At 63.3% G+C, this 41,485-nt stretch carries 39 protein-coding genes; 26 read left to right on the forward strand and 13 right to left on the reverse strand.

Annotated features, from left to right (window positions below; genetic code table 11):
* The 14 genes from EOC93_RS15695 to EOC93_RS15760 form a co-directional block, all read left to right on the forward strand.
* Positions 1 to 1,038, forward strand: a 1,038-nt coding sequence (locus tag EOC93_RS15695) for a UDP-N-acetylglucosamine--N-acetylmuramyl-(pentapeptide) pyrophosphoryl-undecaprenol N-acetylglucosamine transferase (protein WP_164759155.1), incomplete at its 5' end; no start/stop codon positions are given.
* Positions 1,035 to 2,441, forward strand: a complete 1,407-nt coding sequence (murC, locus tag EOC93_RS15700) for a UDP-N-acetylmuramate--L-alanine ligase (RefSeq protein WP_127205060.1) — start codon at positions 1,035 to 1,037, stop codon at positions 2,439 to 2,441. The genes EOC93_RS15695 and murC, both read left to right, overlap by 4 nt.
* Positions 2,438 to 3,403 (forward strand): UDP-N-acetylmuramate dehydrogenase, encoded by a 966-nt coding sequence (murB, locus tag EOC93_RS15705; protein WP_127205061.1) that lies wholly within the window; start codon positions 2,438 to 2,440, stop codon positions 3,401 to 3,403. The genes murC and murB overlap by 4 nt, the downstream gene beginning before the upstream one ends.
* Before the next feature lie 300 nt (positions 3,404 to 3,703).
* Positions 3,704 to 4,630: a D-alanine--D-alanine ligase gene (locus EOC93_RS15710; protein ID WP_127205062.1), complete on the forward strand. Its 927-nt coding sequence runs from the start codon at positions 3,704 to 3,706 to the stop codon at positions 4,628 to 4,630.
* Positions 4,618 to 5,559 (forward strand): cell division protein FtsQ/DivIB, encoded by a 942-nt coding sequence (locus tag EOC93_RS15715; RefSeq protein WP_127205063.1) that lies wholly within the window; start codon positions 4,618 to 4,620, stop codon positions 5,557 to 5,559. The genes EOC93_RS15710 and EOC93_RS15715 overlap by 13 nt, the downstream gene beginning before the upstream one ends.
* On the forward strand, positions 5,556 to 6,863 hold the full coding sequence (gene ftsA / locus EOC93_RS15720) for a cell division protein FtsA (protein ID WP_095483339.1): 1,308 nt from the start codon (positions 5,556 to 5,558) through the stop codon (positions 6,861 to 6,863). Before EOC93_RS15715 ends, ftsA begins: the two co-directional genes overlap by 4 nt.
* A gap of 67 nt (positions 6,864 to 6,930) precedes the next feature.
* Positions 6,931 to 8,595, forward strand: coding sequence for a cell division protein FtsZ (gene ftsZ, locus EOC93_RS15725; RefSeq protein WP_127205064.1), 1,665 nt, complete (start codon positions 6,931 to 6,933; stop codon positions 8,593 to 8,595).
* Positions 8,596 to 8,880: 285 nt separating this feature from the next.
* Positions 8,881 to 9,816 carry a UDP-3-O-acyl-N-acetylglucosamine deacetylase gene (lpxC, locus tag EOC93_RS15730; protein ID WP_127205065.1) on the forward strand — a complete coding sequence of 312 codons (936 nt, stop codon included), beginning with the start codon at positions 8,881 to 8,883 and terminating at the stop codon, positions 9,814 to 9,816.
* Positions 9,817 to 10,031: 215 nt separating this feature from the next.
* Positions 10,032 to 10,901, forward strand: a complete 870-nt coding sequence (locus tag EOC93_RS15735; protein ID WP_127205066.1) for an outer membrane protein assembly factor BamD — start codon at positions 10,032 to 10,034, stop codon at positions 10,899 to 10,901.
* A gap of 13 nt (positions 10,902 to 10,914) precedes the next feature.
* On the forward strand, positions 10,915 to 12,585 hold the full coding sequence (recN, locus tag EOC93_RS15740) for a DNA repair protein RecN (protein ID WP_127205067.1): 1,671 nt from the start codon (positions 10,915 to 10,917) through the stop codon (positions 12,583 to 12,585).
* Positions 12,586 to 12,820: 235 nt separating this feature from the next.
* A complete protein-coding gene (ligA, locus tag EOC93_RS15745) occupies positions 12,821 to 14,974 on the forward strand; it encodes an NAD-dependent DNA ligase LigA (protein WP_127205068.1) in 2,154 nt (717 codons plus the stop codon).
* Positions 14,971 to 15,666 (forward strand): TIGR02453 family protein, encoded by a 696-nt coding sequence (locus EOC93_RS15750; protein ID WP_127205069.1) that lies wholly within the window; start codon positions 14,971 to 14,973, stop codon positions 15,664 to 15,666. The genes ligA and EOC93_RS15750 overlap by 4 nt, the downstream gene beginning before the upstream one ends.
* A 150-nt stretch (positions 15,667 to 15,816) precedes the next feature.
* Positions 15,817 to 16,545: an AzlC family ABC transporter permease gene (locus EOC93_RS15755; protein WP_126105896.1), complete on the forward strand. Its 729-nt coding sequence runs from the start codon at positions 15,817 to 15,819 to the stop codon at positions 16,543 to 16,545.
* Positions 16,542 to 16,838 (forward strand): AzlD family protein, encoded by a 297-nt coding sequence (locus EOC93_RS15760; RefSeq protein WP_095483346.1) that lies wholly within the window; start codon positions 16,542 to 16,544, stop codon positions 16,836 to 16,838. The genes EOC93_RS15755 and EOC93_RS15760 overlap by 4 nt, the downstream gene beginning before the upstream one ends.
* 29 nt (positions 16,839 to 16,867) lie before the next feature.
* Here the strand turns inward: EOC93_RS15760 and EOC93_RS15765 are convergent, their stop codons facing one another.
* Positions 16,868 to 18,712, reverse strand: coding sequence for an aminopeptidase P family protein (locus EOC93_RS15765; protein ID WP_127205070.1), 1,845 nt, complete (start codon positions 18,710 to 18,712; stop codon positions 16,868 to 16,870).
* Positions 18,713 to 18,983: 271 nt separating this feature from the next.
* Between EOC93_RS15765 and EOC93_RS15770 the strand changes: the two genes are divergently transcribed.
* Positions 18,984 to 19,169 (forward strand): hypothetical protein, encoded by a 186-nt coding sequence (locus EOC93_RS15770; RefSeq protein WP_095483353.1) that lies wholly within the window; start codon positions 18,984 to 18,986, stop codon positions 19,167 to 19,169.
* Positions 19,170 to 19,203: 34 nt separating this feature from the next.
* Here the strand turns inward: EOC93_RS15770 and EOC93_RS15775 are convergent, their stop codons facing one another.
* Both EOC93_RS15775 and EOC93_RS15780 read right to left on the reverse strand, forming a co-directional pair.
* Entirely contained in the window at positions 19,204 to 20,076 is an 873-nt protein-coding gene (locus EOC93_RS15775; RefSeq protein ID WP_127205071.1) for a 50S ribosomal protein L11 methyltransferase, read from the reverse strand.
* A 65-nt stretch (positions 20,077 to 20,141) separates the two neighbouring features.
* Positions 20,142 to 20,720: an SCO family protein gene (locus EOC93_RS15780; RefSeq protein ID WP_127205086.1), complete on the reverse strand. Its 579-nt coding sequence runs from the start codon at positions 20,718 to 20,720 to the stop codon at positions 20,142 to 20,144.
* A 200-nt stretch (positions 20,721 to 20,920) separates the two neighbouring features.
* Between EOC93_RS15780 and EOC93_RS15785 the strand changes: the two genes are divergently transcribed.
* From EOC93_RS15785 to EOC93_RS15795, 3 genes are all read left to right on the forward strand, one after another.
* Positions 20,921 to 21,424: a CreA family protein gene (locus EOC93_RS15785; protein WP_127205072.1), complete on the forward strand. Its 504-nt coding sequence runs from the start codon at positions 20,921 to 20,923 to the stop codon at positions 21,422 to 21,424.
* 96 nt (positions 21,425 to 21,520) lie between these two features.
* Positions 21,521 to 22,162, forward strand: coding sequence for a DapH/DapD/GlmU-related protein (locus tag EOC93_RS15790; protein WP_127205073.1), 642 nt, complete (start codon positions 21,521 to 21,523; stop codon positions 22,160 to 22,162).
* Between the two features lie 93 nt (positions 22,163 to 22,255).
* Positions 22,256 to 22,684, forward strand: coding sequence for a low affinity iron permease family protein (locus EOC93_RS15795; RefSeq protein WP_164547170.1), 429 nt, complete (start codon positions 22,256 to 22,258; stop codon positions 22,682 to 22,684).
* Positions 22,685 to 22,687: 3 nt separating this feature from the next.
* Here EOC93_RS15795 and EOC93_RS15800 read toward each other — a convergent pair whose 3' ends face one another.
* The gene (locus EOC93_RS15800) at positions 22,688 to 23,554 is read right to left on the reverse strand and encodes an SDR family NAD(P)-dependent oxidoreductase (protein ID WP_127205074.1); all 867 of its coding nucleotides are present in this window, start codon (positions 23,552 to 23,554) and stop codon (positions 22,688 to 22,690) included.
* 134 nt (positions 23,555 to 23,688) lie between these two features.
* Here EOC93_RS15800 and EOC93_RS15805 point away from each other — a divergent pair, with 134 nt between their 5' ends.
* A complete protein-coding gene (locus tag EOC93_RS15805) occupies positions 23,689 to 23,970 on the forward strand; it encodes a hypothetical protein (protein ID WP_029351415.1) in 282 nt (93 codons plus the stop codon).
* A 6-nt stretch (positions 23,971 to 23,976) separates the two neighbouring features.
* Here the strand turns inward: EOC93_RS15805 and EOC93_RS15810 are convergent, their stop codons facing one another.
* A complete protein-coding gene (locus EOC93_RS15810) occupies positions 23,977 to 24,552 on the reverse strand; it encodes a TMEM175 family protein (RefSeq protein WP_127205075.1) in 576 nt (191 codons plus the stop codon).
* 153 nt (positions 24,553 to 24,705) lie between these two features.
* Here EOC93_RS15810 and EOC93_RS15815 point away from each other — a divergent pair, with 153 nt between their 5' ends.
* On the forward strand, positions 24,706 to 25,848 hold the full coding sequence (locus EOC93_RS15815) for an MFS transporter (protein WP_127205076.1): 1,143 nt from the start codon (positions 24,706 to 24,708) through the stop codon (positions 25,846 to 25,848).
* 62 nt (positions 25,849 to 25,910) lie between these two features.
* Here the strand turns inward: EOC93_RS15815 and EOC93_RS15820 are convergent, their stop codons facing one another.
* Both EOC93_RS15820 and EOC93_RS15825 read right to left on the reverse strand, forming a co-directional pair.
* A complete protein-coding gene (locus EOC93_RS15820) occupies positions 25,911 to 26,348 on the reverse strand; it encodes a hypothetical protein (RefSeq protein ID WP_245461471.1) in 438 nt (145 codons plus the stop codon).
* Positions 26,345 to 29,035 (reverse strand): UvrD-helicase domain-containing protein, encoded by a 2,691-nt coding sequence (locus EOC93_RS15825; protein ID WP_127205077.1) that lies wholly within the window; start codon positions 29,033 to 29,035, stop codon positions 26,345 to 26,347. Before EOC93_RS15825 ends, EOC93_RS15820 begins: the two co-directional genes overlap by 4 nt.
* 253 nt (positions 29,036 to 29,288) lie before the next feature.
* Here EOC93_RS15825 and EOC93_RS15830 point away from each other — a divergent pair, with 253 nt between their 5' ends.
* Positions 29,289 to 31,601 carry a glucose/quinate/shikimate family membrane-bound PQQ-dependent dehydrogenase gene (locus EOC93_RS15830; protein ID WP_127205078.1) on the forward strand — a complete coding sequence of 771 codons (2,313 nt, stop codon included), beginning with the start codon at positions 29,289 to 29,291 and terminating at the stop codon, positions 31,599 to 31,601.
* Positions 31,602 to 31,610: 9 nt separating this feature from the next.
* On the opposite strand, the gene EOC93_RS15835 is transcribed toward EOC93_RS15830, so the two are convergent.
* From EOC93_RS15835 to EOC93_RS15845, 3 genes are read right to left on the reverse strand one after another with little or no spacing between them, the layout of a single operon-like run.
* Positions 31,611 to 31,862, reverse strand: a complete 252-nt coding sequence (locus EOC93_RS15835; RefSeq protein ID WP_127205079.1) for a hypothetical protein — start codon at positions 31,860 to 31,862, stop codon at positions 31,611 to 31,613.
* 48 nt (positions 31,863 to 31,910) lie between these two features.
* A complete protein-coding gene (locus EOC93_RS15840; RefSeq protein ID WP_127205080.1) occupies positions 31,911 to 32,705 on the reverse strand; it encodes a class I SAM-dependent methyltransferase in 795 nt (264 codons plus the stop codon).
* 10 nt (positions 32,706 to 32,715) lie between these two features.
* The gene (locus EOC93_RS15845; RefSeq protein WP_126105913.1) at positions 32,716 to 34,089 is read right to left on the reverse strand and encodes a cytochrome P450; all 1,374 of its coding nucleotides are present in this window, start codon (positions 34,087 to 34,089) and stop codon (positions 32,716 to 32,718) included.
* 211 nt (positions 34,090 to 34,300) lie between these two features.
* On the opposite strand from EOC93_RS15845, the gene EOC93_RS15850 reads away from it, so the two are divergent.
* The gene (locus EOC93_RS15850) at positions 34,301 to 35,206 is read left to right on the forward strand and encodes a dienelactone hydrolase family protein (RefSeq protein ID WP_127205081.1); all 906 of its coding nucleotides are present in this window, start codon (positions 34,301 to 34,303) and stop codon (positions 35,204 to 35,206) included.
* Here the strand turns inward: EOC93_RS15850 and EOC93_RS15855 are convergent, their stop codons facing one another.
* Positions 35,207 to 36,112: a DMT family transporter gene (locus EOC93_RS15855; protein WP_095483363.1), complete on the reverse strand. Its 906-nt coding sequence runs from the start codon at positions 36,110 to 36,112 to the stop codon at positions 35,207 to 35,209.
* An 89-nt stretch (positions 36,113 to 36,201) separates the two neighbouring features.
* Between EOC93_RS15855 and EOC93_RS15860 the strand changes: the two genes are divergently transcribed.
* Positions 36,202 to 36,681, forward strand: a complete 480-nt coding sequence (locus EOC93_RS15860; protein WP_127205082.1) for an Lrp/AsnC family transcriptional regulator — start codon at positions 36,202 to 36,204, stop codon at positions 36,679 to 36,681.
* 41 nt (positions 36,682 to 36,722) lie between these two features.
* Here EOC93_RS15860 and EOC93_RS15865 read toward each other — a convergent pair whose 3' ends face one another.
* Together EOC93_RS15865 and EOC93_RS15870 are read right to left on the reverse strand one after the other, a co-directional pair.
* Complete coding sequence (locus EOC93_RS15865) at positions 36,723 to 36,920, reverse strand: hypothetical protein (RefSeq protein WP_006335908.1); 198 nt, start codon at positions 36,918 to 36,920, stop codon at positions 36,723 to 36,725.
* 250 nt (positions 36,921 to 37,170) lie between these two features.
* Positions 37,171 to 37,659 (reverse strand): thioesterase family protein, encoded by a 489-nt coding sequence (locus EOC93_RS15870; RefSeq protein ID WP_127205083.1) that lies wholly within the window; start codon positions 37,657 to 37,659, stop codon positions 37,171 to 37,173.
* Between the two features lie 98 nt (positions 37,660 to 37,757).
* On the opposite strand from EOC93_RS15870, the gene EOC93_RS15875 reads away from it, so the two are divergent.
* The 3 genes from EOC93_RS15875 to EOC93_RS15885 all read left to right on the forward strand — a co-directional run.
* On the forward strand, positions 37,758 to 39,170 hold the full coding sequence (locus EOC93_RS15875) for an FAD-linked oxidase C-terminal domain-containing protein (protein ID WP_126105921.1): 1,413 nt from the start codon (positions 37,758 to 37,760) through the stop codon (positions 39,168 to 39,170).
* A gap of 105 nt (positions 39,171 to 39,275) precedes the next feature.
* Positions 39,276 to 39,797 (forward strand): hypothetical protein, encoded by a 522-nt coding sequence (locus EOC93_RS15880; protein WP_127205084.1) that lies wholly within the window; start codon positions 39,276 to 39,278, stop codon positions 39,795 to 39,797.
* A 116-nt stretch (positions 39,798 to 39,913) separates the two neighbouring features.
* Positions 39,914 to 41,485: AsmA family protein (locus EOC93_RS15885; RefSeq protein ID WP_127205085.1), on the forward strand; the 1,572-nt coding region annotated here is incomplete at its 3' end.

The following is a 41,485-nucleotide window of genomic DNA, read 5'->3' on the forward strand; positions in this document are numbered from 1 at the left end:
GGCTGGACGGTGCATCTGGCCACCGATGACCGCGCCGAGCGTTTTGCCGGCCAGTTTCCGGCCGCAGGCATCCATCCGATCCAGTCGGCAACCATCGGCTCGAAAAATCCTTTTGCGGTGCTCGCCGCCTTCTGGAAAATCTGGGGCGGCGTGCGGCAGGCATCCGCCGTCATCGGCCGGATCAAGCCCGCCGTCGTGGTCGGTTTCGGCGGCTATCCGACGCTGCCGCCGCTCTATGCGGCGACGCGGCGCAAGGTGCCGACGCTGATCCACGAGCAGAATGCGGTGATGGGGCGCGCCAACCGGGCGCTCGCCGGCCGCGTCGATGCCATCGCCGGCGGGTTTTTGCCGGAAGATTCAAGCGCTGCAGGCGCCAAGACGGTGACCACAGGCAATCCGGTTAGGCCGCAAGTGCTGGAGGCGGCAAAGACGCCTTACACGGCCTCGACCGGAAACCAGCGCTTCCGGTTTCTGGTGTTCGGCGGCAGCCAGGGCGCACAGTTCTTTTCCGATGTCGTGCCGGCGGCGGTTGGACTGCTTTCCGACGCACAACGCAAGCGGCTTGATATCACGCAGCAGGCCCGCGCCGACGATGTCGAGCGGGTGAAGGCGGCCTATGCCGCCCTTGGCGTCGAGGCTGAGGTGTCACCCTTCTTCACCGACATGGCGGCGCGCATCGCGGCGGCGCATCTGGTGATGTCGCGGTCCGGTGCATCGACCGTATCGGAAATCGCGGTGATCGGCCGGCCGGCGCTGCTGGTGCCCTATCCGCACGCGCTCGACCACGACCAGGCGGCCAATGCCGCGGCATTGGCCGCGGCAGGCGGCGCCGAAGTGCATCAGCAATCTTCGCTTTCGTCCGAGCGTATCGCTGTGCTCGTCGGGGCGCTGATGGAGGATCCACAGCGGCTGACCACAATGGCCGCGGCGGCGAAATCGGCCGGAAAACCGGACGCGGCACGGTTGCTCGCCGATCTGACAGAGGCTATTGCGTCGAAGAAAAGCGTATCGGACTTCAGGAAGGAGACGCACGCATGAAGATGCCGGAGACGATCGGCCTTGTGCATTTCATCGGCATCGGCGGTATCGGCATGAGCGGCATCGCCGAGGTGCTGCACAATCTCGGCTACAAGGTGCAAGGGTCCGACCAGGCCGACAGCGCCAATGTGCAGCGGCTGCGCGACAAGGGCATCGAGTGCTTTGTCGGCCATCACGCCGATAATATCGGCGATGCCGAAGTGGTTGTTGTCTCGACGGCGATCAAGAAATCCAATCCGGAGCTGAAGGCCGCGCGCGAGAAACTGCTTCCCATCGTCCGTCGCGCCGAGATGCTGGCCGAACTGATGCGCTTCCGCCAGGCGGTGGCCATCGGCGGCACGCATGGCAAGACGACGACGACCTCGATGGTGGCGACGCTGCTCGAAGCTGGCGGGCTTGATCCGACCGTGATCAATGGCGGGATCATCAATGCCTACGGCACCAACGCCCGCATGGGCGACGGCGAATGGATGGTGGTCGAGGCCGACGAGAGCGACGGCACGTTCCTGAAGCTGCCGGCAGAGATTGCCGTCGTCACCAACATTGATCCCGAGCATCTCGACCATTACGGCTCCTTCGACAAGGTGCGCGAAGCCTTTCGCCAGTTCGTCGAGAACGTGCCGTTTTACGGCTTCGGCGTCATGTGCACCGACCATCCGGAGGTGCAGGCGCTGGTCAGCCGCATCGAGGACCGGCGCGTCATCACCTATGGCGAGAATGCGCAGGCCGATGTGCGTTTCACCAATCACCGGATGGACGGCCCGACCTCGGAATTCGACGTGGTGATCCGCGACCGCAAGACCCGCGGCCAGTCGACGATATCGGGCCTGCGCCTGCCGATGCCCGGCCGTCACAATGTCTCTAATGCGACCGCGGCGATCGCCGTCGCGCATGAGCTCGGGCTTTCGGCCGAGGCAATCAGGAAGGGCCTGTCGTCCTTCGCCGGCGTCAAGCGGCGCTTCACCCGTACCGGTTCGTGGAACGGCGTCGAAATATTCGACGATTACGGTCACCATCCGGTCGAGATCACGGCGGTTCTGAAGGCGGCGCGCGATGCCACCAAGGGCCGCGTCATCGCCATTGCCCAGCCGCACCGCTTTACCCGGCTGCATGATCTGTTCGACGAGTTTTCCGTCTGCTTCAACGATGCCGACACAGTGATGGTGGCGCCGGTCTACGCGGCAGGCGAAGAGCCGATCGACGGGGTGACGTCCGACGCATTGGTGTCGCGCATCCGCGCCGGCGGCCATCGCGACGCGCGCTACATCGAAGGTCCCGCGGCGATTGCGCCTGTTGTCCGCGACCTGGCGAAACCGGGCGATTTCATCGTCTTCCTCGGCGCCGGCAACATCACGCAATGGGCTTACGCGTTACCCAAGGAACTCGGCGGGACGGCCTCATGATGCGCGGCCAGGCATTGATCGACAAGCTTGGCGGCCGGCTTGCCGGCCTGCGCGGCCGCATCACGCCCAATGCCGAGATGGACAAGATCACCTGGTTTCGCGCCGGCGGACTTGCCGACGCACTGTTCCAGCCGGCCGACGAGGACGATCTCGCCGCGTTCCTTAGAGCGGTGCCCGAAGAGATACCGCTGACTATCGTCGGCGTCGGCTCGAACCTGCTTGTCCGCGACGGCGGCATTGCGGGCTTCGTCATCCGGCTTTCGGCCAAGGGCTTTGGCGAAGCCGAAGTGATTGCGCCGACCACGATCAAGGCGGGGGCTGCCACGCCCGACAAGCGCGTTGCGGCCGTTGCCTACCAGGCCGGTATCGGCGGCTTTGATTTTTACCACGGCATTCCGGGCGCCATTGGCGGCGCGCTGAGGATGAACGCCGGCGCCAATGGCGCCGAGACGCGCGAGCGCGTCGTCGAGGTGCGGGCGCTCGACCGCAAGGGTAATGTGCATACGCTGAGCAACACCGATATGGGCTACGCCTATCGCCATTCGGCAGCACCCGCCGGGCTGATCTTCACATCGGCCGTGCTCGAAGGCGTTTTGGAAGACAAGGCCGCGATCAAGGCGGCGATGGATGCTGTCCAGCACCATCGCGAGACCGTGCAGCCGATCCGCGAAAAGACCGGCGGCTCGACCTTCAAGAATCCGGAGGGCACCTCGGCTTGGAAGGAGATCGACAGGGCGGGGTGTCGGGGACTGATGATCGGCGGCGCGCAGATGTCGCCGATGCATTGCAACTTCATGATCAACACGGGAACCGCGACCGGCTACGACCTCGAATATCTTGGCGAGACGGTGCGCACGCGTGTGCTCGAAAACTCGGGCATCCGGCTGCATTGGGAAATCAAGCGCATCGGCAATTTCCGGCCGGGGCACGAGGTCCAGGAGTTCCTGGGACAGTTGCTGTAAAGACTCACAACACAGTTTTCGCTGCCGTTTTTGCGGAAAGTGAATCTCTCGGAATCGTAAGGACTTGCCAGCGAATCAACTCTCTGATTCTCTGCCCTGAAGCGTTTCCTGATTTGAGTCGTTTCGACGCGTTACCAGCGTTTTCCGTCCGGGGGCAACCTACGGGAGACTCTGGAAGCGATGTTGCGAAAATCATGGGAGCAGAGACTGCTCCGAGCGTTTGAGTGTGTGGCCCTTTCCGGGTCGTGTGAGATGCAGACCCGCCGTGAGAGGGCCCGCCGTGAGAGGGAATGACGGGAAATGAAAAGCAAGCACGTGGCCGTCCTTCTGGGTGGATTCTCGTCCGAGCGGCCCGTGTCTCTGTCTTCGGGGAATGCCTGTGCCGATGCGCTCGAGAAGGAAGGCTACCAGGTCACTCGCGTCGACGTCTCGCGCGATGTCGGATCGGTGCTGGCCGAGCTCAAGCCTGATGTTGCCTTCAATGCGCTGCACGGCCCTTTCGGCGAGGACGGCACCATCCAGGGCATCCTCGAATATCTTGCCATTCCCTACACCCATTCCGGCGTGCTCGCTTCGGCGCTGGCGATGAACAAGGAGCAGGCCAAGAAGATCGCCAAGTCTGTCGGCATCCCGGTTGCCGAATCGAAGGTGGTCAATCGCTTCGACATCCAGAACAAGCACCCGATGAAGGCGCCCTATGTCGTCAAGCCGGTCAATGAAGGGTCGAGCTTCGGCGTCGTCATCGTGCACGAAGGCCAGTCGCATCCGCCGCAGGTCATCGGTTCGTCCGACTGGAAGTATGGCGATACCGTCATGGTGGAGCGCTATGTGCACGGGCGGGAGTTGACCTGCGCGGTGATGGGCGACGTGGCGCTCGGTGTCTGCGAGATCATTCCGACCGGCCATTCCTTCTACGACTATGATTCAAAATACGTCGCGGGCGGATCAAAACACGAATGCCCTGCAAAAATTTCACCGAATATTTACCAAAAAATACAGACACTGACGCTCAAGGCTCACCAAGCTATTGGCTGCCGGGGCGTTTCCCGGTCGGACTTCCGTTATGATGATCGACACTCCGAGAACGGCGAAATTGTCTGGCTCGAAGTCAACACTCAGCCGGGCATGACGCCGACATCCTTGGTGCCTGAAATCGCTGCGCAGGCGGGACACTCGTTCGGCGATTTGTTGAGTTGGATGGTGGAGGACGCTTCGTGTCTGCGTTGAGGTGGGGACAGGGCAAGGGGAAGGGCGCGGCCGGGCCGACGCTGTTCGGTGTGTCGTTGTCATTCGACCATTTCGTGCTGCCGCGTCTGCTTCGCCGGCCGGCGCGCGTGCTGGCGCGTCTGGGCGAGGACGACTTCGAGGTGCCGCCGTTTTCCGCGGCCATCCTGTCGGCGGCGCTGCTCGTATCGGGCAGTGCCTATGGCGCCTATCTCGGCGGACATGTCGACGGCATCGTCCAGGGCATCACCGCCCGCACCGGGTTTGCCGTCGACCAGATCAAGGTCGTTGGCAACCGCGCAACCTCCGAGATCGATATTCTCGATAGGATGCAGCTCGATGGCTGGACGTCGCTGATCGGCTTCGATGTCGAAGCCGCGCGAGAACGCATAGCCACGCTGCCCTGGGTCGAGGTTGCGGCGGTGCGCAAGGTTTATCCGCACACGCTGGAGGTGCGCATCGAGGAGCGAGAGCCTTTCGCGCTCTGGCAGCAGGGCAGCGAGCTTTCCGTGATCGAGCGGTCCGGCGCCGTGATCGCGCCATTCTCCGGCGGCAAGCAGGCGCTGCTGCCGCTGATCGTCGGCACTGGCGCGCCGGCCAAGGCGCCGGATTTCCTGGCCAGGGTCAAGAAATATCCAGAGCTTGCTGCGCGGGTCAAAGGCTATATTCGCATCGGCGAACGGCGTTGGGACCTGAAGCTGGAGAACGGCATCACGGTCAAGCTTCCCGAGGATGGCGAGGACCAGGCGATCGCCGATCTAGTCAGGATGGACCACGAGAACGGGCTGCTGACGCGCGACATCGCCGCCGTCGACATGCGCCTTTCCGATCGCCTCGTCGTCCAGCTGACGCCGGAGGCGGCGACGCAGCGCCAGGCCGCGCTCAACGAAAAGCCGAAAATGCCGAAGCGCAAGGCGGAGACGAAAATATGAGCTGGCTTGGCGGCAACAGCGATGCCTCGTCGCGCCGATCCGGCATCATGACGGTGCTGGATGTCGGCTCGAGCAAGGTCTGCTGCGTGGTGGCCAAGCTCAAGCCACGCGAGGACGGCAATCTGCTGCGCGGGCGCTCGCATCGCATCCAGGTGATCGGCATCGGCCACCAGAAATCGCAAGGTGTGAAGTCGGGCGTCGTCATCGATCTCGACAGGGCCGAGCACGCCATCCGCCTCGCCGTCGACGCCGCCGAGCGCATGGCCGGCCTGACCGTCGATTCACTGATCGTCAACATGACGGCCGGTCGGCTGAAGAGCGAAAGCTTCTCGGCAACCATCAACCTCGGTGGCCATGAGGCCGACGAGGCCGACATCAAGCGCGTGCTTGCCGCCGGCGCCAAGCAGGCGCTCCGGGCCGAGCGCGAGGTGATCCATTCGCTTCCCGTCGGCTTTTCGCTGGACGCCGAGCGCGGCGTGCGTGATCCGCGCGGCATGGTTGGCGACCAGCTCGGCGTCGATATGCATGTGCTGACGGGTGACGCGGCGCCCTTGCGCAATCTGGAGCTTTGCATCAACCGTTCGCACCTGTCGGTCGAGCGCATGGTGGCGACGCCCTATGCCAGCGGGCTTGCCGCACTGGTCGACGACGAACTCGAAATGGGCGCAGCCTGCATTGACATGGGTGGCGGCACCACGACGATCTCGGTCTTTTCGGAAGGCAAGTTCGTCCATGGCGACGCCATCGCCATCGGCGGCAACCATGTGACGCTGGACATGGCCAAGGGCCTGTCGACCTCGCTCGACGCCGCCGAGAGGCTGAAAGTGATGCATGGCTCGGCGCTGCCCGGCAGTGCCGACGACCGCGATCTGGTCTCGATACAGCCGATCGGCGAGGATGGCGAGATGCCGCTGCAGATACCGCGTTCGGTGATGACACGCATCATCCGGGCGCGCATCGACGAGACGCTCGAACTGTTGCGTGATCGGCTGAACAGATCCGGCTACGGCAATGCCGTCGGCAAGCGCGTCGTGCTGACCGGCGGTGCCAGCCAGCTTTCCGGCCTGCCCGAGGCGGCGCGCCGCATTCTCGGACGTAATGTGCGCATTGGCCGTCCGCTCGGCGTGGCGGGGCTGCCCGAGGCGGCCAAGGGACCGGCTTTCTCGACGCCGGTCGGGCTTCTGATCTATCCGCAGATGGCGAATTTCGAGAGCCATCCGGCGAAAGGAATTTCTGGTCTCAGGATGACCGGAACGGGCGGAAAACTGCATCGAATGAGTCAGTGGTTGAGAGACAGTTTTTAAATTGACGGGGACAGCCCCATAGGCGGCCGCGGCGGCGAAGCGGCGGGAAAGGCAAAGGACGGAGACAATGACCATCAATCTGCAGAAGCCGGACATCACCGAGCTCAAGCCGCGTATCACCGTGTTCGGTGTCGGCGGCGGCGGCGGCAATGCCGTCAACAACATGATCACCGCCGGCTTGCGCGGCGTCGAGTTCGTGGTGGCCAATACCGACGCACAGGCGCTGACCATGTCCAAGGCGGATCGCCTGATCCAGCTCGGCGCGCATGTCACCGAGGGCCTGGGTGCGGGATCGCAACCGGAAGTCGGCCGCGCGGCGGCGGAGGAATGCATCGACGAGATCATCGATCATCTCTCCAACACCCATATGTGCTTCGTCACGGCCGGCATGGGCGGTGGCACCGGCACGGGGGCCGCGCCGGTCGTTGCACGCGCTGCCCGTGAGAAGGGGATTCTCACCGTCGGCGTCGTCACCAAGCCGTTCCATTTCGAAGGGCAGCGCCGCATGAAGACGGCGGATCTGGGCATCGAGGAATTGCAGAAATGCGTCGACACCCTGATCGTCATCCCCAACCAGAACCTGTTCCGGCTGGCCAATGACAAGACGACCTTCGCCGACGCTTTCGCCATGGCCGACCAGGTGCTCTATTCCGGCGTCGCCTGCATCACCGACCTGATGGTCAAGGAAGGGCTGATCAATCTCGACTTCGCCGACGTCCGCTCGGTCATGCGCGAGATGGGCAAGGCGATGATGGGGACGGGCGAAGCTTCCGGCGAGGGCCGCGCCATGGCCGCCGCCGAAGCCGCGATCGCCAACCCGCTGCTCGACGAGACTTCGATGAAGGGCGCCAAGGGCCTGTTGATCTCGATCACCGGCGGCCGCGACCTGACCCTGTTCGAAGTCGACGAGGCGGCGACCCGCATTCGCGAGGAGGTCGACCAGGAAGCCAACATCATCCTGGGTGCGACGTTCGACGAGGATCTCGAAGGCGTTATCCGCGTCTCGGTGGTTGCTACCGGCATCGACAAATCGGCGGCTGACATCGCCGCCGCGCCGATCGCCATCCGCACGGCTCCGCCAAAGCCGGTCAGCCGCCCGGCCGCTCCGGTCACGGAAAGCCGTCCGGCGCCTGTCCAGCAAGGAGGCTACGAGCCACGCGCCGCCGATCCTGTAGCTGAGGCGATCCAGCTTGCCGAGGCGAATGCCGCGGCGATGGCGCGTCCCGCGCCGGCCGCCCAGGCGGAAGATTTCCGCCCGCAGAGCAAGATCTTCCAGGCGCCGCCGGCTCAGCCGCAGCCGATGGTGCAGCCAATGGTTCAGCAAGTGATGCAGCCTGCGCCACAGCGCGAGATGCTTCAACCGGTAGCCGCAGCACCCCAGCGCATGCCGCGCGTCGAGGATTTCCCGCCGGTGGTGAAAGCCGAAGTGGAAGCCAAGGGCCGCCCGGCCGACCATGAGAACAGCGGACCGATGGGACTGCTCAAGCGCCTGACGAACGGCCTTACCCGCCGCGAAGAGGAGCCTGCACGACTGCAGCCGGCGCAGCCGCGCGAGCCGAAACTGCGCCAGGCGGCACCCGAAGTGCGCCGCCTTGCCAGCCAGGATCCGCAGCTTTACGCGCCGCGTCGCGGCCAGTTGGACGACCAAGGCCGGCTGACGCCGCAGGGCAGGGCTGTCCAGGAAGACGATCAGCTGGAGATTCCAGCATTCCTGCGCCGCCAGGCCAATTGACCTGTTAACGGTCCGTAACAATTGTTAACAGGCAGACAAGAGATTGTTTGCCTGTTAGCGTTAAAAGCAGTTGCAAAACAGGGTGTTACGAGACCAGATCCGCTTCGGCTCGCGGTTACAGTGAGTAAGAAACCGTGATTTGGAGACTTCTTGCCGGACCACTATCTTCGCCCCGAGCAATGTCGGTTTGCCGGGATTCGGGGGAACTGCCCTGCCTGCCGATCAAAGAGCCGCGCCCTCGGGCTAATGAAGCGGACGTAGGCAGTGTGGGCTAAGGGGTTTGTTTTGCACGACTATCAGACGACACTTAAATCGCGTGCGACGCTGACGGGTACCGGCGTTCACAGCGGCAATTCCGTTACCGTTCATTTCCTGCCGGCGGACGCCGATACGGGTGTCGTGTTCCAGCTTTCGAATGGAAGCGAGGGCCGTGAGTTCCGTGCGCTCGTTTCCGAAGTCGGCGCCACCGATCTCTGCACGATGCTCGGCGACCCGGCAGGTGAGCATATCGCCACCGTCGAACATCTGATGGCCACGCTTTTCGGGCTCGGCATCGATAATGTCGTCATCGAGATCGATGGCCGCGAGGTTCCGATCCTTGATGGCAGCGCCATGGCGTTCGTGGAGGCAATCGACGAGGCGGGCATCGACACGCTGCCGGTCAAGCGCCGCTATATCCGTGTCGTCAAGCCGGTTCGCATCGAGAACGGTGCCTCTTGGGCGGAGTTTAGGCCTTATGACGGCACGCGCTTCGAGATCGAGATCGATTTTGAAAGCCCGGCGATCGGCCGTCAGCTCTTCGCATCCGACATGAACGCCGACATTTTCCGCCGCGATATCGCGCGGGCCCGTACCTTTGGTTTCATGAAGGATGTCGAGCGGCTGTGGGCAGCCGGCTATGCGCTTGGCTCCTCGCTGGAAAACTCGCTGGTGATCGGTGACGACAACCGCGTGATCAATATGGGAGGCTTGCGCTATCCCAACGAGTTCGTGCGCCACAAGACGATGGACGCCATGGGCGATCTGGCGCTGGCCGGCGCCCGGTTCATTGGCTGCTTCCGTTCGTATCGCGGCGGCCACAGGCTGAACGCGGCAGCGTTGCGCCGCCTTTTGTCGGACCGTTCGGCGTTCGAGATCGTCGAGACGACACGCCGCGAGCGCGGTCGTGCGGCCGATATGAGCGCCGTCCATGCGCACGTTTACGCGCCCTGGATGATCTGATTCTTAACGTTTTTCGGGTTTTATAGCCGCCGGCCTGTGTTGCAGGAATGCATCATTGGCCGGCGAAATCATGTAAGTGCGCGGGCCGCGCCAAGCCGCCACAAAAATGTGCGATTGGCCGGGGATAGCGTTGCCGGGCACGGCGGTTATGGTTTATGGCTGCTGCCCCAGAGCGAATGACGACTGAAATGACGCCGAAAGGGCGGAATCCAATCATGTTTTTCAAGCGAATTGGTCAATCGAAAGCGCCGCATCGGTCTGTTTTCCTGGCGCTTTCGGTGGTTGTTCCATCGCTGTTCCTGTCGGCCTGCATGTCGTCCGAGAAGGATGTCGACCTGTCGACCTATGTCGAGCAGACCGAGCCGGCCGACGTTCTCTACAATCAGGGTCTCGCCAATCTGAATGCCGGGCGCCTGCAGGAGGCGAGCCGCAAATTCAGTGCGGTCGACCGCCAGCATCCCTATTCGGAATATGCCCGCAAATCGATGGTGATGGGCGCCTTTGCCGACTATCGCCAAGGCAACTACAGCGAGGCGATCGGTTCGGCCAAGCGCTATCTCACGCTCTATCCCTCGACCGACGACGCCGCCTATGCCCAGTACATCATCGGGCTGAGCTACTACCGGCAAATCAGGGACGTCACCCAGGACCAGAAGGAAGCGCGTCAGACCGTGCAGACGATGCAGGATCTGGTGACGCGCTGGCCCGATTCCGAGTATGTCGATGACGCCAAGGAAAAGATCCGCTTCGCCAACGACCAGCTCGCCGGCAAGGAGATGCAGATCGGCCGCTACTATCTCGAGCGCCGTGAATATATCGCCGCCGTCAAGCGGTTCCGCAACGTGGTGGAGACCTATTCCAACACGCGCCATGTCGAGGAGGCGCTCGCGCGCCTTACCGAAAGCTACTATGCGATGGGGCTGACATCGGAGGCGCAGACTGCCGCGGCTGTGCTCGGCACCAACTATCCCGACAGCGTGTGGTATAAGGATTCCTACAAGCTCCTGCAGAGTGGTGGGCTCGAGCCGCGCGAGAATGCCGGGTCGTGGATCGCCAAGGCCGGGAAGCTGATCACCGGCGCCTGAGCGGCGCGTCACCATGCTTTCCAGACTGTCGATCCGCGATATCGTTCTGATCGAGAAGCTGGACATCGACTTCTCGTCCGGCCTTTCGGTGCTGACCGGCGAAACCGGCGCTGGAAAATCCATCCTGCTCGACGCGCTGTCGCTGGCGCTTGGCGCCCGCGGTGACGCTTCGCTGGTGCGGCATGGCGCGGCACAGGGCCAGGTCATCGCCGTGTTCGACGTGCCGCGCAACCATCCTGCCCGCATGCTGCTTGCCGACAACGCCATCGAGGACGATGGCGACATCATCCTGCGCCGCGTGCAGACGGCAGACGGCCGTACCCGCGTCTTCGTCAACGATCAGCCTTCGAGCGTGACGCTGATGCGCGACGTCGGTCACGCGCTGGTCGAGATCCACGGCCAGCATGACGAGCGTGCCCTGGTCGATCCCGGTGCCCATCGCGAATTGCTGGACAGTTTTGGCGGCCATCTCGGCGCGGCCCGGGCGACCGGCGAGGCATGGCGGCACTGGCGGGCCTGCGAGCAGGAATTTTCGCGACACCGCGCCAAGGTGGAAGCGGCGGGCCGCGAGGCCGACTATCTACGCGCCGCGGTCGCCGAATTGACGAAGCTCGATCCCCAGCCCGGCGAGGAAGCCGACCTAGCCGAATTGCGCGCCTCGATGATGCGGGCGGAAAAGATCGCATCGGAAATCCACGACGCACAGGATGTACTCTCGGGCCCGTCCTCGCCCCTGCCGCAACTCGCCAGCCTGTTGCGGCGACTGCAGCGCAAGGTGACCGAGGCGCCCGGCTTGCTCGAAGACGTGGTCAAATCGCTCGATGAGGCGATGCTGTCGCTCGACGCGGCACAGTCGGGGGTCGAAGCGGCACTTCGCGCCACCGAATACGATCCGCGGAGGCTGGAGCAGGCCGAAGAGCGGCTGTTTTCGCTGCGTGCCGCCTCACGCAAGCACAGTGTGGCGGTCGACGATCTGGCGCAACTGCGTGACACGATGGCGGCCGATCTCGCCGACCTCGACGCCGGCGAGGAGCGCCTGCATGGGCTGGAGAAGCAAGCCGCCGCCGCCCGCGAGACCTACGACATTTCCGCGGCACAGCTTTCGTCGTTTCGCCATGCGGCGGCGGTCGGATTGACCAAGGCGGTGATGGCCGAACTGCCGGCACTCAAGCTCGAACGGGCCGCGTTCATCGTCGAGATGGCAAGTGAGGCCGAGAGCCGAATGGAAGACGGCATCGATCAGGTCGAGTTCTGGGTGCGCACCAATCCCGGCACAAGACCGGGCCCGATGATGAAGGTCGCTTCCGGTGGCGAACTTTCACGGTTCCTGTTGGCGCTGAAGGTGGCGCTGGCCGACCGTGGCTCGGCGCCGACCCTGGTCTTCGATGAAATCGACACTGGGGTTGGCGGCGCGGTTGCGGACGCTATAGGCCAAAGGCTGGCGCGATTGTCGAAGCGCGTGCAGGTGCTTTCGGTCACCCACGCGCCGCAAGTGGCGGCGCGTGCGGCGACGCATTTCCTGATCTCCAAATCCGGCAGCGCCGACCGGGTTGCCACCGGTATCGCCGAGATGGACCGGGCAGCGCGTCAGGAAGAGATCGCGCGGATGCTGGCTGGAGCGACGATCACCGACGAGGCACGCGCGGCGGCCGAGCGTCTGCTGCGGGAGAACACCGCAGCATAGCGGAGATTCCTCAGCGAGATGGATCGAGTCAGGATGTGGCTCCATGCTGCTGTTCCGGAATGATTTTCTCACGATCTGGCTCCCTTGCGGGAAAATCCTGATCTATTGTGGCGCCGCCGCTACAGCGCCGCGCGTCCTTTCGGACGTGCAAAGGACGCTGTAGCAATTTGATTTTGCGCATAGTCATTTCCGAAGATCGTTCCGAGCTTCGGGATCATGCGTCGAGGAGCAGTGCATGTCCGAAAAACCTGTCGATTCGCTTGATGAAAGCGAGGCAGCAAGCGAGCTGAAGCGGTTGGCGCAGGAAATCGCCGGCCATGATTTGCGCTATCATGCCGAAGATGCGCCGACGATTTCGGACGCCGCCTACGACGCACTGCGGCGGCGCAATCTCGCCATCGAGCAGCGTTTTCCTCATCTTGTGCGCGAGGATTCGCCGTCACGGAAAGTCGGGGCGGCGGTCTCGGAGAAATTCGGCAAGATCGTCCATGCCATTCCGATGCTGTCGCTCGACAACGCTTTTGCCGATGCCGACGTGATCGATTTCGTCGGCCGCATTCGCCGCTTCTTGCGGCTCGGTGCCGACGCGCCGTTGGCCATGACGGCCGAGCCGAAGATCGACGGCCTGTCGCTGTCGCTGCGCTACGAGGCGGGACGGCTGGTGACGGCAGCAACGCGTGGCAACGGCCAGGTCGGCGAGGATGTGACAGCCAACGCCCGCACCATCGCTGAGATTCCCAATGTGCTTTCGGGGGATTTTCCCGAAGTATTGGAAGTGCGCGGCGAGGTCTATATGCGCCTCACTGATTTCGCCGAGCTCAATCGCCGCAATGCCGACGCCGGAAAGCAGGTTTTCGCCAATCCGCGCAACTCGGCGGCAGGCTCCTTGCGCCAGCTCGACACCTCGATCACCGCCAGCCGGCCGCTGCGGTTTTTCGCCTATGCCTGGGGCGCGGTGAACGCCATGCCCGCCGACACGCAGATGGGCATGGTGGCAGCGTTCGAGCGCTTTGGCTTCAGGGTCAATCCGCTGATGAAGCTGTTCGATAGTGTCGAAGGGCTGCTCGAACAATACCGGCTGATTGAATCCAACCGGGCGACACTTGGCTACGACATCGACGGCGTCGTCTACAAGGTGAACAGCCTTGAGCTGCAGCAGCGGCTGGGCTTCGTGTCACGCTCGCCACGCTGGGCGATCGCGCACAAATTCCCCGCCGAGAAGGCGACGACGATCCTGACCGGCATAGACATCCAGGTCGGCCGCACCGGCGCGCTGACGCCGGTGGCGCGGCTTGTGCCGGTGACGGTCGGCGGCGTCGTGGTGACCAACGCGACGCTGCACAATGAGGACTACATCAAGGGCATCGGCAATAGCGGCCAGCCGATCCGCGAAGGCCGTGACATTCGCGTCGGCGACACGGTGAGCATCCAGCGTGCTGGCGATGTCATTCCGCAGGTCATCGACGTGGTCATGGAAAAGCGGCCGCCCGACAGCATGCCATATGCATTCCCAGTGCTTTGCCCGGCCTGCGGCAGCCACGCCGTGCGCGAGGAGGGTGAAGCGGTCAGGCGCTGCACAGGCGGTTTGATCTGCCCCGCGCAAGCGGTGGAGCGTCTGCGCCATTTCGTGTCCCGAGGCGCTTTTGATATCGAGGGGCTGGGCGAGAAGCAGATTGAGTTCTTCTTCCATGCCGAGGATCCGTCGCTGCGCATCTATTCGCCGGCCGACATCTTCACGCTGAAGGCACGGCAGGCAGCATCGCTGACCAAGCTCGAGAATGTCGACGGTTTCGGCGCGACCTCGGTGCGCAAGCTGTTCGCGGCAATCGACGACCGGCGGCAGGTCGAGTTCTCGCGCTTCCTCTATGCGCTCGGCATCCGCCACATCGGCGAGACCAACGCCAAACGGCTGGCCCGCCATTTCCTTTCCTTTGCCGATTTCCGCGAAACCGGGCAAAGCGCCGTCATGCCGGCCGGCAAGGGCGACCCGGGCAACGCCGCCTGGCAGGAGTTGAACGGCATCAACGGCATCGGCTCGATCGTGGCCGAAGCGGTGGTTGACTTCTTCGCTGAAGACCATAACCGGCAGGCGCTCGACGCATTGCTGGCGGAAGTAACAGTGCTCGACGAGGAGCCAGTCGGTGGCGTGTCGTCGCCGGTCTCCGGCAAGGCGGTGGTCTTCACCGGTGCGCTGGAGAAAATGTCGCGCGACGAGGCCAAGGCAATGGCCGAAAAGCTCGGCGCCAAGGTCGCCGGCTCGGTGTCGAAGAGGACCGATCTCGTCGTTGCCGGACCAGGTGCGGGCTCCAAGCTCAAGCTCGCCACCGAGCTCGGTATCGAAGTGATCGACGAGGATGCGTGGTTCGTGCGGATCGGCAAGGGCGGATGACGGCCGCTGCGTTCAACGGTTTCGGCCAAAAGGCAATTCCCTTCCTCAAGGCGCTCAATTTTCATCAGCGCCGGGAGTGGTTTGTCGAGAACCGCGACCTTTTCGAAAGCGAGTTGCGCGATCCTTTCGGCGATCTGGTCGAAACGCTCTCCGAGCGCTTCGCTGTAGTGGGGCTGGGGTTGCGCGGCGATCGCAAGAAGTCGCTGTTCCGGATCAACCGCGACGTGCGTTTCGCCAAGGATAAACGACCCTATAACCGGCATCTGTCGGCAATTCTTTCGCCTGACGGCACCAAGATGGAACAGGGCGTGTTGTTCGTCTATATCGGGCTTGAGCGCTGCTTTGCCGCCGTTGCCTGGTGGCAACCCGGGCCGGCGCTTTTGCTGGCGATGCGCCAAGCCATCGGGACACGGCCGGGTGAATTCCGAGCGCTGATCAAGGCGTTGAAGCAAAACCGTCTCGAACTTGATCCGGAAGGCTGCATGAAGCGCACACCGCGTGGCTTCGAGCATGTCACCGACATCGACCTCGTGGCCGCCATCCGCAATCGGCATTTCGTAGTCCGGCACGAGATCGACCCTGCGGGAATCCACAGTGCGGCACTGGTCGACGAACTCGTCGATTTCACCATGCGGGCCAAGCCGCTGCTCGACTGGGGCAGGGCGATCGAAGGCCAAGTCCCGGTGGACTAAGCTCCGGACCGATGATGCAGGCCTGAACGTGCAAAATGGTTGCGCGATCATTTCCGCTGATCGTTTGGCTCAAGCGAATTGGTGTGACAAGGCAAGTGGCGCTCCCTACATACGACCTTTCTCCAAAAGAATGGTCCCAAGGAGTGGCTGATGTCGGCGGAAGCAATCTCCGAAAACCGCGCGAAGAGCGATTTCTGGCAAGGCGTGCGGCTCAGCATGCCCGTCGTGGTGGCGGCGGCGCCGTTTGGACTGCTGTTCGGTGCGCTTGCCGTCGACAATGGTTTTTCGGTGCTCGAAGCCGTCCTGATGAGCGCCATGGTTTACGGCGGCGCGAGCCAGATGGTGGGTATCGAATTGTTCGGGCAGCATGTCGCGCCATGGCTGATCGTGCTGTCGATCTTCGCCGTGAATTTCCGCCATGTGCTTTATTCCGCCGGTATCGGCCGGCGCATCGCGCACTGGCCGCTGATCCAGCAAGCGGTAGGCTATTTCCTGCTCACCGATCCGCAGTTCGCGGTGGCTGAGCGTAAGGCGGAAGCCGGCGAGACGGTCGGCTTCGCCTGGTACATGGGGCTGGGACTGCCGGTCTATGTGTTCTGGGTAACCGAAAGCGCGCTCGGCGCGATGTTCGGCAAGCTCATTCCCGATACGCATGCGCTGGGCATCGATTTCCTGCTGCCGATCTATTTTCTCGGACTGGTCATGAGCTTTCGCAAACGGCCACTGTGGCTACCGGTGGTCGTCGCCAGTGCTGCTGCCTCCATCATAGCCTACAAGACGGTGGGCTCGCCCTGGCACGTCTCCATTGGCGCCGTGGCCGGCGTGCTGCTCGCCGTCATCCTGCCGCCGCACCACAGTGGTGTGGAGGCGCGGCCATGAGCACAACCCTGTGGATCATCATCGCCGGCGCGATCGCCACCTATCTCACCCGCATCGGCGGCCATCTGGTCATCTCGCGCTTCGAAAACATCCATCCGCGCGTCGAGGCCGGGCTGAATGCGGTGCCGGCGGCGGTGCTGACCACTCTGGTCGCGCCGGCAGCGCTGAGCGCCGGGCCGACGGAATGGGCGGCATTGATCGTCGCCGGGCTGGTCTCGCTGCGCGGCGGGCTTATGGCGATGTTTTTGGCCGGTGCCGCCGTGCTGATCCTCGCCCGGCAGTTCGTCGGATAGACGAAACCTGCTACACGCCTTTGTGAAAATCACGACTTCTGGTCGTGCGGCAGCGGTGCGGTTGCCTTTTCCAGCCATGCCAGCATCTCGCCGTCGAGCATTGGTCCGATCTCGGCCAGCACGCGCGCATGATATTGGTCGAGCCAATGCAACTCGTCACGCGTCAAAAGGTCGGACCGCACCAGCCTGGTGTCGATGGGCGCCAGCGTCAGCGTCTCGAAGCCATGCATGGCGATGTCGCCGCCCTCTATCTGCTCGGCTGGCGTCACTAGGAGGAGATTCTCGATGCGGATGCCGTAAGAGCCTTCCTTGTAGTAGCCCGGCTCGTTGGAGAGGATCATGCCCGCCAGCAGCTTTTCAGTGCCGGTCTTGGCGATGCGTTGCGGTCCTTCGTGGACGGCCAGATAGGAGCCGACGCCGTGGCCGGTGCCGTGGGCGAAATCGCAGCCATGTCTCCACAGGGCAAGACGCGCCACGGCATCGATTTCGGAGCCGCGCGTGCCCGGGGGAAAGCGCAGCATGGAAATGCCGATCATGCCCTTCAGCACCAGCGTGAAGCGTTCGCGCATTTCCTCGGTCGGCTTGCCGATCGGCACAGTGCGGGTGATGTCGGTGGTGCCGTCCTGATACTGCCCGCCGGAATCGAGCAGGAACAGCTCGCCAGACTGAAGCTTTCGGCTGGTGGCGCGGGAAACGCGGTAGTGCATGATGGCGCCGTTCGGACCGGCGCCCGAGATCGTGTCGAAGGACACGTCGCGCAGCGGCATCTGCGTTTCCTCGCCCGTGCTCCGTCGGCATTCCTCGAGCTTGGTGACGACGGCGATTTCGTCGAGCTTGCCGGGTTTCTGGCGGTCGAGCCAGCAGAGCAGCTTGGCCACCGCGGCGCCATCGCGGCGATGCGCGGCGCGGGCGCCGTTGATCTCGGCCTGGTTTTTCGTCGCGCGTGGAATGCGGGCAGGGTCAGGCGCTGAAATGACGGTGCCGCCATTGTCCTCGACCAGCATGCTGAGCTTCTCCGCCGCCAGCACCGGGTCCAGCGCGATTTTTGCGCCGCCCTTGGCCAGAGCCACGATAACAGCTTCGAATTCACCGGGCTGGTGCAATTCGGCGAGCTGCGTCAGATAGGCCGCGACGGTGCGCGAAAACTTGCGCTGGTCCATGAAAAGCTGGTGCGACCCGTCGGCGGCGAGCACAGCGAAGCCGAGCGCCAGCGGCGTATGCGGCACGTCGCCGCCGCGGATGTCGAAGGCCCAGGCGATGGAGGACGGGTCGGTCAGCACGGCATGGGTGGCGCCATCCTTGCCGATGGCCGACGCCAGCCGCGCCAGCTTGTCCTTGGCCAGTTCGCCGGCAAAGGCGATCGGATGGAGCTCGACCGGCGCCCGCGGCGGGTCGGGCTGGTCCTTCCAGATGGCGTCGATTGGATTCTTCTCGAGCGGCACCAAAACCGCCCCCGATTTTTCGGCCGAAGCTTTCAGCGCTTTCACGTCGCCGATCGTCTGCAGCCACGGATCGAAGCCAAGCCGCACGCCCTTGCCGAGATTGTCCTTGATCCAAGTGGGAGGCGGATTGTCGACCAGGCTTTCGATCGAGAAGATGTCGAGATCGACTTCCTGGCGCACCTGCAGCGTGTAGCGTCCGTCGACGAACATGACGGCGCGGCCGCCGAGCACGATGGCGATGCCGGCCGAGCCGCTGAAGCCGGTCAGCCATTTCAGCCGCGCCGAGCGGTCGGCGACATATTCGCCCTGATGCTCATCGGCACGCGGCACGATGAAGCCATCCAGGCCGTTGGCCGCCAGCCATTGACGCAGCAGCGCCACCCGCGGCTTGCCGACGGCTGGGTCGCCGGCGGAATCAAAAGTCTGGAACATGACGGGGCTCTCCTCGGATGCTGGCGCGACCCTAGCGCATGACCCCGAAAATCGGAATCGACTTTTGCTGGGCTGATCGTCGGTTCGGAGAAAATCAGCGCAAGATCAAAGTGCTACAGCATCAGCCGCCTGACAACCGACGGGATTTGGTCCAGCAGCATCGCTTTTGCGCATAGACGCCATGCAGAATCAGCGATTTTCAAATAGGTCAGCAGAGCTTACCTTTTTGGAGTGGAGGAACGACTCTTATTGCACTGCAAAGGAGACCATCATGTCCACGATTTCAGCCAGACGCGGATTTTTCCGAAGCGCCATGAACGCTCTCATCGAAGCGCGCCAGCGCGAAGCGAGCCGCTATGTGAGCGGCGTTCTGCTTGGCTTTGACGACGAAACGCTGAAAGCGCACGGCTACGATCGCGAAGAGCTGAGGAAGGCGGCAAGGTCGCCCTACGTCTAAGCGACTTGCTGCTTGCGTTTGAAGGCGCTGCGCGTCACCGCTTGAGGTGGATAGTCACCCAGCCCTCGCGGTGCAACGTCCTGACATGGCGGAACCGCTGGCCGACATAGGCCGAGATCACTGCGTCTCGCTGCCGGTCGAGGATGCCTGATAGCACGATCGAGCCGCCCAAGGTGACATGCCCGGCCATTTCGGGCGCCAGCCGCATCAGCGGCCGCGCCAGTATGTTGGCGACGATGAGGTCGAAGGGGCCGCGCGCGGCAAAGATCGGATGGTGGAAGCCCGGCGCCGTCGCCGTTTCGACGAGCGCCTTGACGTGGTTGAGCCGCGCATTGGCGGCTGCGACCTTTATGGCGACCGGATCGATATCGGTCGCCAGCACCGGGATGTGGGCGAGCTTGGCCACCGCGATCGCCAGCACGGCACTGCCGGTGCCGAGGTCGAGCGCGTTGCGCGGGTGCTCGCGCCGCACGACCTGTTCCAGTGTTTCGAGGCAGCCGGCGGTGGTGCCGTGATGGCCGGTGCCAAAGGCGAGGCCCGCTTCGATCTCGATGGCGAGCTCGCCGCTGTGGCGCTTCCTGCGGTCATGCGCGCCGTGGACGAAGAAACGGCCGGCGCGTACCGGTTTCAGTCCCTCCAGCGAGCGCGTCACCCAGTCGATATCAGGCACGGGCTCGCGCGCAATCGGCCTCGACAGGGCAAGCCCGGCAAGAACCTCTTTCACGCGCGCCTCGACGGCATCGACATCGCCGTCGGCATAGAGCGACACTTCGTGGATGTCGCGATCCTCATCGACTTCGAGGATGGCAATCGGCAGGCCCTCGTCCTCAAAGGCTGCTTCGAACGCCGCGAAGATACGGTCGGCCTCGATCTTTCCAGTGGTGAAATAAAGCCGCGTTTGGGTCATCAACGGATTTTCTTTGTGAGCATGATCTTGTCCGAAAACCGGTTCCCACTTTTCGGGATCATGCACTAACCTTCCGCCGCCAGCCGCTTGAGCTTGGCGATGGCGGTGTCCGAGCTTTCGCCATAGGCGATGGTGCCGGCGAAGTCGCCCCTGGCGTTGAGCAGCAGCACCGACGCGGTGTGATCCATCGTGTAGTCGCCGTTGCCGGTATCGACCTTTTTCGAATAGATGCCGAAGGATTTGGCCATGGCGTGGACCTTGTCAGGATCGCCGGTGATGCCGAGGATGCGGTCGGAGAAATTGCTGATATAGGCGTTCATGATTTCGGGTGTGTCGCGTTCCGGGTCCACCGAGACGAAATAGGCGCGCAGGTTCTTGCCGTCGTCACCCATCGTCTTCAGCCAGCCGGCCAGTTCGAACAGCGTGGTCGGGCAGACCTCCGGGCAATGGGTGAAACCGAAGAAGACGACGCTGGGGTGGCCGCGAAAGGCAGCCTCGGTGACCGGAGCGCCCTTCTGGTCGACCAGCGTGAACGGCGCGCCGAACGGCTCGCCGCCATAGTGCCCGCGGTACCAGTCGAAGGTGAGCCAGCCGATGCCTGCTGCCATCAGGACAAGAATGCCGACCAGTATCGAACGCATCATCAATTGGGTGTCCGTCGTGATTTTCATTGGCGCCGTATCGGCGCAAGCTTGTTCGGCGAACACTCTTAACGGTTTGATCTCGCGCGCGCAAAGATGTCGCGTTGCCGCAACCGGCATGCCTGTCAAAAAATGATCCGCTTGCAAAGCGCTGCCGCCGGTCCCACCTGAGGTCGGCAAAACTCGAACCGCAGGAGGCTTCCTTGCAAGGACTGATTGGGCGAAAACTGATCGGCGGCGCTTTGGCCGCATGCCTTGTCATCGGTGCTGGTGCGGCTTTCGCCCAGGAGGTCGGCAAGGTCGGCGTCGACTGGCTCGGCAACGACATCATCGTCGAGGCGATCAAGGATCCGAAGGTCGAAGGCGTGACCTGCCACGTCTCCTATTTCGACCGCGGCGTGATCGATCGCTTGCAAAAGGGCAACTGGTTCGAGGATCCGTCCGATTCCTCGATCTCCTGCCGCCAGACCGGGCCGATCACCATCAGCGACATCGACATGAGCGAGGCCGGCGAGGAGGTGTTCAAGCAGGGCATCAGCCTGATCTGGAAGAAGCAGGTGGTGAACCGCATCTACGACAAAACCAATGAGACCCTGATCTATCTGTCGCACTCGCGCCAGGTGCAGGACGGTTCGGCGAAAATGTCGGTCACCACCGTGCCGCTCTACAGCCAGAACGTGGTGTGGACCAACGGCAAGCCAAAATAGCAATTTGAAGTGCTACAGCGTCCTTTGCGCGCCCAAACGGGCGCGCGGCGCTGTGGTTGGCTTGCGAGAGCGTTCGCGGCGGCGTAAAGCGCCGGCATGGACTGTCCCGAAAACCTCGTCCTGAAAGACCCCGAGCCGCGTATCCATCCGACCGCGGAGTTGAAGGCGTGCAAGCTTGGACGATACGCCTCGATCGGCGAGCGGGTCATCTTGCGTGAAGTCATAGTCGGTGATTTCTCTTATTTCGAGCGCCACGCCGAGGCGATCTACACGACCATCGGCAAGTTCTGTTCGATCGCCGCCAACAGCCGCATCAACGCGCTGGAGCATCCGATTGAGCGGCTGACCCAGCACAAGGTCAGCTACCGCCCGAACGAGTATTTTCGCTGGCTGGGTGTCGACGCGGCTTTCCGGGAACGACGGCGGGCGCAATCCGTCAGCATCGGCCACGATGTCTGGATCGGCCATGGCGCGGTGATCATGCCTGATGTGACCATCGGCAATGGCGCGATCATCGGCGCCAATGCGGTGGTGACGCGCGACGTTCCTGCCTATGCGATTGTCGCCGGCGTTCCGGCCAGGCAATTGCGCCAACGCTTCGCGGCGGACATCGCCGCGCGGATCGAACGTCTTGCCTGGTGGGACTGGCCGGTCGAGAAACTGGCCAAGGCGGTCCCCGACATGCAGGCGCTGTCCATCGAGGTTTTCCTCGACCGCTGGGAAAACGAAATACCCTGATCTTGCGGGTGCGTGCACGGCTATGTCCGTGAAATTCCGTGAAATCCCTCCTTTCAGGGAACCCGGAGCGGTTGCCGGTTGTTTCTCCCTGCCATGATAGAGAAGCGTTTCACGAAGATCGCCAACTACGTCGCCCATCTCGCCGGTCTGCCGTCGACATTCGCCATCTGCTGCCTGATCATCATGGCCTGGGCGATAAGCGGGCCGATTTTCGGCTTTTCCGATACGTGGCAACTCGTCATCAATACCGGCACGACGATCGTCACCTTCCTGATGGTGTTCCTCATCCAGAACACCCAGAACCGCGATGGCACGGCGATTCAGACGAAACTCGACGAGTTGATCCGGGCCGGCAAAGCTCACAATACTTTTATCGGCATCGAACACCTGACCGAATCCGAGGTCGAGGAGATCCGCAAAAAATGTGAACAGGCGGCGAAACGGCATGACCAGAAGATCGCCGATGCGGCGGTCAAGAAAGCCGCTGCGCAAAAGCGCGGCTCGAAGAGCCGTGCGGCGTAAGCGTCAGCTTTCCATGAACGCCGCGAAAGCGTCCTTGTGGTCCGGGTGCCAGCGCGACAGAGCAGGGCGGTTCTCGATGATGTCGCCGATCGCCCAGGCCATGCGCTTTTCGTCCATGGGTCGTGTCGCCTCGTTGTCGGGGCACAGGATGTAGAAGTCGCCACGCACCAGCGCGGTCAGCATGAAGTCGATCACCTGCTCGCCTGTCCAGGCACCGGCGGGTTTTTTGGTCGCGCCCTCGGTCAGGCCGGTAAAAGTGAACCCCGGAATGAGCAGATGCGCCGCAACCTTTGCGCCGGGCTCGTTGCGCAGCGCGTGTGCCACGCCTTCGGTGAAGGTCTTCACGCCTGATTTGGAGACGTTGTAGGCAAGGTTGCCGGGCGGCGTGGTGATGCCTTGCTTGGAGCCGGTGTTGACGATCAGGCCCGGCCTGCCGGCCGCCAGCATGCGCGGCGCGAAGGCCTCGACGCCATGGACGACGCCCCAGAAATTGATGTCCAGCAGCCGCTTCCAAGCGTCGCGGTTCTCCCAGGGTTTGCCGGGATTGTTGCCGACCCCGGCATTGTTCATCAACAAAGACACCTCGCCGAAGGTACCGAATGCCTTTTCGGCCAGCAGGTCTAGTTCGTCGGCCTTGGAAACATCGGTGGCGACAGCAAGCACCGCGTTATCGCCGGCAATTGTGGCAATGGCGCGGGCAGCCTCGTCGAGCCGCGCGCCACCGATATCGGCCAGCACGATTTTCAGGCCCATCGCCGCCAGCCGCTTGGCCGCAGCAAGGCCGATGCCGCTGGCGCCGCCGGTGATGACGGCAGCGTTGCCGGAGGCAAGGGCAGGCAAAGCGCTCTGGATTTCGGCGTCGGTGGTCATGGCGATAGTGTCCTCTTCGAGTTGCGCCGAACTTAACGCGGCGAGGGGCTCGCGCAAGCCCGCTTTGGCGTCCTTGGGTTGACCATATCGGCAGGCGCTGCGCATGCTGTCCTGACAAAAAGGAGATTTACCGATTGACCGACTGGATCGAGATCCTGAAAGAACAGACCGCTACTGGCGACCAGATGAGCCGCGAAGTGCCGCAAATGCTTGCCAATCCCGACATCAGCGAAGCGCAAGTGAAGACGCTGTTTTCGGCGCTCGAAAAACAGGCGGAATTCGTCGAGAAGCTGCGCATGGCACTGGAAAAATTCGGCCATGATTTTTCGGTGATCAAGGCGGCCGAGCGGCTGGAGGAACGCTACGCCGATCTTGCTGCCTCGGTGGCGGAAAAGCTGAAAGCGATGCGAGGCTAGGCAGACCTATTTTTCGATCTGCTTTTCGAACCGCTTGTCCGGCACGAACCAGATCATGGCAACCAGCACATAGAGCGCGACGCTGATCCATTGATTGACGAAGGTCAGCGGAATGGCGGCGATGTAGAGGACCACCGAGATCTTTTCCTTGCGGTCGGTGCCTACCGCTCTGGCGAAGGCAGTGTCGTTGCCATGCAACCGATGCAGCATGACGACCAGAATGAAGTAGGCGGCCGCGCAAAGCGCCAGGACAACACCGTAAACGGCGACAGGCACCGGCGCGAAATGGTTTTCACCCATGAAGGCGGTGGTCACGGGCATCAGCGACAGCCAGAACAGCAGATGCAGATTGGCCCACAGCACGCGGCCATCGACGCGCTGCACGGTGTGGAACATGTTGTGCAAATTGTTCCAGTAGATGCCGACATAGATGAAGGACAGCACGTAGCTGAGAAAGGTGGGCCACAGAGGTGCCAGCGCGGAAAAATCCGGGCTATGCGGCACCTTCAATTCCAGCACCATGATGGTGATGATGATGGCCATGACGCCATCGGTAAATGCCTCGACCCGTCCCTTGCCCATGGGTTCTCCCTACCAATGCGCTGAAGTTAAAAGATGATTTTGCGCAGCGCCACCGGCAATAGCGTCAAACTTATCAGAAGCAAGTCCGGGGAGGGGAACACATGGCGCGAAAGAGGCGTTAGCGTCACGATTCCCTGACAACTGGAGGTCGAAATGATCGCCATGACGCGCGATAACGAGCTCGGCGGCAGGGCGGCAATGGCCGCCGTTGCTGCCATGATCGCAGTTCTTTTCGCCGGCAGAACGGTGCTGACGCCGCTTTACGTCATCTACAAACAGGCGTTCGGCTTCTCGCAGATCACGCTTACCTTAGTCTATGCCGTCTATGTCATCGGTAACCTAGCGGCGCTTTTGATGTTCGGGCGCTTATCCGATGTCATCGGCCGCCGGCCGGCCGCCCTGGCGGCAATGGCGGTGGCGGTCGTCAGTGCGCTGTCTTTCCTGTTCGCCGAAAATGTTGCGTGGCTCGACATCGCCCGGATTCTGAGCGGCCTGGGAATAGGCGTCGGTGCGGGAACCGGCACCGCCTGGCTCGCCGAGTTGGTCGCAGCCGACGACAAATCACGCGCCGCCATCATTGCCACCAGCACCAATTTTCTGGGTCTTGGTCTGGGCGCGCTGGCGGCGGGATTGCTTGCTGAATATGCGCCGTGGCCACTAAGGCTGACATTCGTCGTTTATCTTGCGGTGCTCGTCCTTGTCACGGTGCTGGTCTGGCGCACGCGGGAAACCATTTCACAACCGGGAAAACTGGCCGATATCTCCATGCAGCCACGGTTCTCGGTGCCTGGTGAAATCCGCACCGGGTTCGTGGCACCAGCGGTAACCGGCTTCGGCGCCATGGCGCTGGTCGGTTTCTACGCGGCGCTCGCACCGAGCATCCTGGCACAGCAGCTCCATGTGACCAATCATGCCGAGGCAGGCGCCTTATTCTTCGAGCTGGCGATCGTGGCCGCCGTCACCATTTTGGCGACGACACGCCTTTCGAGCCGCGGCACCATGCTCGCGGCTCTGGTCCTGATGATCCCGACCGTCGCACTGATCGTAGCGGCGCAGGTCTTCGCTTCGATGGCGATCATGATCGCCGCGACTGCGTTCTGCGGCGTCGCGGCAGCGCTCGGCTATCGTGGCAGCCTGCAAGTGGTCAACCAGATCGCGCCGGCCGACCGCCGCGCCGAAGTGGTCTCAGCCTTCTTTATCTGCTGCTTTTGCGGCAATGCGCTGCCGGTCATCGGTATTGGCATTTTATCGACGGTGACAAGCGCGACCATGGCAAGCCTGGCCTTTGCGGCATGATCACGGTCTTTTCCCTGGTGGCGCTCGCATTCGGAGCCAGGTATGCGCGGTGAGCCGATCGTTCAGCCGTTCGGCGTCTCGGGCGAAAGATGCGCGCGCTGGCGCGGCACGCCGAGACCGGTGTCCGGCGGCTCGCCGGCGGCCGGCCTGTCCTCGATCATATGCATGGTGCGCCAGCGGCCGAAGCGGTAATAGGCCGCTGCCAGCGCGAGCGACGTGATCGAGCCGACCGGAAAGCTCCACCACAGCGCTTCCTCGCCGATCACGCTTCGGAAGAAATAGGCGAAGCTGGTGCGCACCAGAAGCACCGAGATCACCAGGATGATCAGAGGCGGCATCACCGCGCCGGTGGCGCGCACCGTGGCGAAGAGCACGATGGTGACGCCGAACAGGATGAAGGACCAGGACGCGACCTTGTTGATGTGGGTGGCAATGTCGATTGCGGCGAGGGTCGGCGTGCGTCTGATCCGGCTCTTTTTATTGATTTTGCTGTCTCTCACACCCCGGTGACAAATCCATCCAGCACGCGTTTCTGGCCGGCCTTGTCGAAGTCGATGGTCAGCTTGTTGCCGTCGATGGCCGAAATGTTGCCGTTGCCGAATTTCTGGTGGAAGACGCGGTCGCCGACATTGAAGGCCGACGGCGTGTCAGCGACGGATTTGGCGACCAGCTCGCCGTCGATGGTCCGGCCTTTTACGCTGGTGCGGCCGGCACCATAGCCCGAGTCGGTCTCGCCATAGCCGATGCGCTCGACCTGATGGCCGGAGCGCGAGCCCCAGTTGCGGTCGGTTGCCTCGGTGCGGTTCTGTTGCGCGCGCTGCCAGCCCGGCGTCGCATAGGTGTTGGAGAAGGCGCCGGATTTCTCGGCTCCGACATTGTCGAAACGCGAGGCGCCATAGGGGTTCTGCCTTCCTGCTCCTTGGCCGCCACGGCCCGATGCGAACGAGCCGCCGCCATAGGAATTGCCGTAACCGCCGTAGCTGTTGCCGCTTTCGGCGACCTCGACATGGGCTTCCGGCAATTCGTCGAGGAAACGCGACGGGATCGTCGATTGCCACAGACCATGGATGCGGCGGTTGGAGACGAACCACAAATGCAGGTTCTTCTTGGCACGGGTCAGGCCGACATAGGCCAGCCGCCGTTCTTCCTCCAGCCCGGAGCGGCCGCCCTCGTCGAGTGCGCGCTGGTGTGGAAAAAGGCCTTCCTCCCAGCCGGGCAGAAAAACGGTCTCGAATTCGAGGCCCTTGGCCGAATGCAGCGTCATGATGTTGACGGCGTCGAGCTCGGCGTTCTGCTCGGCGTCCATCACGAGTGCGACATGTTCGAGGAAGGAGCGCAGCGACTCATACTCCTCCATGGAGCGGATCAGTTCTTTCAGGTTTTCCAGCCGGCCAGGAGCTTCCACCGAGCGGTCGTTCTTCCACATATCGGTATAGCCGCTCTCCTCCAGTATGGTCTCGGCCAGCTCGGTGTGCGGCGTGGTTTCCAGCGCCTTCTGCCAGCGCTCGAAATTGGCTGATACCTCGCGCAGCGCGGCGCGCGGCTTCGGCTTCAACTCGTCGCTTTCGGCGAGCTTGGCGGCGGCCTCCAGCATCGGGATGCGCAGCGCCCTGGCGGTATCGTGGATCTGGCGGATGGTGGCTTCGCCCAACCCGCGCTTCGGCACGTTGACGATGCGCTCGAAGGCAAGGTCGTCTGCGCCTTGCGCGACGACGCGGAAGAAGGCCAGCGCATCGCGGATTTCGAGGCGTTCGTAGAAGCGCGGGCCGCCGATGACGCGGTAGTTGAGGCCGAGCGTGACGAAACGGTCCTCGAATTCGCGCATCTGGAAGGACGCTCGGACAAGAATGGCCATGTCGTTGAGATTGTGCTTCTGCCGCTGATAGGCTTCGATGGTTTCGCCGACGGCGCGGGCTTCCTCCTCGGAATCCCAGGCGGCATGGACATGCACCTTCTCATCGTCTTCCGCGATTTTTTCGGTGAACAGCGTCTTGCCGAAGCGGCCTTCATTGTGGGCGATGAGGTGGGAGGCGGTGCCGAGGATGTGCGCGGTGGAGCGATAGTTGCGCTCCAGCCGGATGATCGTGGCGCCGGGGAAGTCCTTGTCGAAGCGCAGGATGTTGTCGACCTCGGCCCCGCGCCAGCCGTAGATGGATTGGTCGTCGTCGCCGACGCAGCAGATATTAACCGTGGCCGGGCGCGGGTTTCCCTCCCCCTTGAGGGGAGGGTGGCCGGGCAAAGCCCGGCCGGGTGGGGTCCGTGCGGCAGTGCTCGACGCTCTGGCGGTGCCTTCTGAGGCGACCCCCTCCGCCCGCTTCGCGGGCACCTCCCCCTCGAGGGGGGAGGATTGTGGCCGCTGCGCCAAAAGGCGCAGCCATATGTACTGCGCGGTGTTGGTGTCCTGATATTCATCGACGAGGATGTAGCGAAAACGCTTATGATATTCCTTCAGCACGTCCGGATTGGCGCGGAAGATGCGGATCGGATGGCACAGGAGGTCGCCGAAGTCGCAGGCGTTCAGCGTCTTCAGCCGCTCCTGGTAGGCCTTGTAGAGTTCTCGGCCCTTGCCGTTGGCGAAGGCGCGGGCGTCGCCCTCGGGAATGTCGGCGGGGCCAAGCCCCTTGTTCTTCCAGCCGTCGATCATCTGGGCGAACTGCTTGGCCGGCCAGCGCTTGTCGTCCAGCCCTTCGGCCTGGATGAGCTGCTTGATCAGGCGCACGACATCATCGGTGTCAAGAATGGTGAAATCGGATTTGAGCCCGGCAAGCTCGGCGTGCCGGCGTAAGAGCTTCACGCCAATCGAGTGGAAGGTGCCGAGCCACGGCATGCCTTCCACATTGCCTTCGCCGATCAAGAGGCCGATGCGCTGCTTCATTTCGCGCGCGGCCTTGTTGGTGAAGGTGACGGCGAGGATCTGCGACGGGAAGGCCTTACCGGTGGCGAGGATGTGGGCGATGCGGGTGGTCAAGACGCGCGTCTTGCCGGTGCCGGCGCCGGCCAGCACCAGAACCGGGCCTTCGGTGGTTTCCACCGCCAGCCGCTGCTCGGGGTTGAGCCCGTTCAGATAATCGGGCGCATTGTTGTGGCCGCTGCGGGCAGCCATGGCGCGCGCAGCAATGCCCGACGGGGCCACAGGCCGCGCGTTCGGTTCGTCAAAAAAAGGCATATCTTCCGAAAAGCCGGACATCTCCCCCGAATGTAGTGATTCGGCAGCGAAAGGCCAGAAGTGTCTCCGTTTTGTTCTCTGTCCAGTCCGTAGAACCACAATCTGGATGGGTCCGCGACCCAAAACGTCGAGCTTGCTGTGGGTCCACGCCTAAAACGCGGAGCTTGCTTGACAGCCACGGCGGGTCGGAGAAAGTTGTGCTCGGGGCAGGAACGCAATGCCGGGTTGCCCATAGACGCGTTGCGAAGCGCGCACCAGTCGAAGGAGCATCGTCTTGGCTGTCGTCGTTACCTCCCTCATCCTTTTCCTCATCGGCCTGGCGCTTGGCGGCGGCGGCATCTGGTTAGCTTCGCTGGGCGGCAGTTGGTACTACATTATTGCCGGCATCGCCTTCCTCGTCGCTGGCTGGCTGCTCTACAGGCGCAAATCCATGGCGCTGTGGCTCTACGCGGCGATCGTCATCGGCACGCTCTGCTGGGCGGTCTGGGAAATCGGCTTCGACTGGTGGGAACTCGGTCCGCGCGGCGGCATCATCGTGCTTATCTCGTTGTGGCTATTGACGCCGTGGGCGCGGCGCGGGCTCACCGGTCCCGATGGACGCGCGCCGCTGATCCTCGCGGTGCTGGCGTCGCTTGCCGTCGCCGGCTATTCGATGACAACCGATCCAAAGGATATCGCCGGCCAACTCAACACCGATGAGGTGACGCCGACGGCCGACCTCGGCGGCAACGTGCCAGCCGGCGAATGGCACTATTACGGTCGCACGCAGTATGGCCAGCGCTATTCGCCGCTCGATCAGATCACCGCCGAGAACGTTGCCAATTTGCAGCCGGCCTGGACCTATCGCACCGGTGACGTGAAAGGGCCCGACGACGTCACTGAGACAACCTATCAGGTGACGCCGCTGAAGGTCGCCGACACGCTCTACATTTGCACACCGCACAATTTCGCCATTGCCATAGATGCCGCGAGCGGCAAGGAGAAATGGCGCTTCGATCCCCAGGTCAAGCTGGACAAGGACCGCCAGCACCAGACGTGCCGCGGCGTGTCCTATTATGCCGATGCCAAAATCGCCGCCGGCCAGCCCTGTGCAGCACGCGTCTATCTGCCGACATCCGACGCCCGGCTGATCGCGCTCGACGCCGCGAATGGCCAGGTCTGTCCCACATTTGCCGAAGGCGGCACGTTGAACCTGCTCGCCAACATGCCATATCCGAAGCCGGGCTATTATTATTCGACGTCGGCGCCGCTGATCGTCGCCAACAAGATCATCGTCGGCGGCGCGGTCAACGACAATTATTCAACGCAGGAGCCGTCCGGCGTCATCCGTGCCTTCGACGTCGACACCGGCGCCCTGATTTGGAACTGGGATTCGGGCAATCCGGACCAGACGACGCCACTGGCACCGGGTCAGACCTATACCAACAACTCGCCCAACATGTGGTCGACGGCGAGCGCCGACGAGAAGCTCGGTTTGCTCTATGTGCCGCTCGGCAACAAGACGCCGGATCAGCTCGGCGCCGGGCGGAGCGCCAATGACGAGAAATTCTCCTCTTCGGTCACAGCGCTCGATCTCAACACCGGACAATTGCGGTGGGTGCGGCAGACCGTGCATCACGATCTCTGGGACATGGACGTGCCGGCGCAGCCGACGCTGGTCGACATCACCACGGCTGCCGGCGTCGTGCCGGCGCTGGTCGGGCCGACCAAACAGGGCGACCTCTATGTGCTCGACCGGCGCAGCGGCGAGCCGATCGTCCCGATCAACGAAGTGCCGGCGCCGGGCGGCGCGATCGAGGGCGACCACACCTCGCCGACGCAGCCGGTTTCGGACCTGAGCTTCAATCCGAAGCCGCTGACCGGCGCCGACATGTGGGGCATCACCATGTTCGACCAGCTGGCTTGCCGGATCGAGTTCCTTAAACTGCGCTACGAGGGCCGCTACACGCCGCCGTCGCTGCAAGGCTCGCTGATCTATCCCGGCAATTTCGGCACGTTCAACTGGGGCGGCGTGGCGGTCGATCCGGTCCGGCAGGTGATGTTCGGCATGCCGACATACCTGGCGTTCATCTCCAAGCTGGTGCCGCGCGCGGACGTGCCGCCGCCGGGCGATACCAAAGGCAGCGAACAGGGCCTCAACCGCAATGAAGGTGCGCCTTATGCAGTGATATTGAAGCCGTTTCTGTCGCCGCTCGGCATCCCCTGCCAGGCACCGCCCTGGGGCTATGTCGCGGGCGCCGATCTCAGGACCGGCAAGATCGTCTACAAGCATCGCAACGGCACCGTCTACGACATGACGCCGCTGCCGCTGCCGTTCAAGGTCGGCGTGCCGGGCATCGGTGGGCCGATGATCACCGCCGGCGGCGTCGCCTTCCTTGGTGCTGCGGTCGACGACTTCTTCCGCGCCTATGATCTGACGACCGGCAGGCAGCTCTGGCAGACCCGGCTGCCGGCCGGCGGGCAGTCGACGCCGATGACCTACACGGTCGCCGATGGACGCCAATTCGTGGTCATCGTCGCCGGCGGCCATGGCTCGGTCGGCACCAAGCCGGGGGATTATGTGATGGCCTACACGCTGCCGAAGTAGAGAGTTCTTTCAGAGGCCAGGATTGCTTTTCACGCTGCTTGCAGGCCGGCGCCGGTTGCTGCGGACCTTGACCATCGATCGCCTGGTGGCAGCGAAGGCTGCGGACCGGAACGTCAGTAGGGCAGCGCCGGCAAGCACGAATGCGCTTACGAGGATCGGGGTGGGGAAGGTCATGCGCGTTTGTTCCTTCTTGTCAGAGCCAGCCAGCGTGGGCGACGTCACCACCAGCAGCTTTCCTTTATATTGTGGCAGGAACGTCAAGATTTGCCATCAATTACAAAAACGTGATGACGGCGTGGCGCGATCGCGTTACGGCTTTCGCGCCGAGACCAGCAGATAGGCCCTGGCGACAGCGCCGAAATAACCGGCGATGAGCCGGCAGACGATGGCGGTGCCGAGGCTGGACTTCAGGCTCATGGTGCCTTTCGCCCGTTCCGATGCCGGCCACGCGACGAGGCTGCGGCGGAAGCCGCCAAGGCAATTGTCGGTGGCGTCCTCTACCTTGACGTCCTGAAAGCCGGCCGCGCCGAACAGCACCCGGTAGGAAGCAATGTCGGAGACCAGATTGGCCTTCGGCACGCCAAGGCGATCAGAGATTGCAGAGGTGAAACCCCGAAACAGGATGTCGGACAGCACCAGCACGCCGCCGGGCTTGAGCACCCGGAAGGCTTCCGCGACGAAAGCCGCACGCGTATCGAAATGGAAGGCCGCCTCGACGCAGATGATCGCGTCGAAACTCTCGTCGGCGAAGGCGAGCTTGACGGCATCCATCTGCAGCACCGTTGCACCGGGAGCGTTCTGGCGCGCCGTCGCAACCTGGGCGGCGGAGATGTTGATGGCGGTGACGGCCTCCGGCGGATAGGACAGCAGCAACCGTTTCGTCGATGCGCCGAGCCCGCAGGCGACGTCGAGGATGCGGCCGTCCTTCTTCGGCAGCCGCGCCAGCAACGTGTCGACAAGCGCTTCGCTGGCTTCGCGCTGCGACGTGGCGCCCGTCGCCCAGTAGCCGAAATTGTAGAATCCGCTACCGCCGTAGTAGCGGCGCTGCTTGCTGCTCTTCATGACCCGGTCGTAGATGCGGATCATTTTCTGCTGCGCGACCATTGGCAGTTTCCTATGTCAGTGCCGGGATCACGACGAGCTCGCGGAACCGGCCAGTCGCCCGGACCGAACGGGCAGCCTCGCCGCGCGGGCGCATGATCACCTCGACGTTGCCGATCGGCGCCAGGGTTACTCTGGTGCGGTAGGCGATCCGCGCTGCCGGCGACAGCTCCACCGAGCGCTTCGACAGGATGGTGGCCAACGCGATCTTCATCATCTGCAGGCCGAAGGTGACGCCGGGGCACATGTGGCCGCCTGCGCCGAATACCGTGTACTGGAACGGCGATGGCCGGATTGTGGCCCAGCGGTCCGGCCGAAAGCTGTCGGGATCGGGATAGAGCGATGGATCGCGGTTGATCGTCATGGCGCTGATCAAAACCAGATCGCCGCGGGTAATCGGCTCTGCGCCCAGTATCGTCGTCCTGGTCGCCCTGCGCATCTGCAAGGGCACCGGCGGGAAAAGCCGCATCGCTTCCCTGATCGTTGCGTCGAGCAGCGGCAGCGTGCCGATCCGGTTCATTGTAGCAGGCCTGCCGCCGGTTGCCGCGTCGATCTCCGCGACCAGTCCTGCCATGGCGTCCGGATGCTGGGTGAGCAGGATCACGGTCCAGGCCAGCGCGTTCTGGCAGGTGTCATAGGCAGCGCCGAAGACGAAGCTGACGATGCCGCCGATCAGTTCGACCGAGGGTGGCTTGCCCACCTCGTCGGTGTTGTTGACGAGGATCGACAGGATGTCCTGCGCGTCCTTGTTGCCGCGCTTTTCCTCCGCCCAGGAAAGGATGGCGCGTTCCTGACCCTCGGCCTCGCGGAGCCAGCGGAAGAAAGCGGGGGTGGGGACGATCCAGCTCGCCTGCATCGCCCGCGCAATCATCTCGGCGATCGGCATGGCGCGCCGGTGGTCGTCGCCGAAGAGAAGGCCGATCGCCAAATGCTTGGCCATCGTCTTTGCGGCCTCTGTCAGCGGAAAGGCGGCGCCGAGCGGCCAACTCGCGACCTGTTCAGCGGCGATCCGCGCCATCTCAGGGCTCATCGCCATGACGGCTGGTCGCTTCAGCGGCGGTGCGAAAAGTTTGCGATAGTGCTCATGACGTTCGCCGCGCAGTCTCGTCATGCCGTAGGACAGGCGTTGTGAGGCGCCCGACCTCTTGCTGGTCGCACTGATCTGGACGTTGCGCCAAGTCTCGGTATCGGACAGCATGGTCTTGTAGAGTTCGGCATCGGCGATCATGAAGACGCGGCGCGGCTTTGCCGCGGTCGAGTGCGGGTAGTCAGCGCGGATGAAGAGGCCGAAGGCGCGATGCGCGTTACGCGCTGCCGTCAGCGGCTCGGCCGCGAAACGGGCCATCAGCCCGAGCGTGCGCCATTTCCCCACTTTGTATGCCAGCATGCCCCACCCAAGCTCGACATAGCCGCAAGCTTACGGATGTCCCCTTGGGCATCCTAAGGAAAACGCTCCGGCGGTCCATAGCTAATGCAGGCCGACCGACATTGTGGAGCGCGCTGCGTGCTGGGACCTCACTCATCCGTGACTGGATCATGCCGGCTTCTACCCTATGTTGCGCGGCGGGAGTATTTCCAGAAGCCGAGGAGAGCGCGCCATGACGAAACCGAGCCCTGCCAGCCCAGCCGTCACGAGACCCGCCATTACCCAGGCGATGATCGACGCCTATGATGAATACACGCATCTGACGCTCGACCGGCGGCGCTTCATGGAACGGTTGACCAGGCTTGCCGGATCAGGTGCGGCGGCCGCCGCAATCGCACCACTGCTGGCGGCGAATTCAGCCCGGGCGGCGATCGTTGCCGAGGACGATTCACGCGTGACGGGCGAGGACATCAGCTATCCCGGCAGCGGTGGCGAGATGAAGGGCTATCTGGTCAAGCCAGCCGGCCAATCCGGCAAGCTCGGCACCGTCATCGTCGTGCATGAGAACAGAGGGCTCAACCCGCATATACGCGATGTGGCGCGGCGCGTGGCGCTGGAAGGGTTCGTGGCGCTCGCCCCGGACTTCCTGTCGCCGCTCGGCGGCACGCCGGCCGACGAAGACAAGGCGCGTGACCAGTTTTCCAAGCTCGATCCGGCGCAGACCACCGCCAATGCGGTCGCAACGGTCGCTTTCCTCAAGAGCTACGCGGATGGCAACGGCAAGGTCGGCGCGGTCGGCTTCTGCTGGGGCGGCGGCACGGTGAACACACTGGCTGCCAACACGCCGGATTTGGCTGCCGCCGTCGCCTATTACGGGATGCAGCCGAAGGCCGAGGATGTGCCGAAGATCAAGGCGGCGCTGCTGCTGCATTATGCCGGGCTCGACACCCGCATCAATGCCGGTATCGACGCCTTCAAGAAGGAACTCGATGCAGCCAAGATCGAGTACACGGTCTATGTCTATGAAGGTGCCAATCATGCCTTCAACAACGACACATCCGCGGCCCGCTACGACAAGAACGCGGCGGACCTCGCCTGGGGCCGGACGAGCACCTTCCTCAGGGAAAAGCTGGCCTGATCAGACATTTGCCGGTTTGTGGAAAGCGACGCCGGCCACCACCAGCGCGATGCCGAGGCAATCGATGGGGCTGGGTATCTGGCGGAGCACAATGACGCCGATCAGCGTGGCGGTGACCGGCAGCAACGACAGCATCAGCGCGAAGCTCGATCGCGGCAGCCGCGACATGGCAAGCTGGTCGCAGATATAGGGGATGACCGACGAGCAGATGCCGACGCCGATGGCGGCGATGAGCAGTGGCGGGGCCGAGAAAGCCGGCAACGCATCGCTGAAGCCTATCGGCAGCACGATGAGGAAGGCCACCGCCATGGCGGCACCAAGGCCGGCGATGCCGTCGCCAGCGCCGGCGCGGGCGACGCGATGGCCAAGCACGATGTAGCCAACGAACAGGGCGCCGTTGAGGAAGGCCCAGAACAGGCCGATCGGGTCGCTCGACCATTTGACGTCGATCAGCAGCAAGGTGCCGATGACCGCAACGGCAAGCGCGCCGAGATTGCGCGGGCTTCTGACGCCGACCAGCGCGACACCGATGGTGCCGACGAATTCGATCGCCGCGACCAGCGAGATCGGCAACCGGTCGAGCGCCAGGTAGAAGGAGCAATTCATCACGCCCAGACAAGCACCAAAGGCCAGAAGCAACAGTCGTGTCGGCCGGTCGGCGCGGGCAAAGACCGTCCACGGCCGGGTCATTGGCGCGAAGACCAGGGCGGCCGTGACGATGCGCAGCCAGGCCATGCCGAGCACGCCGACATGCGGGAAAAGCAGCACGGCGAAAGCCGGCCCGAGATAATGGAACACGGCGCTGACACCAAACCAGACATGCGGCGGCAGCGAGGTCGCCAGCTTGCCAAAGGCAGGGCCGGCGAGGGCAGGGCTTGCCGCGGGGGCTTGCGCTGAATCATCCATTGGATCACTATCGCAGGCTTTCTTTCCGGTTTATATGGATAATGATCAACCAAAGAGACCATTGATCTTCCAATGCCAAGGATTTTTCGTTGAAACGCCTTCGAAACGAAAATGCCGACCTGGATGCGGCGGATCTGAAAATCCTGCGCCTATTGGAAAAGGATGCGCGCACCAGCACGGCTGAACTGGCGCGCTCGGTCGGCCTGTCGGCGCCGAGCGTGGCCGAGCGCATCCGGCGGCTGCAGGAGAGCGGCGTGATCGAGGCCTACACGGTGCGGATCAATCCGGCCGCGCTCGGCATGAAACTATCGGCATGGCTGCGGATCAGGCCGGTGCCCGGGCAACTGGCTGTGGTGGCCGAGATCATCCGCGATTTGCCGGAAATCGCCCAGTGCGACCGGGTGACCGGCGAGGACTGTTTCATCGCGCTGGCGCATGTCGGCTCGGTGGCCGAGCTCGAACGGGTGATCGACCGCATCATTCCGTTTGCGATGACCAACACCGCGATTATTCAGTCGTCACCGGTGGTGGCGCGTTCGCCGCTGGGAGCGCTTAAGGAGTCGGCTTGATTCTCAGGGAAGGGCAATGCTGGCCTCGGCGTGACCTCCGATCAGGCGTGCCCGCGTTTCATCCGCGCTTGCTTCAGTATGGCGCGCCAGCGGATCATGGCGAAAGGGATCGGCTCGTTGTTGTTGGCGATGTGAAAGATCTCGTTGTTGAGGTTCTTCAGTGAGCGCCAGAAGTCATAGTCGCTAATGCGTGGGTCGGCCGCTAGCCTGTCCGCCTCGACCTTGATGTCGGTTTTCATGCACGTTCCCCGAACCGCTTCCGCCCAGCCGCCCGTATCGCAACTCGATAGGGACGGTTCTCGACCGCCGTGCTGAGTCGTTCAACGCCTCAATTCGGCTTGTTCACGTTAAAACCTCGGTAAGGTTAACGGCGGTCGGGTCGCGGTTCAAGCCGGCTTACAACGAATGGCTGTCAGTCAACAGCGGATAGTGGCTTTAGGGCAACGACACGCATGAAAACAATGGCTTAGCATTGCCCTCGGAACACTTTTAACCGCGGCGCGCCTTGATACCGATCGAACGGCCGGCGCGCTCCGGCATCGGCAGCGCGGCATGAGCGGCGCGCATGGCCTCGATCTTGGCCAGCACATCGGCCGGAAAGGGCGCCACTTTCGGTCCAGACATGTCAACATGGAGCGACAGCGATTCGGAAGTAGCAGCGAGCCAACCGTCGACATGGCGGATTTCCTGATAGGCTCTCAGCCGCTTTTCGTCGTGATCGAGGAGCTGGAAGGAGACTATGACCTTGTGGTCGAGATGCAGCTCCCTGACATAGAAGACATGGACTTCGGCCGTGTAGATGGTCAGCCGCCGCTGCTTCACATACTCCTCCATCCCCATTCCCATCATTTCGAACGCTTTGTCGGAGCAGCGATCGAACAGCACGTTGTAATAGGCCATGTTGAGATGGCCGTTGTAGTCGATCCAGTCCTTTTCGATGGCCATGGCACGAGAGACGAAGGGGGCGGGGATGGGCATCGAAAACTTCCTTCTCGCTGGACAGAGCGTGGTCGGTGAGACTACGCATCCATAAACGAATAACGAGAGTGGGCGCTGGTCCATTCGCGGAGGAATCGATGGCTCTGAGCGACCTCAATCCGGTCGAGCGCAATGAAGAAGGGATCGCCGCGGTGCTCGGCATCCTCAAGCAGCGGCTGGGTGAGCGGTTCCAGACCGGCGAGGCGATCCGCGCGCAGCACGCGCATACCACCACCTATATCCCGACCCAGGCGCCGGATGGCGTAGCGTTTCCGGAGACGACGGCGGAGGTGCAGGAGATCGTGCGCGCCTGCGCAGCGCACCGCGTGCCGGTGATCGCCTTCGGCGTCGGCTCCTCGCTGGAGGGCCACACCAACGCGCCGGGCGGCGGCATCTCGCTGGACACGTCGCGGATGAACCGCATCCTCGCGGTCAACCCGCAGGATCTCGACTGCACGGTCGAGCCCGGCGTGACGCGCGAGGATCTCAACCGGCACCTGCGCGACACCGGCCTGTTCTTCCCGATCGATCCGGGCGCGAATGCGTCGCTCGGCGGCATGGCGGCGACGCGGGCGTCGGGCACCAATGCGGTGCGCTACGGCACGATGCGCGAGAATGTGTTGTCGCTGACGGCGGTGATGGCCGACGGCGAGACGGTGACGACCGGCAAGCGCGCAAAAAAGAGTTCGGCCGGTTACGATTTGACGCGGCTCCTGATCGGCTCGGAAGGCACGCTCGGCATCATCACCCAGCTGACCCTGAAGCTGCAGGGCATTCCGCAGGCGATTTCCGGCGGCGTCTGCCCGTTTCCCAGCGTCGAGGCGGCCTGCAACGCTGTGATCGCGACGATCCAGATGGGCATTCCGGTGGCGCGCATCGAACTGGTCAACGCGCTGCAGATGCGGGCGATGAAGAGCTATTCGAAACTCGACTATCCCGAAAGCCCGTGCCTGTTCGTCGAGTTCCATGGCAGCGACGCCGGCGTTGCCGAGCAGGCCGAGACCTTCGGCATGATCGCCGAAGAATATGGCGGCGGACCATTCCTGTGGACCAGTGTCGCCGAGGAGCGAACGAAGCTGTGGAAGGCCAGGCACGACGCCTATTGGTCGTCGCTGACGCTGCGGCCGGGCGCCAAGGGGCTGTCGACCGACGTCTGCGTGCCGATCTCGCGCTTTGCCGAATGCGTCACGCAAACCGAGGCCGACATTGCCGAAATGGGACTGATCGCGCCGATCGTCGGCCATGCCGGTGACGGCAATTTCCATGTGCTGGTGCTGATGGACGCGGACGATCCGAAGGAAATCGCGGCGACGGAAGAGTTTGTCGCGCGGCTGAACATGCGGGCGATAGGCATGGATGGAACCTGCACCGGCGAGCACGGCATCGGACAGGGCAAGGTCGGCTTCCTGCGCCATGAGCTCGGCCACAGCGTCGACATCATGCGCACGATCAAGCAAGCGCTCGACCCGCTGAATATCATGAACCCTGGGAAGATACTGCCGGCCGCATAGTGGACGAAGATCAAATGGTGCTCGGCTTGACCGCACCACCATTTGGACCGAGGCTCCAAGGACATGAGGTTTTGAGGCAGGCGTCACAGACGGAGGAATGGTGTCATGGCGATTTCACGCAAGGAAGAGGCTCGAGCGCTAAGCGCCGACGAACATGCTTTCGTCGAGAAGTCGCACCATCCGGCGGTGCAGGATCTTGCCGACGCCGAGCTTTCCGGCCTGGTCAAGCTGTTGCGGGAGCGGCGCGACAAGGCGCAGGGCGAGGCGCATCGGCGCCGCCGCGAGATACGCGGCAAGGGTGCGCCAAAAGGAGCTGCCGCCTCAAAGGCCGACGGTGGCTCGCAGCTGAAGCTCGAGGTTCTGGCGATGGCCATGCGGCGGCTCAATGGCGAGGCCGAACGCCGCCGCCAGTTGGCGGCGCGTGTTTCGCTGGTCGACAATGCACGCAAGGCGCTGTCCATGAAGCAAGGCGCTGCGGCAGACGGTCCTGAGTTCAACACGCGCACCGCGCACAAAGGCATGCGGGCGGTGGTGAACCAGAGGGCGCCGAACCTGGTTCGTCCGATGGAACTCGGCCGACAGCGCAAGGCGGCCAAGGTGGCGCAGGCAAAGCGCGACGCTCGCTGAGTTTTCTTGGCTACCATCTTTTGCTCTAGAAGCCTGTCGGCCGGGAAATTGCCACTTTATCGACACGCGGATGCGGGTAGAGTGCGGCTGATTTTCAATCAACTGCTTCGGAGCTGATGCTCGCACGCCTGTTCGTGATCTTCGGTGGCCTTTTCGTGCTGGTGCTGTGTGCGGCGCTGGTGGTGCCGTACTTTATCGACTGGACGGGCTACCGTGCCGATTTCGAGCGCGAGGCGAGCGCCATTCTGGGCCGCAAGGTAACCGTTCAGGGCGATGCGACGGCGAGGCTGCTGCCGTTTCCCTCGGTGACCTTTTCGAACGTCACTGTTGCCGGCGGTCCTGCCGGCCAGCCGGCAATGACCGTCGAGACTTTTTCGATGGATGCGGAACTGGCGCCCTTCCTGAGCGGTGAGGTGCTGATCTTCGACATGCGGCTGGTGCGGCCGAAGGCGACGATCGACATTGCCGCCGACGGCACTGTCGACTGGACGATGCGCCCGTCGTCGCCCTTCGATCCCGGCCAGATCTCGATCGAGAAGCTGACGGTGACGGACGGAGAGATCGCGCTGCGCCATGCCGCCGGCGGGCGCAGCCATCTCATTTCCGAGATCAATTCGACGATCTCTGCCAAATCGCTGGCCGGGCCTTGGCGGATGGACGGCTCGCTGCGGCTCGACGGACTGCGCAGCACCGTCATCGCGTCCACAGGCAGGGCCGGCGGCGACGGGCAGATGCGGCTCAGGCTCAAGGCCGATCCGGATGCCTATCCGCTGGTCGTCGAGGCCGACGGCAATGCCGGTATCGTCAACGGCGCCGCGATCTATTCGGGCCAGTTCAAGGTCGCAGGTTCTGACAAGAATGGCGCCGACAAGAGTTCGGCGCTGATTGATGGCGCGGACGGTGGGACGATAAAGGCCAGCGCCGGCAAGCCAGAGCCGGGATTCAGGCTGAATGGCAAATTCTCGCTCGACCACCGGAAGCTTGGTGTCGATGAATTCCGCTTCGAGACCGGGCCGCTCGACAATCCTTACACCGCCGACGGCAAGGCTGCCGTCGAGCTTGGGCCGAACCCTCGCTTTTCGATCGAGGCCAATGGCGCGCAGGTGCAGTTCGATGAGGCGGTTGGTGCCGCGGCCGGCACTGGGCTGACGCTGTCGGCGCGTGTCGCGGCGTTGGAGCAGGCGCTGCTCGATTTGCCGAAGCCGACCATACCGGGCACCGTCGAGGTGAAGCTGCCGGCGGTGGTGGCCGGCGACACGACGGTTCGCGACGTCCGCCTTTCCGCCGAGCCGGCCGATGCCGGCTGGTCGGTGAAGTCGCTGGCCGCGACGCTGCCCGGCCGCGCTAGGCTGGAAGCAAACGGCATGCTTAGCGTCGAGGATCATTTCGGCTTCACCGGCTCGCTGCTTCTGGCCGTGGCGCAGCCTTCCGGCTTTGCCGCCTGGCTGTCGAAGGATGTCGACGAGGCGATCCGCCGGCTGCCGGCTGCCGGCTTCAAGGCCAAGGTCGACCTGACCGGTAAGCGCCAGGCCTTCAGCGACCTCGAGCTCGTTCTCGGCAAGGCGAAATTTTCGGGCCGCATCGATTCCAGCCAGCCCGACGATGCCAGGCCGTCGGTGCTGATGCGGCTCGAAGGCGGCGAGCTCGATGTCGACGGCCTCGCCGCCTTCGCCTCGATCTTCATCAGC

The organism is Mesorhizobium sp. M6A.T.Ce.TU.002.03.1.1 (assembly GCF_003997275.1).
Classification (GTDB): Bacteria; Pseudomonadota; Alphaproteobacteria; order Rhizobiales; family Rhizobiaceae; genus Mesorhizobium; species Mesorhizobium mediterraneum.

What these genes read in the sequence shown, in the direction of transcription:
- EOC93_RS15880 (WP_127205084.1), top strand. Translation starts at nt 39,276, where the DNA reads ATGGCGATTTCACGCAAGGAAGAGGCTCGAGCGCTAAGCGCCGACGAA.
- EOC93_RS15750 (WP_127205069.1), top strand. Translation starts at nt 14,971, where the DNA reads ATGACGGCCGCTGCGTTCAACGGTTTCGGCCAAAAGGCAATTCCCTTC.
- EOC93_RS15735 (WP_127205066.1), top strand. Translation starts at nt 10,032, where the DNA reads ATGTTTTTCAAGCGAATTGGTCAATCGAAAGCGCCGCATCGGTCTGTT.
- EOC93_RS15800 (WP_127205074.1), bottom strand. Translation starts at nt 23,554, where the DNA reads ATGACCACCGACGCCGAAATCCAGAGCGCTTTGCCTGCCCTTGCCTCC.
- EOC93_RS15775 (WP_127205071.1), bottom strand. Translation starts at nt 20,076, where the DNA reads ATGACCCAAACGCGGCTTTATTTCACCACTGGAAAGATCGAGGCCGAC.
- EOC93_RS15840 (WP_127205080.1), bottom strand. Translation starts at nt 32,705, where the DNA reads ATGGTCGCGCAGCAGAAAATGATCCGCATCTACGACCGGGTCATGAAG.
- EOC93_RS15780 (WP_127205086.1), bottom strand. Translation starts at nt 20,720, where the DNA reads ATGATGCGTTCGATACTGGTCGGCATTCTTGTCCTGATGGCAGCAGGC.
- EOC93_RS15755 (WP_126105896.1), top strand. Translation starts at nt 15,817, where the DNA reads ATGTCGGCGGAAGCAATCTCCGAAAACCGCGCGAAGAGCGATTTCTGG.
- EOC93_RS15865 (WP_006335908.1), bottom strand. Translation starts at nt 36,920, where the DNA reads ATGAAAACCGACATCAAGGTCGAGGCGGACAGGCTAGCGGCCGACCCA.
- EOC93_RS15765 (WP_127205070.1), bottom strand. Translation starts at nt 18,712, where the DNA reads ATGTTCCAGACTTTTGATTCCGCCGGCGACCCAGCCGTCGGCAAGCCG.
- EOC93_RS15770 (WP_095483353.1), top strand. Translation starts at nt 18,984, where the DNA reads ATGTCCACGATTTCAGCCAGACGCGGATTTTTCCGAAGCGCCATGAAC.
- EOC93_RS15875 (WP_126105921.1), top strand. Translation starts at nt 37,758, where the DNA reads ATGGCTCTGAGCGACCTCAATCCGGTCGAGCGCAATGAAGAAGGGATC.
- EOC93_RS15870 (WP_127205083.1), bottom strand. Translation starts at nt 37,659, where the DNA reads ATGCCCATCCCCGCCCCCTTCGTCTCTCGTGCCATGGCCATCGAAAAG.
- murB (WP_127205061.1), top strand. Translation starts at nt 2,438, where the DNA reads ATGATGCGCGGCCAGGCATTGATCGACAAGCTTGGCGGCCGGCTTGCC.
- ftsZ (WP_127205064.1), top strand. Translation starts at nt 6,931, where the DNA reads ATGACCATCAATCTGCAGAAGCCGGACATCACCGAGCTCAAGCCGCGT.
- ftsA (WP_095483339.1), top strand. Translation starts at nt 5,556, where the DNA reads ATGAGCTGGCTTGGCGGCAACAGCGATGCCTCGTCGCGCCGATCCGGC.
- EOC93_RS15815 (WP_127205076.1), top strand. Translation starts at nt 24,706, where the DNA reads ATGATCGCCATGACGCGCGATAACGAGCTCGGCGGCAGGGCGGCAATG.
- EOC93_RS15850 (WP_127205081.1), top strand. Translation starts at nt 34,301, where the DNA reads ATGACGAAACCGAGCCCTGCCAGCCCAGCCGTCACGAGACCCGCCATT.
- EOC93_RS15855 (WP_095483363.1), bottom strand. Translation starts at nt 36,112, where the DNA reads ATGGATGATTCAGCGCAAGCCCCCGCGGCAAGCCCTGCCCTCGCCGGC.
- EOC93_RS15810 (WP_127205075.1), bottom strand. Translation starts at nt 24,552, where the DNA reads ATGGGCAAGGGACGGGTCGAGGCATTTACCGATGGCGTCATGGCCATC.
- EOC93_RS15710 (WP_127205062.1), top strand. Translation starts at nt 3,704, where the DNA reads ATGAAAAGCAAGCACGTGGCCGTCCTTCTGGGTGGATTCTCGTCCGAG.
- murC (WP_127205060.1), top strand. Translation starts at nt 1,035, where the DNA reads ATGAAGATGCCGGAGACGATCGGCCTTGTGCATTTCATCGGCATCGGC.
- recN (WP_127205067.1), top strand. Translation starts at nt 10,915, where the DNA reads ATGCTTTCCAGACTGTCGATCCGCGATATCGTTCTGATCGAGAAGCTG.
- EOC93_RS15845 (WP_126105913.1), bottom strand. Translation starts at nt 34,089, where the DNA reads ATGCTGGCATACAAAGTGGGGAAATGGCGCACGCTCGGGCTGATGGCC.
- EOC93_RS15760 (WP_095483346.1), top strand. Translation starts at nt 16,542, where the DNA reads ATGAGCACAACCCTGTGGATCATCATCGCCGGCGCGATCGCCACCTAT.
- EOC93_RS15795 (WP_164547170.1), top strand. Translation starts at nt 22,256, where the DNA reads ATGATAGAGAAGCGTTTCACGAAGATCGCCAACTACGTCGCCCATCTC.
- EOC93_RS15790 (WP_127205073.1), top strand. Translation starts at nt 21,521, where the DNA reads ATGGACTGTCCCGAAAACCTCGTCCTGAAAGACCCCGAGCCGCGTATC.
- EOC93_RS15825 (WP_127205077.1), bottom strand. Translation starts at nt 29,035, where the DNA reads ATGTCCGGCTTTTCGGAAGATATGCCTTTTTTTGACGAACCGAACGCG.
- ligA (WP_127205068.1), top strand. Translation starts at nt 12,821, where the DNA reads ATGTCCGAAAAACCTGTCGATTCGCTTGATGAAAGCGAGGCAGCAAGC.